This is a genomic window from Streptomyces sp. NPDC056835 (genome assembly GCF_042789485.1).
Taxonomy (GTDB): domain Bacteria; phylum Actinomycetota; class Actinomycetes; order Streptomycetales; family Streptomycetaceae; genus Streptomyces.
Genome location: NZ_JBHUBB010000015.1, coordinates 57672 through 114608, shown reverse-complemented (window position 1 = coordinate 114608; position 56937 = coordinate 57672). Strand labels below are relative to the sequence as shown.

General features: G+C 71.5%; 48 protein-coding genes (2 of these 48 running past the window's edge). 19 read left to right on the top strand and 29 right to left on the bottom strand.

Going from position 1 to position 56937, the window contains the following annotated elements; genetic code table 11:
- Both ACFRMN_RS19170 and ACFRMN_RS19165 read left to right on the top strand, forming a co-directional pair.
- A protein-coding gene (locus ACFRMN_RS19170) for an AlkA N-terminal domain-containing protein (protein WP_383020827.1) crosses the window boundary here: on the top strand, window positions 1–1149 show its 3' portion. Its footprint begins 360 nt before the window's first position; only the last 1149 of its 1509 coding nucleotides appear in the window; its start codon lies off the left edge, out of view; it ends in the stop codon at window positions 1147–1149.
- An 11-nt stretch (window positions 1150–1160) separates the two neighbouring features.
- The gene (locus tag ACFRMN_RS19165; protein WP_383020825.1) at window positions 1161–1685 is read left to right on the top strand and encodes a methylated-DNA--[protein]-cysteine S-methyltransferase; all 525 of its coding nucleotides are present in this window, start codon (window positions 1161–1163) and stop codon (window positions 1683–1685) included.
- Window positions 1686–1714: 29 nt separating this feature from the next.
- Here ACFRMN_RS19165 and ACFRMN_RS19160 read toward each other — a convergent pair whose 3' ends face one another.
- From ACFRMN_RS19160 to ACFRMN_RS19140, 5 genes are all read right to left on the bottom strand, one after another.
- Window positions 1715–2437 (bottom strand): NAD-dependent deacetylase, encoded by a 723-nt coding sequence (locus ACFRMN_RS19160; protein WP_383020823.1) that lies wholly within the window; start codon window positions 2435–2437, stop codon window positions 1715–1717.
- 156 nt (window positions 2438–2593) lie between these two features.
- On the bottom strand, window positions 2594–3853 hold the full coding sequence (locus ACFRMN_RS19155) for a hypothetical protein (RefSeq protein ID WP_383020820.1): 1260 nt from the start codon (window positions 3851–3853) through the stop codon (window positions 2594–2596).
- 122 nt (window positions 3854–3975) lie between these two features.
- Complete coding sequence (locus ACFRMN_RS19150) at window positions 3976–4617, bottom strand: hypothetical protein (protein WP_383020817.1); 642 nt, start codon at window positions 4615–4617, stop codon at window positions 3976–3978.
- A 32-nt stretch (window positions 4618–4649) separates the two neighbouring features.
- Window positions 4650–5858 carry a MerR family transcriptional regulator gene (locus tag ACFRMN_RS19145; RefSeq protein WP_383020815.1) on the bottom strand — a complete coding sequence of 403 codons (1209 nt, stop codon included), beginning with the start codon at window positions 5856–5858 and terminating at the stop codon, window positions 4650–4652.
- Between the two features lie 77 nt (window positions 5859–5935).
- Entirely contained in the window at window positions 5936–6457 is a 522-nt protein-coding gene (locus tag ACFRMN_RS19140; RefSeq protein WP_383020812.1) for an NUDIX domain-containing protein, read from the bottom strand.
- A gap of 161 nt (window positions 6458–6618) precedes the next feature.
- On the opposite strand from ACFRMN_RS19140, the gene ACFRMN_RS19135 reads away from it, so the two are divergent.
- Window positions 6619–7776: a glycerate kinase gene (locus ACFRMN_RS19135; RefSeq protein ID WP_383020810.1), complete on the top strand. Its 1158-nt coding sequence runs from the start codon at window positions 6619–6621 to the stop codon at window positions 7774–7776.
- A gap of 66 nt (window positions 7777–7842) precedes the next feature.
- Window positions 7843–9714 (top strand): GNAT family N-acetyltransferase, encoded by a 1872-nt coding sequence (locus tag ACFRMN_RS19130; protein ID WP_383020808.1) that lies wholly within the window; start codon window positions 7843–7845, stop codon window positions 9712–9714.
- On the opposite strand, the gene ACFRMN_RS19125 is transcribed toward ACFRMN_RS19130, so the two are convergent.
- From ACFRMN_RS19125 to ACFRMN_RS19080, 10 genes are all read right to left on the bottom strand, one after another.
- Complete coding sequence (locus tag ACFRMN_RS19125; RefSeq protein WP_383020805.1) at window positions 9695–11590, bottom strand: AMP-binding protein; 1896 nt, start codon at window positions 11588–11590, stop codon at window positions 9695–9697. The genes ACFRMN_RS19130 and ACFRMN_RS19125 overlap by 20 nt on opposite strands.
- Before the next feature lie 119 nt (window positions 11591–11709).
- Window positions 11710–12585 carry a CDP-diacylglycerol--serine O-phosphatidyltransferase gene (gene pssA / locus ACFRMN_RS19120; RefSeq protein WP_383021050.1) on the bottom strand — a complete coding sequence of 292 codons (876 nt, stop codon included), beginning with the start codon at window positions 12583–12585 and terminating at the stop codon, window positions 11710–11712.
- Window positions 12578–13225, bottom strand: coding sequence for a phosphatidylserine decarboxylase (locus ACFRMN_RS19115; RefSeq protein ID WP_030350527.1), 648 nt, complete (start codon window positions 13223–13225; stop codon window positions 12578–12580). Before ACFRMN_RS19115 ends, pssA begins: the two co-directional genes overlap by 8 nt.
- Before the next feature lie 184 nt (window positions 13226–13409).
- Window positions 13410–14615 (bottom strand): acyl-CoA dehydrogenase family protein, encoded by a 1206-nt coding sequence (locus ACFRMN_RS19110; RefSeq protein WP_383020802.1) that lies wholly within the window; start codon window positions 14613–14615, stop codon window positions 13410–13412.
- Window positions 14616–14622: 7 nt separating this feature from the next.
- A complete protein-coding gene (locus tag ACFRMN_RS19105; RefSeq protein ID WP_383020799.1) occupies window positions 14623–15129 on the bottom strand; it encodes a MaoC family dehydratase in 507 nt (168 codons plus the stop codon).
- Between the two features lie 2 nt (window positions 15130–15131).
- On the bottom strand, window positions 15132–16124 hold the full coding sequence (locus ACFRMN_RS19100) for an HpcH/HpaI aldolase/citrate lyase family protein (RefSeq protein WP_383020797.1): 993 nt from the start codon (window positions 16122–16124) through the stop codon (window positions 15132–15134).
- Window positions 16121–18160: a protein meaA gene (locus tag ACFRMN_RS19095; protein ID WP_383020795.1), complete on the bottom strand. Its 2040-nt coding sequence runs from the start codon at window positions 18158–18160 to the stop codon at window positions 16121–16123. The genes ACFRMN_RS19100 and ACFRMN_RS19095 overlap by 4 nt, the downstream gene beginning before the upstream one ends.
- Window positions 18161–18171: 11 nt before the next feature.
- On the bottom strand, window positions 18172–19545 hold the full coding sequence (gene ccrA, locus ACFRMN_RS19090) for a crotonyl-CoA carboxylase/reductase (RefSeq protein ID WP_383020792.1): 1374 nt from the start codon (window positions 19543–19545) through the stop codon (window positions 18172–18174).
- A gap of 422 nt (window positions 19546–19967) precedes the next feature.
- On the bottom strand, window positions 19968–20780 hold the full coding sequence (locus tag ACFRMN_RS19085; RefSeq protein WP_383020789.1) for a TetR family transcriptional regulator: 813 nt from the start codon (window positions 20778–20780) through the stop codon (window positions 19968–19970).
- Between the two features lie 163 nt (window positions 20781–20943).
- The gene (locus ACFRMN_RS19080) at window positions 20944–22725 is read right to left on the bottom strand and encodes a 3-hydroxyacyl-CoA dehydrogenase family protein (RefSeq protein ID WP_383020786.1); all 1782 of its coding nucleotides are present in this window, start codon (window positions 22723–22725) and stop codon (window positions 20944–20946) included.
- A 396-nt stretch (window positions 22726–23121) separates the two neighbouring features.
- On the opposite strand from ACFRMN_RS19080, the gene ACFRMN_RS19075 reads away from it, so the two are divergent.
- Window positions 23122–23688 carry an adenylosuccinate lyase gene (locus ACFRMN_RS19075; RefSeq protein WP_383020783.1) on the top strand — a complete coding sequence of 189 codons (567 nt, stop codon included), beginning with the start codon at window positions 23122–23124 and terminating at the stop codon, window positions 23686–23688.
- On the opposite strand, the gene ACFRMN_RS19070 is transcribed toward ACFRMN_RS19075, so the two are convergent.
- From ACFRMN_RS19070 to ACFRMN_RS19045, 6 genes are all read right to left on the bottom strand, one after another.
- The gene (locus ACFRMN_RS19070; RefSeq protein ID WP_383020782.1) at window positions 23637–24185 is read right to left on the bottom strand and encodes a GNAT family N-acetyltransferase; all 549 of its coding nucleotides are present in this window, start codon (window positions 24183–24185) and stop codon (window positions 23637–23639) included. The genes ACFRMN_RS19075 and ACFRMN_RS19070 overlap by 52 nt on opposite strands.
- A 107-nt stretch (window positions 24186–24292) precedes the next feature.
- The gene (locus tag ACFRMN_RS19065) at window positions 24293–24970 is read right to left on the bottom strand and encodes a response regulator (protein WP_383020779.1); all 678 of its coding nucleotides are present in this window, start codon (window positions 24968–24970) and stop codon (window positions 24293–24295) included.
- Window positions 24967–26259, bottom strand: coding sequence for a sensor histidine kinase (locus ACFRMN_RS19060; RefSeq protein ID WP_383020777.1), 1293 nt, complete (start codon window positions 26257–26259; stop codon window positions 24967–24969). Before ACFRMN_RS19060 ends, ACFRMN_RS19065 begins: the two co-directional genes overlap by 4 nt.
- Window positions 26260–26269: 10 nt before the next feature.
- The gene (locus ACFRMN_RS19055; protein ID WP_383020774.1) at window positions 26270–27436 is read right to left on the bottom strand and encodes an acyltransferase; all 1167 of its coding nucleotides are present in this window, start codon (window positions 27434–27436) and stop codon (window positions 26270–26272) included.
- Window positions 27429–28478 (bottom strand): alpha/beta hydrolase, encoded by a 1050-nt coding sequence (locus ACFRMN_RS19050; RefSeq protein WP_383020771.1) that lies wholly within the window; start codon window positions 28476–28478, stop codon window positions 27429–27431. Before ACFRMN_RS19050 ends, ACFRMN_RS19055 begins: the two co-directional genes overlap by 8 nt.
- Window positions 28479–28620: 142 nt before the next feature.
- Window positions 28621–29706 carry an Rv2578c family radical SAM protein gene (locus ACFRMN_RS19045; protein WP_383020769.1) on the bottom strand — a complete coding sequence of 362 codons (1086 nt, stop codon included), beginning with the start codon at window positions 29704–29706 and terminating at the stop codon, window positions 28621–28623.
- A gap of 137 nt (window positions 29707–29843) precedes the next feature.
- On the opposite strand from ACFRMN_RS19045, the gene ACFRMN_RS19040 reads away from it, so the two are divergent.
- The 9 genes from ACFRMN_RS19040 to ACFRMN_RS19000 all read left to right on the top strand — a co-directional run bounded on the left by ACFRMN_RS19040 (window position 29844) and on the right by ACFRMN_RS19000 (window position 43910).
- Window positions 29844–30299: an SRPBCC family protein gene (locus ACFRMN_RS19040; RefSeq protein ID WP_383020766.1), complete on the top strand. Its 456-nt coding sequence runs from the start codon at window positions 29844–29846 to the stop codon at window positions 30297–30299.
- A 393-nt stretch (window positions 30300–30692) separates the two neighbouring features.
- Complete coding sequence (locus ACFRMN_RS19035; RefSeq protein ID WP_383021047.1) at window positions 30693–33083, top strand: MFS transporter; 2391 nt, start codon at window positions 30693–30695, stop codon at window positions 33081–33083.
- A gap of 135 nt (window positions 33084–33218) precedes the next feature.
- Window positions 33219–35672, top strand: coding sequence for a SpoIIE family protein phosphatase (locus ACFRMN_RS19030; protein ID WP_383020764.1), 2454 nt, complete (start codon window positions 33219–33221; stop codon window positions 35670–35672).
- 115 nt (window positions 35673–35787) lie between these two features.
- Entirely contained in the window at window positions 35788–36507 is a 720-nt protein-coding gene (locus ACFRMN_RS19025) for a class I SAM-dependent methyltransferase (RefSeq protein WP_383020761.1), read from the top strand.
- A gap of 187 nt (window positions 36508–36694) precedes the next feature.
- Window positions 36695–38728 carry a GTP-binding protein gene (locus ACFRMN_RS19020; RefSeq protein ID WP_383020759.1) on the top strand — a complete coding sequence of 678 codons (2034 nt, stop codon included), beginning with the start codon at window positions 36695–36697 and terminating at the stop codon, window positions 38726–38728.
- A 44-nt stretch (window positions 38729–38772) separates the two neighbouring features.
- A complete protein-coding gene (locus ACFRMN_RS19015; protein ID WP_383020758.1) occupies window positions 38773–39606 on the top strand; it encodes a M55 family metallopeptidase in 834 nt (277 codons plus the stop codon).
- A gap of 1 nt (window position 39607) precedes the next feature.
- Window positions 39608–40945 carry a M20/M25/M40 family metallo-hydrolase gene (locus ACFRMN_RS19010; protein ID WP_383020755.1) on the top strand — a complete coding sequence of 446 codons (1338 nt, stop codon included), beginning with the start codon at window positions 39608–39610 and terminating at the stop codon, window positions 40943–40945.
- 11 nt (window positions 40946–40956) lie between these two features.
- The gene (locus tag ACFRMN_RS19005; RefSeq protein WP_383020752.1) at window positions 40957–42981 is read left to right on the top strand and encodes a prolyl oligopeptidase family serine peptidase; all 2025 of its coding nucleotides are present in this window, start codon (window positions 40957–40959) and stop codon (window positions 42979–42981) included.
- On the top strand, window positions 42978–43910 hold the full coding sequence (locus tag ACFRMN_RS19000; protein ID WP_383020749.1) for an LD-carboxypeptidase: 933 nt from the start codon (window positions 42978–42980) through the stop codon (window positions 43908–43910). The genes ACFRMN_RS19005 and ACFRMN_RS19000 overlap by 4 nt, the downstream gene beginning before the upstream one ends.
- 41 nt (window positions 43911–43951) lie before the next feature.
- Here ACFRMN_RS19000 and ACFRMN_RS18995 read toward each other — a convergent pair whose 3' ends face one another.
- The gene (locus tag ACFRMN_RS18995; RefSeq protein ID WP_383021045.1) at window positions 43952–45790 is read right to left on the bottom strand and encodes an acyl-CoA dehydrogenase; all 1839 of its coding nucleotides are present in this window, start codon (window positions 45788–45790) and stop codon (window positions 43952–43954) included.
- 209 nt (window positions 45791–45999) lie between these two features.
- Here ACFRMN_RS18995 and ACFRMN_RS18990 point away from each other — a divergent pair, with 209 nt between their 5' ends.
- Window positions 46000–46551, top strand: coding sequence for a GNAT family N-acetyltransferase (locus ACFRMN_RS18990; RefSeq protein ID WP_383020747.1), 552 nt, complete (start codon window positions 46000–46002; stop codon window positions 46549–46551).
- Between the two features lie 32 nt (window positions 46552–46583).
- Here the strand turns inward: ACFRMN_RS18990 and ACFRMN_RS18985 are convergent, their stop codons facing one another.
- Window positions 46584–46919: a DUF6204 family protein gene (locus ACFRMN_RS18985; protein WP_383020744.1), complete on the bottom strand. Its 336-nt coding sequence runs from the start codon at window positions 46917–46919 to the stop codon at window positions 46584–46586.
- 85 nt (window positions 46920–47004) lie between these two features.
- On the opposite strand from ACFRMN_RS18985, the gene ACFRMN_RS18980 reads away from it, so the two are divergent.
- Complete coding sequence (locus ACFRMN_RS18980; protein WP_383020742.1) at window positions 47005–47919, top strand: arginase family protein; 915 nt, start codon at window positions 47005–47007, stop codon at window positions 47917–47919.
- 26 nt (window positions 47920–47945) lie between these two features.
- On the opposite strand, the gene ACFRMN_RS18975 is transcribed toward ACFRMN_RS18980, so the two are convergent.
- The 4 genes from ACFRMN_RS18975 to ACFRMN_RS18960 form a co-directional block, all read right to left on the bottom strand.
- Window positions 47946–48308 carry a VOC family protein gene (locus ACFRMN_RS18975; RefSeq protein WP_383020739.1) on the bottom strand — a complete coding sequence of 121 codons (363 nt, stop codon included), beginning with the start codon at window positions 48306–48308 and terminating at the stop codon, window positions 47946–47948.
- Between the two features lie 84 nt (window positions 48309–48392).
- On the bottom strand, window positions 48393–49202 hold the full coding sequence (locus ACFRMN_RS18970) for a methyltransferase domain-containing protein (RefSeq protein ID WP_383020736.1): 810 nt from the start codon (window positions 49200–49202) through the stop codon (window positions 48393–48395).
- A 101-nt stretch (window positions 49203–49303) separates the two neighbouring features.
- Window positions 49304–50104 carry a VOC family protein gene (locus ACFRMN_RS18965; protein ID WP_383020733.1) on the bottom strand — a complete coding sequence of 267 codons (801 nt, stop codon included), beginning with the start codon at window positions 50102–50104 and terminating at the stop codon, window positions 49304–49306.
- 120 nt (window positions 50105–50224) lie between these two features.
- Entirely contained in the window at window positions 50225–51733 is a 1509-nt protein-coding gene (locus ACFRMN_RS18960; RefSeq protein WP_383020731.1) for a bifunctional phosphatase PAP2/diacylglycerol kinase family protein, read from the bottom strand.
- A 173-nt stretch (window positions 51734–51906) separates the two neighbouring features.
- Between ACFRMN_RS18960 and ACFRMN_RS18955 the strand changes: the two genes are divergently transcribed.
- Window positions 51907–53124, top strand: a complete 1218-nt coding sequence (locus ACFRMN_RS18955) for an aminotransferase class I/II-fold pyridoxal phosphate-dependent enzyme (RefSeq protein WP_383020729.1) — start codon at window positions 51907–51909, stop codon at window positions 53122–53124.
- A 30-nt stretch (window positions 53125–53154) separates the two neighbouring features.
- Here the strand turns inward: ACFRMN_RS18955 and ACFRMN_RS18950 are convergent, their stop codons facing one another.
- Both ACFRMN_RS18950 and ACFRMN_RS18945 read right to left on the bottom strand, forming a co-directional pair.
- Complete coding sequence (locus ACFRMN_RS18950) at window positions 53155–53820, bottom strand: DedA family protein (RefSeq protein ID WP_383021042.1); 666 nt, start codon at window positions 53818–53820, stop codon at window positions 53155–53157.
- On the bottom strand, window positions 53820–54611 hold the full coding sequence (locus ACFRMN_RS18945) for an MBL fold metallo-hydrolase (RefSeq protein WP_383020727.1): 792 nt from the start codon (window positions 54609–54611) through the stop codon (window positions 53820–53822). Before ACFRMN_RS18945 ends, ACFRMN_RS18950 begins: the two co-directional genes overlap by 1 nt.
- A gap of 202 nt (window positions 54612–54813) precedes the next feature.
- Here ACFRMN_RS18945 and ACFRMN_RS18940 point away from each other — a divergent pair, with 202 nt between their 5' ends.
- Together ACFRMN_RS18940 and ACFRMN_RS18935 are read left to right on the top strand one after the other, a co-directional pair.
- Window positions 54814–55218 carry a hypothetical protein gene (locus ACFRMN_RS18940; protein WP_383020724.1) on the top strand — a complete coding sequence of 135 codons (405 nt, stop codon included), beginning with the start codon at window positions 54814–54816 and terminating at the stop codon, window positions 55216–55218.
- Between the two features lie 207 nt (window positions 55219–55425).
- Window positions 55426–56937, top strand: partial view of an alkaline phosphatase family protein gene (locus ACFRMN_RS18935; protein ID WP_383021039.1) — the 5' portion only. Its footprint extends 627 nt past the window's final position; the window shows 1512 of its 2139 coding nt (coding positions 1–1512); it begins with the start codon at window positions 55426–55428; the stop codon falls past the right edge of the window.

The following is a 56937-nucleotide window of genomic DNA, read 5'->3' as shown; positions in this document are numbered from 1 at the left end:
CTCCTCGCCGAACTGGGCGCGGGGCCGCTCGCCCTGGCCCGCGCCCAGCGCGCGCAGACCGCCCGGCTGCTGATCGAGACGACGGGCCTCCCCATGGCGGACATCGCCTTCGCGGCCGGCTTCTCCTCGATCCGGGCCTTCAACGACACCGTCCGCGAGGTGTTCGCGCTGTCACCGAGCGAACTGCGCGCACGAGGCGCACGAGGCGCACACAGCACACGCGGCGCACACGGCACACGCGGTACGGAGCCGGCGACCACGCCCGGGGCGATCTCGCTGCGGCTGCCGTTCCGGGCGCCCCTCAACCCGGACAACCTCTTCGGACATCTCGCCGCGACCGCGGTACCGGGCGTGGAGGAGTGGCGGGACGGCGCGTACCGCCGCACGCTCTCCCTCCCGTACGGACACGGCATCGTCGCCCTCACCCCGCGCCCCGACCACATCGCGTGCCGGCTCTCGCTCACCGATCCGCGCGATCTCACGCTCGCCATCAGCAGCTGCCGCCGGATGCTCGACCTGGACGCCGACCCGGTGGCCGTGGACGAACAACTGCGCGCGGACCCGCGGCTGACCCCACTGGTCGACAAGGCGCCGGGGCGGCGCGTGCCCCGTACCGTGGACGCCGCCGAGTTCGCCGTGCGCGCCGTGCTCGGACAGCAGGTCTCCACCGCCGCGGCCCGCACCCACGCGGCCCGGCTGGTCACGGCGCACGGCGTGCCGGTCGACGACCCCGAGGGCGGGCTCACCCATCTCTTCCCGGCCCCGGAGGCCCTGGCCGGACTCGACCCCGAGGCGCTGGCCCTGCCGCGCAGCAGACGGACCACCCTCACCACGCTGGTCGCGGCCCTCGCCGACGGCTCGCTCCGGCTCGGCCCCGACAGCGACTGGGACCGGGCGCGGGAACAGCTCATCGCCCTGCCCGGGTTCGGGCCGTGGACGGTCGAGGTGATCGCCATGCGCGCGCTCGGCGACCCGGACGCGTTCCTGCCCACGGACCTCGGTATGCGCCGGGCCGCGGCGGGCCTCGGCCTGCCGTCCACACCCGCCGCGCTCACCGCACGCGCCGCCGCGTGGCGGCCCTGGCGGGCGTATGCCGTGCAGTATCTGTGGGCCACCGAGGACCACGCCATCAACCACCTTCCCGCGTAAGGAAGTTCGCCATGACAGCGGAATCTGGGCAGCACATCGTCCACACGGTGATCGACAGCCCCTACGGACCACTGACCCTGGTCGCCACCGACGGCTCGCTGAGCGGCCTCTACATGGTCGGGCAGCGGCATCGCCCGCCGGAGGAGACCTTCGGGGAGCCGGACCCGGGCCCCTTCCCCGAGGTGGTGCGACAGCTCGGCGCGTACTTCGACGGTGAGCTGACCGAGTTCGATCTGCCCCTGCGGCTCAACGGCACCCCGTTCCAGCGCGAGGTGTGGGCCCGGCTCCAGCGGATCCCGTACGGCGAGACGCGTTCGTACGGCGAACTGGCCGAGTCCCTGGGCAAGCCGGGCGCCTCGCGCGCGGTGGGGCTGGCCAACGGCAAGAACCCGGTCGGCATCATCGTGCCGTGCCATCGGGTGATCGGCTCGACCGGTGGACTCACCGGCTACGGCGGCGGGCTCGACCGCAAGCAGCGGCTGCTGGTCTTCGAAGGAGCGGCGGCCGGGGCTCCCGCCACCGCCACGCTCTTCTGAACGCGCCCACCCCGGTCGGCCCGTGCCGGTCAGCGGGGGTGGAACCGCTTCAGCAGCGCGGGCAGCGCCGTACCGATCGGCTCGCGGACGATCTCGTCGGCGCGGTCGTCGTAGGGCGTCGGCTCGGCGTTGACCACGATCAGCCGGGCTCCATGGTCGGCGGCGATCCCGACGAGCGAGGCGGCCGGCTGCACCTGAAGGGTCGAACCGACCGCGAGGAACACCTCGCACGCCTTGGCGATCGCCATCGACTGGGCCAGTACCTCGGGGTCGAGCCGTTCGCCGAACATCACCGTCGCCGACTTGAGGATCCCGCCGCACTCCAGACAGGGCGGGTCCGTCTCACCGGCCGCCACCCGCGCGAGCGCGTCGGCCATGGAGGAGCGCGCGTGACACCCCGTACAGCTCACCGACCGTGCCGTGCCGTGGAGTTCGAGCACCTTACGGGCGGGCAGCCCGGCCAGCTGATGGAGCCCGTCCACATTCTGGGTGATCACCCGGACCGCCGTCCCCGCCCGCGCCAGCTCGGCCACCGCCCGGTGCGCGGCATTGGGCTCGGCGCGCAGCGTGGGGCTCTCGCTCCGCATCCGCCAGGAGCGGCGGCGGATCTCCGGATCCGTCATGTACGAGTCGTAGGTGACAAGCTTCTCGGCACTGGGATCGCGCCGCCACAGGCCGCCCGGCCCACGGTAGTCGGGGATGCCGGAGTCCGTGGAGATCCCGGCACCGCTGAGGATCGCGACGAGAGTCATGCCGCGAGCGTACGCAGCGAGGCCGGCGGCGGCGAGCGGATAACCGCCGGTCAGAGCGGATAACTCGCTGGTCAGAGCGGATTCCCCGCCGGTCAGAGCCGATTCCCCGCCGGTCGGAGCGGATTCCCCGCCGGTCGGAGCCGATACCCCGCCGGGTCAGGGACGCGGCACCAGCCGTTGGGGCCCCGCCTGCGGTACGGGCCTGACCGGCGGCGCCGGTGTCACGGGCGCGAAGGGGTTCGGGATCAGCCCCGTCCAGCGGTGCAGGACGGCGCGGCCGGTCTGCCGGGTGACGCCGTCGACCTGGACCGTACCGGCCTCGGCGACGTAGTGGCGGCCGCCGCCCAGCGAGATCAGCCCGTACTGTCCGGCCGACTCCCAGCCGTACACCCCGGACGCCGCGTCATGCAGCCCGCGCGGCAGGAGCGACAGCAACTGCCCGCGCTCGGAGGGCCGCTGGCCCGGGACGGTGCCCCACACGGGCCGCTTCGAGCCGTCGAGGACGAAGAGCGAGTAGTTCGGGAAGCCCGGCTTCGTGCCCTTGTACACGGCCATCAGCCAATTGCCGCTCTCCGCGTCGTACTCCAGGTTCTGCACGCCGTACGTGGTGTTCCCGGTGTACGCGAAGTACTTGCCGTCGGGGGAGGACGGGCCGCTCGTGTGCGGGGCGTCCTCCGTCAGCGGTCGCTCGTACCGCTTCCACTGCCGGACGTCGTACTGGAGCAGGGCCTGATTGTCGTTGTCCTGGCGGCCGGTGTGGGCGTAGACCCCGTACGCGACGGTCAGCTTCGTACCGCCCTCGCGGTCGAAGGAGGGCCCGAACGCGACGCCGTCGATGCCACTGCATCCGTACCGGTGGTCGGGGGTCTTGGCGGTGTCGCCGTCGAAGACGCCGTCCCCGTTCATGTCGGCCGTGTAGTCCTCCACGACCTCCTGGAGATGGACGGTGGAGACCACGCCGGTGGACGCGGCGTCCATGTTCATCCGCGTGATGCGGTCCCCGTCGAAGACCGCGATGTAGAACGCCTTCGCGGCCTTGTACTCCAGCGAGCCGTAGACCCGCCCGTCCTCCTCGTTGAAGTCCAGGTCACCGAGGTGGCCGGTGAAGCCGGTGACGGAGCCGAGGGGCTTGCCGGCCAGATCCGTCTTCACCAGGAGGTTGGTGAAGGAGAAGTACATACGGCCCTTGCGGCGGTCGATGGCCATGCCCTGGAGATGGCCGGACTGCCACGTACCGCCGTCGACACGGGCCGGCGGCGCGGTGGGACGGCCGGGCAGGGAGGCGGGCGGCGCGGCGGGCGGCCCGGCCTCGGAGGGGGTCACCGCCTGCGCCGTGCCGACGCCGGCGACGACGGCCGACACCACGACCACGGACATGAACAGGGCCGCGAACCGGCCGCGTGGATGCCTTCGCATGATGCCTCCGAGTCCTGGGACTCCAGGATGATGCCGGGCCGCCGTGCACGGAGGACCAACGCGGAATGAACGTGGAGGAACGCCCCTGGCGGACCGTCAACCACCCACCCGGGGCGCCGGGTTCAGGCGGCGCGCAGCGTGATGGCCTCGCTCAGCGCGGACTGTTCCGGAGCGGGCAGCCGCTTCTCGGCGTGGAGCATCCGCAGGGCGGTGGTGAGGCGTTCCTCGTCCTCGGGTGTGCCGAGGCTGCCCATATAGGCGGGGAGGAGCAGACTCAGCGCTTCGAGATCGGCGCGGGCGCACAACCGCGTCAGCAGGTCACGGACCGGATCGTCCGCCGCGGGCGCGTCGTCGGTGGCCCGCAGCCCCCTGGCGACGCAGAGCCGGACCCACTCCCGGTACGGGCCGGGCGGTACGTCGTCAAGACACCCGGCCGCCGAGCGGAAGTGCGCACGGGCCGGTCCCGGCCTGCTGAGCGCGAGTTGGGCCCGGCCCATGTTGCCGTGCAGGGAGGCGTAGAAGCCGCGGACGCGTTCGTCGCCGACCCGGTCGGCGCGGGTCAGACACTCCTGGTTCCAGTGAAGGGTCTCCTCCGGGGTCGGCTGATGGCGCGCGAGATAGTGCGCGGCGACGCATGCCTCGAAGTCGTCCCCGGCCGCTTCCCAGGCTCGGAGGAACAACGCGCGCGCGTCGGCCTCCCGGCCCTCGGTCTCCGCCTTCATGCCCTGTGCGCAGAGTTGTACGACGGGGTTCTCGGGGTCCATGTCCACTCCCTCTTTTCCCTCTTTCTTGCCGGTCAGACGGCGGCGCGGTCGAGGCTGACGGGCATCACCAGCGTGGTGAAGCTCCCCTGGTCCGCCGAGCGCACCACCACCGGCTCGGTGACGGTGGCGATCTCCAGCAGAACGTCGGGGCCGACGCTCGCCTCCAGGGCCGGGGCCAGTACGGCGGGGTCGAAGCCGATCCGCAGGGGCTGTTCGCCGTGGCGGACGGCCGGCAGCACCGTGGCCCGGGAGTGATCGGGCAGGGAGACGGCCACCTCGTCCTCGCCCGGGACAGGGTCGAGGACACGCCCTGGGGTCCGCAGGACGATCGCCGGTGTCTCGCCGCAGCCGTTGACCGCGTCGAGCAGGGCCGGCCGGTCCACGAGCAGCCGGTGCCGAGGCGGCGTCAGCGCCGACAGCATCTCGCGGTACGCGGGGAACAGAGCGGTCGAGACGGGGAGTTCACGGGAAGCGGTGCCCCCCGTCTCGTGGAGCGTGGCCCCGTCCGGGCCCGCCTCGATCGTCACGGCGGCGTACCGCACGGCCCACGCCCCGATCCCGGGCAGGGAGTCGGCGGTCAGCAGCAGTCGACGGGCGGGCCCCTCCACGGCCGCCACCGGTCTCAGGACCCGCGTCGACAGCCGGTAGCGGTCGGTGGCCACCAGCCGGACTTCGCCGCCGTCGATCTCGACGAGGACACAGCCGAGTTCCGGGTGCTCGGGGTCATCCCCGACCGCCGGCACGACCTGGCGGAACGCGCCGGCCAGCTCCACGCCCCCGAGCCGTACGAGCGTGACGGCCCCGCAATCGGCTCCGGCCCCGGAATCCGTACGCGTTCCGTTGCCGGAGAGGGACCGCAGCACCGCCTCGATCGTGGCGTCGGCCGTCCGCGTCCGGTCCCGTACGGTGTTCCGGTGCCGCTCCAGCACGGCGCGGGCCTCGCCCTCGTCGCCGTCGAGTACGACGGTGACCTCCGCCAGCGGCAGCCCCGCGGCTCGCAGGCTCCGCAGCAGCCGGGCCCGGATGTCCTGGTCGGGGCGGTAGAAGCGGTATCCCGTCGTCGGATCGACGCGGGCGGGCCGCAGCACACCGCAGTCGTCGTAGAAACGCAGTGCGCTCGGCGCGAGGCCGACGCGCCGGGCGAAGGCGCTGATGCCGAGCAGATGAGCGGTGCCGCGCGCGGTGCCGTCGGTGGTGCTGTCGCTGCTGCTGCCGGTGGTTCCGTCCGTGGAGAGGTCCATGCCGGTGATTGTCGACGTTCAGCCAACCTGAAGGTCAACTGCCCAACTCCGCGCCGGGACTCCCACCGACGCCGGTCTCACGAGGAGCCGGCCCGGTGCCCGTTCTCCAGCTCCACCGCGCCCGCGCCGGAATCCAGTACGTCGAGTGCGGCCAGTACCCGCAGCCCGAGTGAGCCCGGCAGATACGCCGGGACCTCGGCGCGGTCAAGCAGCCGCCACGACAGCAGCTCTTCCTCCTGGAGCCGGATCGCCGCCAGCCGCTCGTCGTCCAGCACCCCGCCGTCGTACAGATACGCGGCGATCGGCGGCCGGGCCTTCCCCTCCACCCAGTCGATCGCCAGCAGCCGCCCCGGCTCGATGTCGAGGCCGATCTCCTCCAGGGTCTCCCGCCGGGCGCCCTGGCGAGGGGTCTCGCCGTCGTCGGACTCGATGGTCCCGCCGGGCAGCGCCCAGCCGTCCCGGTAGTTGGGCTCGACGATCAGCACGCGCCCCGCGCCGTCCCTGAACAGCACGGCCGCACCGGCGAGGACGCGGGGGAGCCCCGCGATATACGTGGCGTAGTCGGTATCGGTCCCGGAATCCGTATCGGTGTGTGTCACACGGGTAAGCCTAGGTCGTGTCCGCGGAGCGTGTCCGCAGGCGGGGACGGGCACCGCAGGTGGGCGCCCATAGCCGCGCGACGGCGGCCTATGGGCACGGAGCCGCCGTCCGGATAGGGTCGGGAACGGCGCGACTGCCTGTTCGAAGAGCAAAGGGATACATGGTGACGGACGGAGCAGTAACGGAGGCCGCACGCGTGCTCATCGCGGCGGACAAGTTCAAGGGTTCCCTCACGGCCGTACAGGTCGCGGAGCGGGTGACGGCGGGGCTGCGTCGGATCGTCCCCGAGGTGGCGGTGGAGACCCTGCCCGTCGCGGACGGCGGCGACGGTACGGTCGCGGCGGCCGTGGCCGCCGGTTTCGAACGACGCGAGGTACGGGTCACCGGACCGCTCGGCGACGAACTGACCGCGGCCTACGCGCTGCGGGACGGTACGGCCGTCGTCGAGATGGCGGAGGCCTCGGGCCTCCAGTGCCTGCCCGACGGGGTCTTCGCGCCGCTGACGGCGACCACCTACGGCTCCGGCGAGCTGCTGCGCGCCGCGCTGGACGCGGGCGCCCGCACCATCGTCTTCGGTGTCGGCGGCAGCGCCACGACCGACGGCGGCGCCGGGATGCTCGCCGCGCTCGGCGCCCGCTTCCTGGACGCGGCGGGACAGCCCGTGGGACCGGGCGGCGGCGGGCTGCGCGACCTCGCCACCGCCGACCTCTCCGGTCTGGACGAACGGCTCGCCCGTACGGAGATCGTTCTCGCCAGCGATGTCGACAATCCGCTGACCGGCCCCAAGGGCGCCCCCGCCGTCTACGGGCCGCAGAAGGGGGCGAGCCCCGACGATGTCGCCACCCTCGACGCGGCCCTCGCCCACTACGCGACGGTCCTGGAGACGTGCGTCGGCTCCCGTGCCGCCGCTCTCGCGCTCTCGCCCGGCGCGGGCGCGGCCGGCGGCATCGGCTACGGCGCGCTGGTCGGACTCGGCGCGGGCTTCCGTCCCGGGATCGAGGTCATGCTCGACGTACTGGGCTTCGCCGACGCCCTGTCCCGGGCGACCCTCGTCATCACGGGCGAAGGCTCCCTGGACGAGCAGACCCTGCACGGCAAGGCCCCCGCGGGCGTCGCGGCGGCGGCCCGCGCGCGCCACATCGAGGTCATCGCGGTCTGCGGCCGGCTGACCCTCCCACCGGAGGCCCTGGGCAGGGCGGGCATCCGCCGCGCCTACGCCCTCAGCGGGCTGGAACCGGACCCGGCCGTCTCCATGGCACAGGCGGGCCCGCTGCTGGAACGCCTGGCGACGGAGATCGCGCGGGACTTCCTGCTCTGAACCAGGCCGGACACCAGAGCCAGGCCGGACACCAGAACCCGGCCGGACACCATCTAAAGTCGGGGCGTGCGAATACGGGAGGCACGCCCCGACGAGGCGCGGGCGCTGAGCGCGCTGGTGCTGCGCTCGAAGGCTCACTGGGGTTACGACGAAGCGTTCCTGGCCGCCTGCCGTGACGAACTGACCGTCTCAGCCGGTGAGGTGACGGCCCGTCGGATCGTGGTCGCCGAGGACGAGACGTCCGGGGAAGCCCTGGGCGTCGCCTCCCTGGAGGGCAGGGCCCCGGACGGCACGCTCGGTCTGCTCTTCGTGGAACCCCGTGTGCTCGGCCTGGGCATCGGCCGTGCCCTGTACGCCCATGTCCTGGACACCGCACGCGAGTTGGGCTTCGAGCGGCTGACCATCGACTCCGACCCGCACGCGGTGGACTTCTACCGGGCGCTGGGCGCGCGACCCGTCCCCGGCGGGGGCGCGCTGCCCCGGCTCCTGGTGGAACCGCCTCCGCGCAGGGCCTGGGTACGGGCCTGGACACGCGGTCTGCGGACCGTACAGCTCGGCAATGTGGGTGAGTTCCAGGCGCAGTTCGGCGAACTGACCCCGCTCGCGCGCCGGGCGAGCGGACACTACTCCTGTCTGGCCGCGCTGGGCAGTCCGCACCCGGCCGCGGTCGTGCTGCCCCAGACCGTGCCTCCGGGCTGGGTCGAGCTGCTGTGCCGCCAACTGGCCTGGGAATCGGTGGAGGTGTACGACGGTCTCGGCGCCGCCCACACCGCCGAGACCGCCCACACCGACGAGGCCCCGCCCCCCGGGCTCGCCGCCGCGATCCTCGCCCGCCCCGCCCTCACCCGCCGGCTGCGCGGGCTCGGGCTGCCCTTCGTACCGTGGGGCCACACCGGACCGTCCGGTGAGCTGTCCGGGGAGCCCCTGCCTCTCGGGGCGCTGCGCTATGAGTCCAAGAGCGCGGCCAACGCCCTTTTCCACCGGCTGGCCCCCGCGTACCCCGCCGTCACCGTGCCTCTTCAGCGGACGGCGGCCAACCGCCGGGAGGCGGCCCGGCTGCTCCTCGCGCGGATCCGCTCCGGTGAGGGCGGGGTCGTCAAGACGGAGCACGGCGTGGGGGGTTCGGGTACCCATGTCGTCAGGTCCGTACGCGCTCTGCTGCCGGTGCTGCGCGCGCTTCCCCGGGGCCCGCTCCTCGTGGAGGACTACCTGACGGACGACTCCGCCTCCCCTCGCCCCGCCTCCCCTCGCCCCGCCTCTCCTCGTACCGTCTCCGGTCACGGCGACCCGTCGCATGTCCTCCCGCGCGACGTCCCGCGCGACCTCACCTACGACGGCCTCGTGGACGCGGCCGGCACGGTGCACGACGTCGGGGCGGCGCGGATGGACGTGACGGACACGGCGTACCGGGGAGCGACCGTCGGCCCCGGCGCCGTCCCGGAGCAGGCCGCCTCGATCGCCCTGCGGTTCGGGCACGCCGTCGGCCTCGAACTCGCCGCGAGCGGCTACCGCGGCTGGTACGACGTCGATTTCGTGACCGCCACGGACGGCCGGCTCGCGCCGACGGAGATCAATCTGCGGCTGACGGGGCCGTCCGTCGCCTTCATCGTGAAGGCCCGCCTCGACGAGACCAGGGGCGGCGATCATCTCGTACGCTCCCTGGACCACGTTCCGCTCGGCGCCCGGCTCCCGGACGGCGAACTCATCGCCTGGCTGAAGGAACTGACGGACCGTTGCACGGGGATCGGTGCGTTGCTCGTGCCCTCGATCCCCACGGCCGCCTTCGACCCCGCCCCGTTTCTGGGCGTGCTGCTCGCCGCCCGTACGGCGGACTGTCTCGACGCGGCCGAGGCGCTGGTCCGCGGCGCGGCTCAGGACCTCGGCCGGATATTCGCCCCCGCCGGCCGGCCCGCCGGATCTATTTGTCCCGCTTCTTGACGGCGGGCAGCGACGCCACCACCCAGATCATCACGATCAGCGCCGCGATCATCAGCGGCACATTGAAGGCCCAGACGAGAGCCGCCTGCCGCGGCCAGTCCGTCTTGGCGGTCAGCCGGTAGAGGTTGTCCTGCGGCCACCAGGCCACCAGCAGATAGACGATCGCCAGATGGGCCGCGGCCGTCAGCCCCCGCGACTCGCTCCGTCGCAGCATCACCCCCCGGCCCACCGCCAGGAAACCCATCCCGACGGCGAAGGCGAGCCATTCGGCCAGATAGAGCAGGACGAACAGCGCGTTCCACGGCGCCGGCACCCCGCTCACATCCGTGGCGCCGGGGAAGATCACGCCGGTGAACACGGCGGCGAGAAAACCGGCGGAGACCCCGACCGCGGCGGCGATCGCGCCCTCGGTCGTGTCCTCGCCCGTCCCGCTCTTGCCGCTCGCTCGCACGGCCCCCGGGATCGGCGGCAGCGGCAGCTGTTCCCGGTTCACCTTCCCGGCCGCGTTCGTCGGCAGCTCTCTGATGCGCACCACCGCCTCCGGGACGTCCCCCGCCGGGACCAGGCCGGAGAGCCTGGCACGCAGGGAGGAGGCCTCCGGCGCGGCGCCGAACGGAGCCCCGGAGCTGGGCACCACGAAGGCGATCAGACGGCTTCCGGTGCGGCCCCGGTCCCCGGCGATGACCACGTCCTGGATGTGCGGGTGGTCGGCCAGCGCCGTCTCGATCCGGTAGGTGTCGACCGTCCTGCCGTCGATCGTGACCCGGTCGGCCGTCCTGCCGCGGAACTCTATCGGCCCCTCGCCCTGCCGCCGGCCCGCGTCACCGGTGGGGACCGCGTCGCCGCCCTCCGGCGGGCTGAGCCAGACCTGCCCCTTGCGCAGCTCCGCCGCGCACCCCGGGAACGGCAGCCCCAGATAAGCGGCCCGCTCCGGGTTCGCCACGGGGCCGGGCAGCTGCTCGGGCTCGAACCACGTACCGCAGCCGGCGACCTCCGTCGTCCCGTACACACTCAGCACCCGTGCCCCGGTGGCCGGCAGCAGCCCCTGGAGCCGCAGCTGCTCATCGAGTCGCAGCGGTGCGCCGCCCACCGCGAGCAGTCGCAGGGACGGCAGCTCCTCGTCCAGCAGTAGGGCGGCGGTCGCGGGGCTCATTTCGGCGACCGTGACCTGTTCCGCTGTGATCCGCTCGGCGGTGATCGGCCGTTCGGGGAGCACCAGCGTCGCGCCCGAGCACAGGGCGCGTATCCAGCCGCCGGTGAACTCGGTGGTCGCGGGCGGCGCGGTCACCAGCAGCCGGTCCTCCGGCGACAGCCCGTAGACCTCGGACCAGGCGGCGTACGCGGCGAGCAGCCGGTCGTGCCCGGTGGGGACAGCCGTGCGGCTGCCCGTCGTCCCCGCCGTGAACAGTACGGCGGCCGGTCCGCCGGGCGTCCCGCCGGCCGAATCCCGGAGGGCGGGTCCCGCGTGGGCGATGGCCGTCGCGTCGGTGTCCAGACAGATGGCCGTCCGGCCGTGGCCGTCATCGACCCGTGGCAGCAGCGATTCGTTCGTGATGACGGCCCCGGCCCGGGCGAGGCCGAGTAATCGGTGCAGTTCCTGGGCCGGAGTGCTCGGGTTCAGCACGGCGTACGCGTGGCCCGCCTTCAGTACGGCGAGGATCGACACCAGCACCTCGGCCGGGCGTCGCGTACAGATGGCGACGGTGGATCCGGAATCCGGCAGTCCGGCGTTCGTGGTGAGATAGGCCGCCAGCTGTCCGGCGTCGTCGTTAAGCCGCTCGTAGTTGATCCGGTCACTGTCGGTGATGGCGGCGATATGGTCGGGCGCCCGCCGTGCCCGTTCCTCGAAGAGCTGATGTATCGATCCCCCAGTCATGGCGGTCGATCATTCCAGAGGGGCGGGGCCCGCGGAAGGGGGAGTACACGGGGAAGGGCCCGGACGCGCACAGGCGTCCGGGCCCTTCACGATCATTCGCCGTACGGCGACGGTCCCCTCTACGGCAGCTGCGCCGCCCGTGCCTCACGATGCGCCGCCCGTGCCTCGCGGCGGTTGTCGCGGAACGTGTTCACGCGCCGGGCCGTGGCGAAGAGCGGGATCACCGCTCCCGTCACCACCTGGAGCGCACAGCCGGTCTGGAGCAGCAGCTGACCACCCGGCGCTTCGAACGCCCAGGCCGCCAGCAGCCCCATCGCGGCCACGATCCAGCTGAGCATCGCCACCGCGAGGATGCCCCGCGGCTTGGGGTACTCGACCCGGCTCACCATCAGCCAGGCGACCCCGACGATGGCGAGCAGAGTCGGGATGAAGGGCAGCTCAAGCAGGACGATCGAGATGACCGTCAGGGCGCCGAAGGGGCTCGGCATCCCCTGGAACATGCCGTCCTTCATCGTCACGCAGGAGAATCTCGCCAGCCGTAGCACGACGGCCAGCAGGACGACGATCGCCGCCAGCGCGGAGACCCGTTGATGCGCGTCGTCCGCCACCATTCCGTACACCAGTACGAAATACGCCGGGGCGAGGCCGAAGCTGATCAGGTCGGAGAGGTTGTCCAGCTCCGCGCCCATCGGCGAACTGCGCAGCTTGCGCGCCACGAGCCCGTCGAAGAGGTCGAAGATCGCCGCCGCCAGCATCAGGATCACGGCCGTCGCGGCGGAGTGCCGCGCCATGCCGCTCTCGTCGCTGCCCGTGAGATGCGGGATGAGGATGCCGGTGGTGGTGAAGTAGACGGCCATGAAGCCGCAGGTGGCGTTACCGAGCGTGAGGGTGTCCGCTATCGACAGCCGCAGTGAGAGCGGCATGTCTTCCGCGTCGTCCTCCTCCTCGGCCTCGGCCTCCGTGGCCCAGCCGGCTTGCGTGTCGGGATCAATCACGGTCAATTCGAGTCACCCCTGCGGTCGTGGTCTGACCGACCTCGACTGCCACATCGACACCTTCCGGAAGGTAGATGTCGACACGCGAGCCGAACCGGATCAGGCCGATGCGCTCGCCCTGTTCCACCTTGGTCCCCTGGGGCAGATACGGGACGATGCGCCGGGCTACCGCGCCGGCGATCTGCACCATCTCGATGTCGCCCAGTTCAGTGTCGAAGTGCCAGACAACGCGCTCGTTGTTCTCGCTCTCCTTGTTGAACGCCGGAACGAATCCGCCGGGGATGTGCTCCACGGACGTCACGGTTCCCGCGAGGGGTGCGCGGTTGACATGGACGTTCAGCGGGCTCATGAAGATGGCGACCCGGGTGCGCCCGTCCTTCCACGGCATGATGCTCTGCACCACACCGTCGGCCGGGGAGATGACCCGGCCCTGGGTGATCTCGCGCTCGGGGTCGCGGAAGAACCACAGCATGCCCGCCGCGAGCGCGGTGGCGGGCACAGCGAGGACCGCTGCGCGCTTCGAGTGACGTGCGCGGACAAGACCGATCGCCGCGGTGGCGACGGTCGGGAGGAGCCACGGCGATGCTCCGCGCGCGAGGCGGACGCGGCCGCGTGGTGCAGAGGTTTGGCTGTGGGGCATGGATGACCTTCGTAGCGGATGATGCCGCGCTGGCAACGGGGGGACGGCAGCGGCTTTCCAGCGATGGTACTGGTTTCGAGCCGCAACTGAGCAAGCCAGGGCCCGAGTCGAGCGGCTTGAAGCATGCGCCGGAGGGTGACCGGGTGTGATCTTCTTCGCCATTAAACGCCAATAAAAGCGACAATCAACCCTGGAACCGATACTCCTCCAGCAGTCGGCGGCCGATGATCATTTTCTGGATCTCGGCGGTACCCTCGCCGATCAGCAGCATCGGCGCCTCGCGGTAGAGGCGCTCGATCTCGTACTCCTTGGAGAAGCCGTAACCGCCGTGGATACGGAAGGCGTCCTCGACGACTTCCTTGCAGTACTCGGAGGCGAGGTACTTCGCCATCCCTGCCTCCAGGTCGTTTCGTTCCCCGGAGTCCTTTTTGCGTGCCGCGTTGACCATCATGGCATGGGCGGCCTCGACTTTCGTCGCCATCTCGGCCAGCTTGAACTGGATCGCCTGGTGCTGGGCGATGGGCTTGCCGAAAGTGTGACGCTGCTGGGCATATGAGACGCCGAGCTCGAAGGCGCGCTGTGCGACGCCGCAGCCACGCGCCGCGACATTCACCCGGCCGACCTCGACGCCGTCCATCATTTGGTAAAACCCTCGGCCGGTGGACCCGCCGAGCACCCGATTGGCCGGAATGCGTAGTCCGTCCATGATCAGCTCGGTGGTGTCGACCCCCTTGTAGCCCATCTTGTCGATCTTCCCCGGGATGGTCAGACCGGGCCGCACCTCGCCGAAGCCGGGCTCCTTCTCGACCAGGAACGTGGTCATCGACTTGTGCGGAGCCGTGCCTTCCGGGTGCCCCTCGTCGCTGCGGCACAGCACGGCGACGAGATGGGACGTGCCGCCGTTGGTCAGCCACATCTTCTGGCCGTTCAGTACATACGAGTCGCCGTCCCTGATCCCCTTGGACGTGATCGCCGCGACGTCCGAGCCGAGATCGGGCTCCGACATCGAGAACGCGCCACGCACCTCGCCGGCGGCCATCCGGGGCAGGAAGGCGGCCCGCTGCTCCTCGGTGCCGTGCTGCTTGAGCATGTACGCCACGATGAAGTGGGTGTTGATGATGCCGGAGACGGACATCCAGCCCCGGGCGATCTCCTCCACGCAGAGCGCGTAGGTGAGCAGGGACTCGCCCAGACCGCCGTACTCCTCGGGGATCATCAGCCCGAACAGGCCGAGCTCCTTGAGGCCCTCGACGATCCGGTCCGGGTACTCGTCGCGGTGCTCCAGCTCGGTGGCGACCGGGATGATCTCCTTGTCGACAAAGTCCCTCACGGTCGACAGGATCTCCCGCTGAATGTCGGTCAGCCCGGCTGTCTGGGCGAGTCGGCTCATCTCTCTGTCACTTCTCCCGCAGCTCGGGGCGGCCGGGCTGTTCGCCGCCGCGTTCCTTGATGTACGCCTCGGTGGGGACCATCACCTTGCGTCTGAACACGCAGACCAGCGTCCCGTCCTGCGTGTAGCCCCGGGTCTCCACATACACGATTCCGCGGTCGCTCTTCGAACGCGACGGCGTCTTCTCCAGTACGACCGTCTCGCCGTAGAGCGTGTCCCCGTGGAACGTCGGCGCGACATGCCGGAGCGACTCCACCTCCAGATTGGCGATGGCCTTCCCGGAGACATCCGGCACCGACATGCCCAGCAGCAATGAGTAGACGTAGTTGCCCACGACGACGTTCTTCCCGAAGTCCGTCGTCTTCTCCGCGTAGTTGCTGTCCAGGTGCAGCGGATGGTGGTTCATGGTGAGCAGACAGAAGAGATGGTCGTCGTACTCCGTGACCGTCTTGCCCGGCCAGTGCTTGTAGACCGCGCCGACCTCGAACTCCTCGAAGGTGCGTCCGAACCGCATCGTCATGCCTCCGGCGCTTCGAACGAGGTGGTACGCCGCATCCCCGCGGCCCGGCCCTTGCCCGAGATGACCAGTGCCATCTTGCGGCTCGCCTCGTCGATCATCTCGTCGCCGAGCATCGCGGAGCCCTTCTTGCCGCCCGCCTCCGACGTGTAGTACTCGTACGCGTCGAGAATCAGCTCGGCGTGGTCGTAGTCCTCCTGGGAGGGCGAGAAGATCTCGTTCGACGCCTCGATCTGGCCCGGGTGCAGCACCCACTTGCCGTCGTAGCCCAGCGCCGCGGCCCGGCGTGCCACCTCGCGGTAGCCGTCCACATCGCGGATCTGGAGGTAGGGGCCGTCGATCGCCTGGAGATCGTGGGTACGGGCCGCCATCAGAATGCGCATCAGAATGTAGTGATAGGCGTCCGCGCCATAGCCGGGCGGCTGCTGGCCGACGACGAGAGACTTCATATTGATGGAGGCCATGAAGTCGGCGGGACCGAAGACGATCGTCTCAAGGCGCGGCGAGGCGGCGGCGATCCCGTCGACGTTCACCAGCCCCTTGGCGTTCTCGATCTGCGCCTCGATACCGATCCTGCCGACCTCGAAGCCCATCGTCTTCTCGATCTGGGTGAGCAGCAGATCGAGGGCGATGATCTGCTGGGCGTCCTGGACCTTCGGCAGCATCACGCAGTCGAGATTGTGTCCCGCGCCCTCCACCACCGTGATCACATCGCGGTAGGTCCAGTGCGTCGTCCAGTCGTTGACCCGTACGACCCGGATCTTGCCCGTCCAGTCGCCCTTGTTGAGCGCGTCGACGATGGTGTGCCGGGCGCCCTCCTTGGCGAGCGGCGCGCAGGCGTCCTCCAGATCCAGGAAGACCTGGTCGGCCGGCAGCCCCTGGGCCTTCTCCAGGAAGCGCGGGTTCGACCCCGGTACGGCGAGACACGAGCGGCGCGGACGCAGCCGGTTCGCGGCGGTTGTGGCCGTCTCGGTGGTGACAGGCGCGGTCATGCGGGGACCTCCCATGGGTCGAGCTTGTTCGCTGTGCGGATCTCGTCGACGATACGGCCGATGATCTCCGTGATCCCGAAGTCCTTCGGGGTGAAGACGGCGGCCACTCCGGCCGCCCGCAGCTCCTCGGCGTCGGCGTTCGGGATGATCCCGCCGACGATCACCGGAATGTCGCCCGCGCCCGCCTCGCGCAGCCGGGTCAGGACCTCGGGCACCAGCGCGGCGTGCGAGCCCGACAGGATCGACAGGCCCACGCAGTGCACGTCCTCGGCGAGCGCGGCACTGACGATCTGTTCGGGCGTGAGCCTGATGCCCTGGTAGACCACCTCGAAGCCGGCGTCGCGGGCGCGGACAGCGATCTGCTCGGCGCCGTTGGAGTGCCCGTCCAGACCGGGCTTGCCGACCAGCAGCCGCAGCCGCCGCCCGGTGCCGCCCGGGGCGCCGGACGCGGAGGCCAGCTCCTCGGCGGTACGGGCCACCTTCTCCCGTACGGCCGCGAGCGCGGTGCCCGCCTCCGCGGAGACCGCGATCGGGGCGCCGCTGACGCCCGTGGGCGCGCGGAACTCGCCGAAGACGTCCCGCAGAGCCCAGGACCACTCGCCGGTCGTCACCCCGGCCCGCGCGCACTCCAGGGTGGCGGCCATCAGATTGTCGGTGCCCGCGGCGGCCTTCTTCAGGGCGGTCAGCGCGTCGGTGGCCCGTGCCTCCTCGCGGCTGACCCGCCAGTTCTGGAGAGCGGTCACCACCCGGGCCTCGTTCGCCGGATCGACCGTCATGATGGCGGTGTCGAGGTCGGCGGTGAGCGGGTTGGGCTCCGTGGACTCGTAGCAGTTGACGCCGACGATCTTCTCCTCGCCCGACTCGATCCGCGCCCGCCGCTCCGCGTGCGAGGAGACCAGCCGCGACTTGAGATAGCCGGACTCGACGGCGGCCATCACCCCGCCCATCGCCTCGATCCGCTCGATCTCCGCGAAGGACTCGGTGACCAGGTCCGCCACCTTGGCCTCGATGACCCGCGAGCCCTCGAAGATGTCCGCGTACTCCAGCAGATCGCTCTCGTGCGCCAGCACCTGCTGGATACGGAGCGACCACTGCTGGTCCCAGGGGCGGGGCAGCCCCAGCGCCTCGTTCCAGGCGGGCAGCTGCACGGCACGGGCGCGGGCGTCCTTGGAGAGTGTCACGGCGAGCATTTCGAGGACGATCCGCTGGACGTTGTTCTCCGGCTGCGCCTCGGTCAGCCCCAGGGAGTTGACCTGGACGCCATAGCGGAAGCGGCGCTGCTTGGCGTTCTCGATGCCGTACCGCTCCTGGGTGATCCGGTCCCAGATACGGGAGAAGGCCCGCATCTTGCACATCTCCTCGATGAACCGGACCCCCGCGTTGACGAAGAACGAGATCCGGCCGACCACATCCCCCCTGCGCTCCTCGGGGATCCGACCGGACGCGAACACCGCGTCCAGTACGGCGATCGCAGTGGACATCGCGTACGCGATCTCCTGGACCGGGGTGGCCCCCGCCTCCTGGAGGTGGTAGCTGCAGATGTTGATCGGATTCCACTTGGGGATGTGGTTCACCGCGTAGGTGATCATGTCCGTCGTCAGCCGCAGGCTCGGCGCCGGCGGGAAGACATGCGTCCCGCGCGAAAGGTACTCCTTGACGATGTCGTTCTGTGTCGTCCCCTGGAGCCGGCCGATGTCCGCGCCCTGCTCCTCCGCGACCACCTGATAGAGCGCCAGCAGCCACATGGCGGTGGCGTTGATGGTCATCGAGGTGTTCGTACGTTCGAGCGGGATGTCCTGGAACAGCCGGCGCATGTCGCCGAGGTGGGAGACCGGGACCCCGACCCGGCCGACCTCGCCGCGGGCGAGGACATGGTCGGGGTCGTAGCCGGTCTGCGTCGGGAGATCGAACGCGACGGACAGGCCCGTCTGCCCCTTGGCGAGATTGCGCCGGTACAGCTCATTGGACGCCTCGGCGGTCGAGTGACCGGCGTACGTCCGCATGAGCCAGGGCCGGTCCTTCTGACGATCAGGCATGTAAGAAACCCTCAGCTGTCACGGGTGTGGGGGGCCGTCCGCGCCGCTGAAGCGTCGCGGAACAGATTGATGGCGTCGAGATGGCGTGCGCGCAGCTCCTGGTCGCGCACACCGAGGCCCTCGCGCGGTGCCAGCGCCAGCACGCCGACCTTGCCCTGGTGGCGGTTGCTGTGCACGTCGTGGGCGGCCTGGCCGGTGTCCTCCAGCGCGTACACCTTCGACAGGGTGGGATGGATCTTCCCCTTGGCGACCAGCCGGTTGGCCTCCCACGCCTCGCGGTAGTTGGCGAAGTGCGAGCCGACGATCCGCTTCAGTGACATCCACAGATAGCGGTTGTCGTACTCGTGGGTGTAGCCGGAGGTGGAGGCGCAGGTCACGATCGTGCCGCCCTTGCGGGTCACATACACGCTCGCGCCGAAGGTCTCGCGTCCCGGGTGCTCGAAGACGATGTCGACGTCCTCGCCGCCGGTCAGTTCGCGGATGTGTTTGCCGAAGCGTTTCCACTCGCGTGGATCCTGGTGGTGCTCGTCCTTCCAGAACCGGTAGTCCTCGGCGCCGCGGTCGATGATCGCGTCGGCGCCCATCCGCCGGCACAGCTCCGCCTTCCGGTCGCTGGAGACGACACAGACCGGGTTCGCGCCGCCGGCCAGCGCGAACTGCGTGGCGTACGAGCCGAGTCCGCCGCTCGCGCCCCAGATCAGCACGTTGTCGCCCTGCTTCATCCCGGCGCCGTTGCGGGACACCAGCTGGCGGTACGCGGTGGAGTTGACAAGACCGGGGGCCGCGGCCTCCTCCCAGCTGAGGTGCCTGGCCTTGGGCATCAGCTGATTGGACTTCACGAGCGCCAGCTCCGCCAGACCGCCGAAGTTGGTCTCGAAGCCCCAGATCCGCTGCTCGGGGTCGAGCATCGTGTCGTTGTGGCCGTCGGACGACTCCAGCTCGACGGAGAGACAGTGCGCGACGACCTCGTCGCCCGGATGCCAGGTGTTGACACCCGGCCCGGTGCGCAGCACGACGCCGGACAGGTCCGAGCCGATGACGTGGTACGGCAGATCGTGCCGTGCGGCGAGTTCGCTGAGCTTGCCGTACCGCTCCAGGAAGCCGAAGGTCGGCAGCGGCTCGAAGATCGAGGTCCAGACGGAGTTGTAATTCACGGAGCTGGCCATGACGGCCACCAGGGCCTCGCCGGGGCCGAGTTCGGGCACCGGGACCTCGTCGAGATGGAGCGACTTGCGGGGGTCCTTCTCTTGGGTGGGGAGGTCGGCGAACATCTCCGTCTCGTCCTTGTGCACGGTCACCGCGCGGTACGAACCGGGCAGCGGCAGTGCGGCGAAGTCGGCGGACGTACTGTCCGGTGACAGGATCGCGTCCAGGATTTCCTTCACGGTGTTGCCTCCGGCGAAGCTGAGGGTGCGAGATGCGAGGGGGCTGCCTGCTGGTGCGGTGGAGGTGTGCCGTCGGTTCGGCGGGTGCGGGTGCTGATCGAGCTCGCTTCGTGCTGATCGGCGGCGCCGGGTGGGCGCGGAGGTGCCTGTGACGCAGGCGTCCTGGCGCACAAGCGAGATGGCTTGCGGGAACAGCCGGACAACTTCACGGTATGGCACCCCGTGACAGCTGGCAAGGCACTGGGTGCCAACAATTTCCCTCGTTTGTCACCCGCACGGCACGCATGAGCAATGTCTACCGCTCATTCGGCGACAAATATCACCGGACGCGGTCAAGCGAGCGCATGGCGTAGGCGGGCGCCGGCGGACGAAAGCGCACCGGACCTCGTGATCCGGTGCGCCGGGTGATGACCGGGGACCGCTCAGGCGTTCCTGAGCGCCTGCCTGATGGTGCGCATGACCTCGTCCAGCGGGGCGTCGGTGTGCGCCACCGCCACCAGAACGTCGCCGGTGGTGCGCGCCGAGGCCGCCACATGCTCCGGCTTGCCGCCGATGGTCCGGCCCGCGCCGATGCCCGTACCGAAGGTGTCCCGCACGATCGCGAAGGCGTGGTCGAGCTGTGCCTCGACATCGCCCTGGCCGCCGGCCCGCAGCCAGCGGCGCAGCACATGATTGTGCGCGGTGACGACCGCGGAGGCGGCCACCTCGGCCAGCAGCGGGTCGTCATTGCCGTCGGTGTGGTCGCGCTCGTCGAAGTGGCCCAGCAGATAGCGGGTGAACAGCCGCTCGTAGCGGGCCACCGAGGCGATCTCGCGCTCCCGGAGCGTGGGGACCTCACGGGTCAGCCGGTAGCGCTCCACGGAGACCGCAGGGGAGGCCGCGTACATCCGCATGACCTCCTTGATGCCCCGGCAGACCGTGTCGAGCGGGTGCTCATGGGCGGGGGCGGCGTTGAGGACCGCCTCCGCCCGTACGAGGGTGTCGTCGTGGTCGGGGAAGATCGCCTCTTCCTTGGAGCGGAAGTGCCGGAAGAAGGTACGGCGGGCCACCCCCGCCGCCGCGGCGATCTCGTCGACGGTCGTCGCCTCGTACCCCTTGGTCGCGAACAGTTCCATGGCCGCGGCCGCCAGTTCGCGGCGCATCTTGAGCCGTTGGGCGGCGGCGCGGGTACCGGCGGCACTCTCCGGAACGTCGGTCCTGGAGTTCGTACGGGAGGACTTGGCGGGCTGGGACATGAGGTGAACGTACTGCATCGGTGCAGGAGAGCGCGCCTGCGGGGCCGGGCCGCCGGCCGTACCGGACGCCGCCTTGTCCGGCGTCCGGTCCGATGGACCGAGCAGCCCGCCCCGGCCCGCGCCGGTGCGGGGGTCGGCTCCGGCGCCGGCGTAAGCGCCGGAGTCAGCGCCGGGCATATTCGCGGAAGCCGCGGCCCGTCTTGCGGCCGAGGCAGCCCGCGGCCACCAGATGTTCGAGCAGCGGCGCCGGGGCCAGCCCCGGGTCCCGGAAAGCGCGGTGCAGGACCCGTTCGATGGCCAGCGAGACATCGAGGCCGACCACATCGAGGAGTTCGAAGGGCCCCATCGGATAGCCGCCGCCGAGCCGCATCGCGGCGTCGATGTCGTCCAGCGACGCGTAGTGCTCCTCGACCATCTTGATCGCGTTGTTCAGATACGGGAAGAGCAGCGCGTTGACGATGAAACCGGCGCGGTCGCCGCAGTCCACCGGGTGCTTGCGGACGGCCGTGGACACGGCGTGGACGGTGGCCACGGTCTCGTCGGAGGTGAGGACCGTACGGACCACCTCGACCAGCTTCATCGCCGGGGCCGGATTGAAGAAGTGCATTCCGACGACATCCCGCGGGCGCGAGGTCGCGCGGGCACAGGCGATCACCGGGAGGGACGAGGTCGTGGTGGCCAGCACCGCGCCCGGCCGGCAGACCTTGTCGAGTGTGGCGAACAGCCGCTGCTTGACCTCCAGGTCCTCCGCCACGGCCTCGACGGCGAGATCCACCTCGGACAGCGCGTCGAGCGAACCGGCCGGGGTGATCCGCGCCAGCGTCTCGGCCCGCGCCTCCTCCGTCATCCGCCCCTTGTCGACCGAGCGGGCCAGGGACTTCGCGATACGGGACAGGGCGCCCGCCGCCTTCTCCGGGCCACGGGCGGCGAGCACGACGTCGTATCCCGCCTTGGCGAAGACCTCGGCGATACCGCTCGCCATCGTGCCCGAGCCCGCCACCCCCACCGAACGGACGGAACGCCCGGCGCCGCCCTCCCGGCCGGGCCGCGGGGTGAGCGCGTCCGGCACGGCCGTGCCGCTGCCGGGCGCCTCGTACGTATAGAAACCGCGCCCGGACTTACGGCCGGTCAGCCCGGCCTCGCTGAGCTGGCCGAGCACCGGCGCGGGCGCGTGCAGCCGGTCGTGCGACGCCGCGTACATCGCCTCCAGCACGGTACGGGCGGTGTCGACCCCGATCAGATCGAGCAGGGCGAGCGGCCCCATCGGCAGTCCGCAGCCCAGCCGCATCGCGGCGTCGATGTCCTCGCGGGAGGCGTACTTCGCCTCGAACATGGCGGCGGCCTGGTTGAGATAGCCGAAGAGCAGCCCGTCCGCCACGAAACCGGGCCGGTCGCCCACCGCGACCGGCTCCTTGCCGAGCTCCCGGGCGAGCGCCGTGACGGCCGCGACCGCCTGCGGCGAGGTGAGGACCGAGGAGACCACCTCGACCAGCTTCATCGCCGGCGCGGGGTTGAAGAAGTGCAGACCGAGCACGCGCTCGGGGTGCGCGGAGTCGGCGGCCAGCCGGGTCACCGACAGCGCGTTGGTGCCGGTCGCCAGGATCGTGGTGGGGCTGACGATCGTGTCCAGCGCGCGGAAGACCCGCTGCTTCGTCTCGTACGACTCCGGCACGACCTCGATCACCAGCTCGGCGTCGGCGGCGGCGCGCAGATCGGAGAAGGTGCGGAAGCGCGCGAGCGAGGTCCGCCGCTCCTCCTCGGTGAGCCGCCCCCGCTCCACGGCCCGCGCGGCGGACGTGTCGAGCGCCCCGGCGGCCCGGACGGCGGCGGCGTCGCTGATGTCGATACCGATGACCTCGTGTCCTGCCCGGGTGAGGATCTCGGCGATACCGGTGCCCATCGTGCCGAGGCCGACGACGGCGATGGTGGAGAGAGGGATGTCCATCACGGGACTCCAGGGGATGAGGGTGACGACTGAGGGCGCGCGGCGAGCGCCGGGCGCGCGAGAGCGTGCGGGTCGCGGTGGTGCGGCGGTGGTGCGGCGGCGGACTCTGTCCCGGAGTCACGCCGTACATCCCCGCTGAAGGCCGTACGCCGTACCGGCCGTACACGGCCGTGCTGAACCGACAGCAGCGCTCACGACGGCTGCGTCACCAGGCCGTCGAAAGCCGCGGAGGTTATCCGCTCATCTGAGGCTAACCGACGAGTAACGAGCGCGCCATATCTGGGACGCTGTGTGCTGGGTCACGGACGGCCGGAATCGCTCGTTCAGGCGCGAAGTGGCCGGTGGGGCAGGCTACTTGGTGCCCACAGCGATACCCCGGATCGATACGCTGGAGAGATGGACGAGGACTTCCGCTCGCTCGCGGACCGGGTGCGGGACGAGTCCCGGGGCTCCGACGCCTGCGAGCGGCTGATCGCCACCGAGGATTCCGAGGCCCTGGCCGATGTGCTCGTCGCGCCCGAACAGCCCCTGTGGGCACGGGAGATCGCGGCGTTCAGACTCGGCTGCTCGGGGGACCGGCGGGCCTTCGAGACACTGGTGCTGCTGCTCAACCACCGGGATCCCGAGCGCTGTGTCTCCGCCTCGTACGCGCTGGCACGGCTCGGCGACCCGCGCACCCCCAGAGCCGCCGCCGCGCTCGCCACCAACGGGCTGCGCACGGCCTACGCGCTCCACCCCGTACGGCTGCTCACCGAACTGCGCGCGCCCGAGTCCGTACCGGCGCTGATCAGCACACTGGAACGGCTGCTGGCCCCCGGCGAACCGTACTGGCGGGTGGCGCTCGCCTGTGTCGAGGGGCTGGGACGGCTCGGCGACGGCCGGGCGCGCCCGGCCCTGGAAGCCGCCCGGTGTCACCCGAGGCTGGCCGCCGCCGCGGCCGCCGCGCTCAGCCGCCTCGCGTAACGCACCTCCGGTACGGACACCCCGCCCACCTCGAACGGCTCGGCCGCTCCGTCCGGCGCGAACCCCGCCTTCGCGTAGAAGCGCCGGGCGCGCTCGTTCCCGGCGAGGACCCAGAGCCGCATGTCCTGGTAGCCGGCCTCGGCCGCCCGGGTGGTCAGCTCGTCCAGCAGCGCGCGGCCGGTCCCGGTGGAAAGCCGCTCCGGCGCCACATAGAGCGCGTACAGCTCGGCGGACCCGGCAGGCGCGTCCGCGTCGCGGCCCGGCCCGTAACAGCCCCATCCGGTCACCCGGCCCGCGTGTTCCGCCACCAGATTGACCACCCGGCGCCCCCCCTCGGCGAGATGCGCGCGACGTCTCACGGCGTCCTCCTCGACGCTCATCGCGTCGAGATACGCCCGCGGTATCAGCCCGGCGTACGCGTGGCGCCAGCCCCGCACCCGGACCGTCGCGACCGCCTCGCAGTCGTTGACGGTCATCTCCCGGACAGGGACCGTCATCGCACGCGCTCCGGTGCGACTCCGGCGGGGGAGCGCAGATGAGTGAGTTCCGTCATGGCTTCATCCTCGCCGACGCCACTGACAACGGACCACGAGGGGCCACCGGGTCAGTATCCGGTCGGGCGCACCAACCCCGTCTCGTACGCGAAGACCGCCGCCTGGGTGCGGTCGCGCAGACCCAGCTTGACCAGGATCCGGCTCACATGGGTCTTCACGGTCTGCTCCGCCACCACCAGACGCCCGGCGATCTCCGCGTTGGACAGGCCCTGCGCGATCAGCGACAGGACCTCGGTCTCGCGTTCCGTCAGGTCGCCGACGCGGCTCTTGAGCGGGGCGCGGGGGGCGCCCGTCATCCGGGAGAACTCGGCGATCAGGCGCTTGGTGATGTTGGGGGCGAGCAGGGCGTCGCCGTCCGCCACCACCCGTACCGCCTGGGCGAGTTCGGCGGCGGAGGCGTCCTTCAGCAGAAATCCGGACGCGCCCGCGCGCAGCGCCTCGTACACGTACTCATCGAGGTCGAACGTGGTCAGGACGAGGACCTTGACGGTGGCGCCGGGCGGTTCCGTGATGCGGCGCGTCGCCTCGATACCGCCGAGTCCGGGCATCCGTATGTCCATCAGGACGACGTCGGGGGTGAGTTCGGCGACTTTGGCGATGGCGTCGAGGCCGTCCACGGCCTGGCCGACGACCTCGATGCCGGGCTCGGCGTTGAGCAGCACCGTGAAGCCCTGGCGGACCATCATCTGGTCGTCGGTGATCAGAACACGGATGGTGCCGCTGGTCATGCGTCGTCCTTCGTGGAAGCGGGCAGAGCGGAACTCGCCACGGGGAGCGTCGCGGTCACCTCGTAGCCACCGTCCGGCAGCGGCCCGGCGGCCAGTTCGCCGCCCAGCATGGCAGCTCGCTCGCGCATGCCGAGCAGCCCGTGTCCCAGGCGCTCGGCGGGACCGGCGACCCCGTGCGGCGCGGTGTTGGTGACCTGGACCGTGACGACGGACGGGTGGTACCCGATCGTCACCCGCACCTCCGCCCCCGGCGCGTGGCGCATCGCGTTGCTGAGTGCCTCCTGCACGATACGGAACGCCGAGAGCTCGACGCCCGGCGGTAGTGGCCGTGGCTCTCCCGTGGTCCGTCCGGTGACGGTGACCCCGGCTCCGCGCACCGTGCCGACCAGCTCGTCGAGCCGGTCGAGGGTCGGCTGCGGGGCGTGTCGTACGCCCTCCGACAGGGCGTCCTCGGAGCGCAGTACGCCGAGCACCCGGCGCAGTTCGGTGAGCGCGTCGACCGCGTTCTTCCGGATGCCCGCGAGATTCTCCTTCAGCTCCTCGGACGGGTTCTCGACCAGGTGCGGGGCCACCTGCGCCTGGATGGAGATGACCGACATGTGGTGGGCGACCACGTCGTGCAGCTCGCGAGCGATCCGATTGCGCTCTTCGAGCAGGGTGCGCTTGGCCCGCTCCTCGGCGGTCAGTTCCTCCTGGACGACCAGTTCCGTACGGGCCACCCGACGGCCGCGCAGCAGAGCGCCGACCACCACGGCGACCGTGAGGACCGCGGCGACGGGGCGGAAGTCGCCGGGGCGGCCGGAGAACAACGGGCCGCAGACCAGTCCCGTGAGCGCACTGATCACCAGCACCTCGCCCGAGGCCCGGGGGCGCACCCGCAGCGCCACCAGGAACAGCACCCCGGCATGCATGGCGAGTTGGGTGCCGGTCCAGGGGAACATCGTGCCGACGACGAACGGGTCCGCGAACCGCGCGAGCCCCACCATCGCGGCGATCGACGCCCACCAGGCCAGGATCGGCCGGAACAGCGCGCCGATGAGCGCCGCCGACTGGACTCCGGCGAGCACCAGAGCGGTGGGTACGCCCATCCGGTACTGGAAGGCGTACTGGTTCGTGTTGATGGCGAGGAGGAGCACCGCTCCCAGCACCAGCGGTACCGCGAGCACCGGCAGCCAATCCAGCCAGCGCTGCCGCCCCACGCGCCGCAGTGGGGCGGCGGCCGACGTCAGCAGGTCCTCGCGCAGCGCGCGCGCCGCCGCTCGCAGGAGCTTCACCACATCCCACTTCACGGAATTCACCCTAGACACGCCGCACCGTCGCCTCCTGGGCGGGACGCCCCTCGTACACGATCCGGCCGCTCCCCCGCGGCGCCCGCCTCTGTTCGTACGTACGGAACGCCGTCCAGCACACCAGCAGAGCCACCGCGAACACCGGCAGCCAGGCGAGCCGGGCGAGCACCCAGCCGGGCCCGTCGGGCGCGGTGTGCAGACCGGGCAGCGGAGCGCCCGCGAGCAAGCCGAGGGCGGTGACGGCGATCATCGCCGTCTGGTGCCAGAGGAAGACCGTCATCGCCGACATATTCACCAGCGCCACCGCCGCCCAGGCGGCGGGCCGCGCGACCAGCCGGCGCAGCGGGCCGAGCAGCAGCAGGGCCGCCCCGCACTGGGCGAGGCCGAAGGTGACGGCCGCGAGGGTGGGCGGGTTGAGGTTGGAGATCCCGGCGCCCGGCACCCCGACCATGGAAGCCGGGTAGCCCGCCCACAGGACGAGACAGACGCCGGCGGCCCCACCACCCGCGAACAGCGCCCATCCGGTCGGGCGCCCCGGCAGCCCGCGCCGCGCCCACCGCGCCCCCAGGCAGTACGGCACCAGCCAGCCCGCGGCCAGATTGACCCAGCCGAGCCAACGGGGTGCCTCGAAGCCGAACCGGAACAGGTCCACGTACAGCACCACCGCGAGCGGCCACAGCGGATGCACCCTCGCGACCAGCGGGGTCGCCGCCGTCAAGGCCGCGAAGACCAGGAGGAACCAGAGCGGCGACAGCACCAGCTTGAACAGCGTCTGTACGGTATCGAGCCCAACGCCCGAGGCGAGCATCACGCCCGCCGCCACCGCCCACACCACCAGCACGGCGGCGACCGGCCCGAACAGCCGCGCCATCCGGGCGCCGAGCCACTTCCCGTACGCCGTACCCCGGGCGCGCGCCGACGCGTAACTCCGCGCGCCCACCTGCCCGCCGACCAGGAAGAACACGGCGAGAGTCTGGAACACCCAGGATATCGGCGTCAGTTGGGGCAGGAACTGGAGCGGGCTCGCGCCGCGCACCGTACCGCTGTCGGCGACCAGGGCGGTCACCAGCCAGTGGCCGAGCACGACACCCAGGATGGACAGGGCGCGCAGGGTGTCGACGGCGCGGTCGCGGTCGGGCGGGGTGGCGGAGTCGATCCGCCGGATCAGCTCACGCATGGCGGCCGCCCTCGGACGGGGGCTGTCCCGAGACGATCCGGGCGAGGTTCCGCAGGGACGTGGACCCCGGCTTCAGGTAGTCGCTGTGGCCGCCGCCGCCCGCGTCGAAGGCGCGCGCGCCGAACGCTTCCGACACCGGGTCGGTGCCGAACCCGACGGTGGTGAACAGGAGCGGGAGCCGCACATGCGGCACGTCGGCGATCCAGTCATCGGCGCCCCGGCCCGCCCAGACGGTGGCCCGGGTGCGCAACTGGCCGACGGTGTCGACGCCGGTGCCGGGGCTCCCGTACAGGACGATGTCCGCGACCGGCAGGCCCGAGGCGGCCCGCGCGCAGACGACCGACCCGTAGGAGTGACAGAGCAGGGAGATCCGGGCGGTGGGCCCAGGCCCTGTCCGGCCGATCTTGCCGGGCGTCGTCGAGCAGGCGGGACGTTGAAGACAGGGCCTGGCGGCGCTCAGCTCACGTACGAAGCGCTGGAGACGGGGAGCCGCGTCGACGGCCCGCCCTGGGGTCAGCACCTCGGCGCTCACCGTGCCTGGCGTCTCGAAGCCGAGCCAGGCGATGACGGCGGCTCCGTCGCCCAACTCCCGCTGGAGCGTGGCGGCTCCGGCCCGGAAACGCCCGTACGCGTCGAGGCTGGTGTCCGAGCCAGGCACCAGCACGGCGATCCGCTCGGCGCGCGACAGATCGCCGAAGACCTCGGCGGCGCGGCCGCCGTCGCGGCCGTCGAAGGTGAGGAACCGGCGCGCCGGGTCCGCCATGGCGCGCAGCGCGGCGGCCCGCCTCCGGTCGCCGTGGTCGGCGGCCATGCGGCCCGCCGCCCGGATTCCGGCGAGGTTGACGGCGTACCGCTCGGCGAGGGCGGCCGGCGTCGCGGCCCGCAACGGAGCGAGGACGACCGGCGCGGGAGCGGGGACGGCGGCGGGGCGGGCCGCGCCCGACACCGGCACCGCCAGTGACGCGGTGATGAGCGCGGCGAGCAGAGTGCGGTGCCGGCGGCCGTTGCTGCGCGGTCCGCTGTCGCGCGGGCGGGACTCCATGGTGGATGGTCCTCACTTACCGAAGGGCGTGTGTGCTTCCGGTAAGGAAGTTATGGATCGGGCCGGGTAGCCGGCGTCCCGCCGGGGAGCGCACCGACCGCGTAGCTCCGAAGTACTACGGGTAGCACGGGCGATGCGGAGGTCACAGCAGCGTGAGCTGGGTGGCGCCCGGTGCGGGGCCCGCGGCCACCGGCCTGATCGGCAGGCCCGGGAGGTCCGGGTCCCGCGGCACGGTGATCCGCCGGGCCTCGCCCCGGCTCGCCGGACCGATGCCGAACTCGTCGGCCAGTTCATGCACCTGCTTGGTTATCCGGCGCTGGTACCACTTGGGCGCGTACGCCCCCTCCGCGTACAGCCGCTCGTACCGCGCCACCAGATGGGGGTGGTGCCGTGTCAGCCAGGCCATGAACCACTCGCGCGCGCCCGGCCGCAGATGCAGGACGAGCGGGGTCACGGAGGTGGCGCCGGCGGCGGCGATCGCGCGTACCGTCGCGCGCAGTTGGTCGGGACCGTCGCCCAGGAAGGGGATCACGGGCGCCATCAGCACCCCGCAGCCGATGCCGTTGTCACTCATCGTCCGTACGACGTCGAGACGGCGCTCGGGCGAGGGCGTGCCCGGTTCGACCGTGCGCCACAGCTCCTGGTCGACAAAGCCGACGGAGACCGAGACACCGACCTCCGTGACGGCGGCGGCCTGCCGCAGCAGTTCGAGATCGCGCAGGATCAGTGTGCCCTTGGTGAGGATGGAGAAGGGGTTCGCGTGGTCGCGCAGGGCCGTGATGATGCCCGGCATCAGCCGGTAGCGCCCCTCCGCCCGCTGGTAGCAGTCGACATTCGTGCCCATCGCGATATGGGCCCCCTGCCACTGGCGGGAGCCCAGCTGGCGGCGTACCAGCTCCGGTGCGTTGATCTTGACCACGATCTGGGAGTCGAAGCCGAGCCCCGTGTCGAGGTCCAGATAGCTGTGGGTCTTGCGGGCGAAGCAGTAGACACAGGCGTGTGTGCACCCCCGGTACGGGTTCACCGTCCATTCGAACGGCATACGGGACGCGCCGGGCACCCGGTTCACGATCGAACGGGCACGGATCTCGTGGAAGGTGATGCCGCGGAATTCGGGCGTGTCGAAGGTACGGGTGGTCACGGCGTCCGTACCGAAGAGCGTGATGTCCCCGGTCGGCCCGGTCTGCCCGGTCGTCGAGGCGTTCTCGACCAGATTGTCCCAGCGCATGGGTGCCTCCTCGGTAGCACTGACCACAGAATAGAACGCATGTTCCCTTGATCGCCGCAACCACGATTTGGGCGGGCATGCCGGAGGGTGGTTGGCTGGCCGCACCCCACCGGAAAACGAGTGCTGGAGGAAGAGCCATGGCGCAGGTCGAGGCCACGACGGAGCGAATCATCGCGGCGGACCCGGAGACGGTGTTCGATACTCTGGCCGACTACGAGAACACCCGCGCGAAGCTTCTGCCCGGGCACTTCAGCGAGTACGAGGTGCGGGAGGGCGGCGACGGCGAGGGCACCCTGGTCCACTGGAGGCTCCAGGCCACCAGCAAGCGCGTCCGCGACTGTCTGCTGGAGGTGACCGAGCCCAACGACGGCCGGCTCGTGGAGAAGGACCGCAACTCCTCCATGGTCACCACCTGGACCGTCACCCCCGCCGGTGAGGGCAGCTCGAAGGCCGTCGTGACCACCGTCTGGGACGGCGCGGGCGGCATCGGCGGCTTCTTCGAGCGGACCTTCGCCCCCAAGGGCCTGGCCCGCATCTACGACGAGGTGCTCGCCAGGCTCGCCAAGGAGACCGAGAAGGGCGGCGCCGCGTAGGGCATGTCCCCCCGGATCGAGGCTGGTTGAGGCCGGCCCCGGCGGATAGTTGCCGGGGTCACCGTTTCGAGTGGTTTTCCCCGCGGCGCCGTAGCGTGCCCCCGCACGACGCGTCGCGGGAAAGCCCCTGATGAGCGCCTCGGCGTCAGCTCCACCGGTCAACCCGCCCCCGTCACAACCCCGTTCAGGGGAGAGCGGCCCGCTTGCTCCTGCTTGGCGCGCAATGCGAACAATGACGCCGCGCAGGTGTGACGAGGGGAGCAGTACGTGGGCGGGACCACTCTGGTGAAGGACGTCGGAAACGGCGTCGGAAACGGCGTCGGAAACGGCGTCGGGAACAGCGTCGGCAACGGCGTCGGGCACGATGCCGACGAGGCCGCACAGGCCGCGTCGCTGCCCACACCCGCCACGGCGGACCCGCCCCCGCCCCCGCCCGAGGGCGGCGCGGCCCCCGCCGAAGCCCTCAGCCCCCGCCGGGTGCGACTGGTCTTCGTCGGGCTGATGCTCGCCCTGCTGCTGGCCGCGCTGGAACAGATGATCGTGGCCACCGCGCTGCCGAAGATCGTCGGTGAACTCCAGGGCCTGGACCGGATGTCCTGGGCGATCACCGCGTATCTGCTCACCGCCACGGTCGGACTGCCGATCTACGGCAAGCTCGGCGACCTCTTCGGCCGCAAGGGCGTCTTCCAGTTCGCCATCGTCGTCTTCGTCATCGGCTCCGCGCTGGCCGGCTGGTCGCGCACCATGGACGAACTCATCGCCTTCCGCGCCATCCAGGGCATCGGCGCGGGCGGGCTCATGATCGGCGTCCAGGCGATCATCGCGGATATCGTGCCGCCCCGGGAGCGCGGGCGCTTCATGGGGCTGATCGGCGCGGCCTTCGGTCTCGCGTCCGTGGCCGGTCCACTGCTCGGCGGATTCTTCACCGACCATGTCTCCTGGCGCTGGTGCTTCTACATCAATGTGCCCTTCGGTCTGGTCACGCTCGCCGTCGTCACCGTCGTACTCAAGCTCCCCAAACCCACCACCCGTGCCCGTCTCGACGTCCTGGGCGCGCTGCTGCTCGCCGCCTCGTCCACCTGTCTGGTGCTGCTGACCAGCTGGGGCGGTACGGAGTACGCCTGGGGCTCACGCGTCATCCTCGGACTGGCCGCGGGCGCCGCGGGAACGGCCCTGCTCTTCCTGGTCGTTGAGCACTTTGCCGTCGAACCGATCATTCCGCTGCGGCTGTTCCGCGACTCCGTCTTCAATATCACCGGCCTCGTCGGGGCGGTGGTCGGTGTGGCGCTGTTCGGCGCCGCCAGCTATCTGCCGACCTATCTCCAGATGGTCGACGGGGCCAGCGCCACCGAGTCCGGTCTGCTGATGCTGCCCATGATGGGCGGCGTCGTCATCGCCTCCATCGTCTCCGGCCATCTCATCAGCCGTACCGGCCGCTACAAGATCTATCCGGTGCTCGGCGGGGCACTCTCGGTGGCCGGGATGTGGCTGCTGTCCCGGCTGGACACCGACACGTCACAGCTGGAGTGCGGGATCGCGCAGGCGATCCTCGGCCTCGGGATGGGGCTGGTGATGCCCGTACTGATCCTCGCCGTGCAGAACTCCGTACCACCCGCCGACCTCGGCACCGCCACCAGCGCCAACAACTACTTCCGGCAGATCGGCGGCAGTGTCGGAGCCGCGATCTTCGGCACGCTCTTCGCCAACCGGCTCGCCGACGCCCTCGCCGACCGTGTCCCCGCGGGCAGCGGACTCCCCGACGCCGAGTCCATCACCCCGCAGGCGGTCCACGCGCTGCCGCCCGCGCTGCGCGACGGCTATATCCAGGCGTACGCGGACGCCATGCCGCGGATCTTCCTCTATCTCGTGCCGGTGCTCGTCCTCGGCCTGTTGATCGCCTTCTTCCTCAAGGAGAAACCACTGGTGTCCCAGAACGTCTCGGCCGCCGAGTCCGGCACCGTCCCCGCCGCGCGCAGCGCCTCCGCCCCCGGCATCCCCGCCGCGCCGGCGCCGGCCCCGTACATCTCGGGTGTCGCGGTGTGCGGCACCGTGCAGCACTACGACGGCTCCACCGTGCCCCGCGCCGCCCTCACCCTCATCGATGTCCACGGCAAGCAGATCGGGCGCGGCGCGAGCGGTGAGGACGGACGGTACGCACTGAGCGTGCCGGGCTCCGGTTCGTATGTGATGATCGCGGCGGCCGGCGGGCATCAGCCCCAGGCCGTCACCGTGACCGTCGGCGAACGCCCCGTCGAACTGGACGTGGTCCTCGGCGGCGCCGGGCGGCTCGCCGGGGCCGTGCTCACCGCGGACGGCACGCCGGTACGGGACGCCGCCGTGACCCTCACGGATGTACGGGGCGAGGTGGTGGCGAGCACCCGCAGTGGGCGCGAGGGCTCGTATGTGATCTCGGAGCTGGTGGCGGGCGAGTACACCCTGGCCGCGAGCGCCCCCGCCTTCCGGCCCGCCGCGCTGCCGGTCAGTGTGCAGGCGTCCCGGGAGACCAGGCAGGACATCGAGCTGGCCGGCGGGGCGGTGCTGCGCGGCACCGTACGCGCCGGGGGCGGCCGTCCCGTCGAGGACGCCCGGGTCACCCTGCTCGACGCGGCGGGCAATGTGGTGGACACCCTCACCACCAATACCGACGGCACTTTCCGGTTCGTTGATCTCTCCTCGGGTGAGTACACGGTGATCGCCGCGGGCTATCCGCCGGTCGCCACCGTGCTCCAGGTGGCGGGCGGCGGACGTACCGAACGCGATCTCCTGCTCGGCCACGAGGACTGACTGAATTTCAGTCAATAGGGGGTTGTGCGCGGGCGCACTACTGATTAGTTCATTGCCCGGCGCATCCCCCGCGCAGGGCCGTACCGTGGAGGGCGGAGCCGCGGATCCTGGCGGCAGGGAAGGAGCCTCCCACCCATGGACAGTGGTGTTCCGCCGGGACCGTCGCGGCAGCGGCCCGCCGCGGACGGCCGGATTCCGCTCGCTGTGGTCGTCGTGGACGGGGACGGCCTGGTCTCGCACTGGTCGACCGGCGCACGGAGACTTTTCGGCCATTCGAAGGACGAGGCGATCGGTCAGCCCGCCACTGATCTGATGCCGGTCGCCGGTGCCCTCGCCGCGGAGGAACGCGGCGTGGCGCACGGCATGTACGACACCGACACCGACCCCGTCACCGAGGGCGGACCTGAGCTGCACGGCCGGGGCTCCTACGCGACCGCCGGGCGCGCGACGCTCTCGGAGCGGGGGCGCGACCGGCTCGACGTGGTGTGGTGGGCGTATCCGCTGATCGGCCCGGGACCCGGGCGTCATCTCGTACTCGCCGCGAACACGGTCCAGTTCAAGCGGGACGACGCCGACGGCCGGGCCGACACCCGGCGGATCTCCCCGGTCTTCGCCCTGCACGCCGAGCTCCCCGGCGCCGAGACGCTGGCCCGGCGGCTGCCGGACATTCTGCCGAACATGGGCCCGGCCGAATCCAGTCGCATCGTCGCGCAGGTACTCGACCTCGGCTATCCGGCCCTGGAGTTCAGCCACCACGACCGGGTGCCCGTCACCCCCGACTGGGGTGTGCCGAGGCGGCCCGAGGGCCGGAGCGGTGTGACGGAGCCGGTGGCCGGGGGCGGGGAGTCCCGGCGGCGGGCGGCGCCCCGTCCGGAGCTGGACCTCGAATACGCGGCGGTGCGCGAGCGGTTGGAGTTCCTGAACGAGGTCAGCGGCCGGATCGGCTCGTCCTTGGATCTGGCCCGTACCGTCCGCGAGGTCACCAGCGCCGCCGTGCCCCGCTTCGCCGACTTCGCGGGGACGCATCTGCGCGCCGCCGTACTCGCCGGGGAGGGGTTCCCGGACGGACCGCCCGACGCGACCACCGTCTGGCACCGGGTCTGGGTCGAGCACAACGACGAACCGGGCCGCTGGGACGACACCGTGCCCGTCGGCGAGGCCATAGCCTTCCCCGAACACACGCCGTTCTTCCAGTGCATGGTCACCGGCGAGCCGGTGCTCATCCCGCGGCTCAGCGAGGAGGCGGGCGACCGGATCTCGGGCGAGTTCGAGAAGCGCGATCTGCGCCCCCTGATCAACAACCGGTCGATGCTCCTCGTCCCGCTGAAGGCGCGTGACGTGGTGCTCGGGTTCATGGTGCTGATGCGACGGCCCGACCGGCAGCCGTTCGACGGCATGGACCGGACGACCGGTGCGGAACTCGCCGCCCGCGCCGGGCTCGTACTCGACAACGCCCGGATGTACACGTACCAGGAGAATGTCGCCGAGACCCTTCAGGACAGCATGCTGCCGCGGGTCCCGCCGCACATGGCGGGGTGCGACATCGCCACCCGCTATCTGCCGGGCACCCGGCTCGGCCGGATCGGCGGCGACTGGTTCGACGCCGTCAAACTGCCCGGCTCGCGCACCGCCCTGGTCGTCGGCGATGTGATGGGCCATGGGCTCAACTCCGCCGCGATGATGGGGCAGTTGCGCACCGCCGTACAGACCATGGCGGCCATGGAGGTGCCGCCCGCCCAACTGCTCCGCAATCTGGACGACTTGGCTCAGCGGCTCGGCGAACTGTATCTGGCGACCTGTCTGTACGCGGTGTACGACCCGATCAGGTCCGAGCTCCAGATCGCCAACGCCGGGCATATCCCGCCCGTGCTCGTGCGTGCGGAGGACGGCAGGGCCGAAGTGCTCGAACTGCCGACCGGAGCCCCCATAGGGGTGGGCGGAGTGGCCTTCGAGACCGCGACCGTGAAAGCGAGGCCCGGCGACCGGCTGGTGCTCTGCACCGACGGTCTGGTCGAGGTGCGCGGGGCGGACATCGGGGACGGCCTGGCCGCGCTCTGCGCCTCCGCCGCGCACCCCGCCGCCTCGATGGACGAAGCCTGCGACACCATCATCCGCGCGCTCAACACCCACGAGGGGCGCAAGGACGATGTGGCGCTCCTGATGGCCAGGCTGAACGGCATCCCGGACAGGGACGTCGCGGAGTTCCACCTCGCCCTGGACCCGCGCGAGGTGGCCAGGGCCAGACGGCTGGTGCGCGGGCAACTGCTCGACTGGGAGCTGCCGGCAGCGGTGGAGACGGCCCAGTTGATGGTCAGCGAACTGGTCACCAACGCCATGAAGCACGCGCGGTCCCGGCGGGTCGGGCTGCGGCTGGTCCGTACGGACGCGCTGCTGTGCGAGGTCATCGACGACGAGCCGGCCCCCGCCGCCCTGCTCGACGCGGGCCGGGACGACGAGTTCGGGCGCGGACTGCGCGTGGTGAGCACGCTGGCCCGGGAGTGGGGCACCAGCAGCTCGGCGCACGGCAAGACGGTCTGGTTCGAACAAGCTCTCGCGCAAAAGGCGCGGGCGCGGTCGAACGGAAGCTGAAAGAGCGAACGGAAGCCGAAAGAAGCGTCCGCCCTCTTCCCCGCCGCCCCGCCGGGACGGTAGTCCGGTCTTCCACCGCTCGCCTTCGGCGGGCCGGAACAGGGGAGGCCCGTACATGGATGTGTCGCAGCGGTACCGCGAGGCATGGGAAGGCTTCTGGGCGAAGACCTCCGATACGCCGGGCGAGGCGATCTGGGACTCCGACCCGTCGTTCACCTCCGTACCGGACAGTGAACTGCTGCTGCCGTACGCCGACGCCACCCTGCCCGTGGTCGACCTCGGCTGTGGCAACGGCACCCAGACCCGCTATCTGGCCACCCGCTTCGCGCGGGCGATCGGGGTGGACCTGTCGTACGCGGCGATCGAGCACGCGCGGCGCGCCGACACCGGGAAGGCCGCGGAGTTCGAGCAGATCAATCTGGTGGACCACGACGCGGTGCGGGCGCTCCGGGAGCGTACGGGCGACACCAATGTCTATATGCGCGCGGTCATCCACCAGAGCGAGCCCCAGGACCGGCCGGCGGTGGCGCGCGCGGTCGCGGAGCTGCTGGGGGAGCGCGGCCGGGCGTTCGTCGCCGAACTGACCAGTGCCTCCAAGGTGGTCCTCAAGGAAGCCGCGGCGGGGCCGGGCGGCCCGCCCCCCAAGCTGCGGCGGGTCTTCGACCACGGACTCAAGCCGGCCGGCGCCGGGGACGAGGAAGTGCCCGAGCTGCTGCGCGCGGCGGGGCTGCGGATCCTGGCGGACGGGGACACCGCGCTGGTCCAGACGGAACGGCTGCCGGACGGCACCCGGATCGATCTGCCGGCCCGGTGGTACATCCTCGCCCGCGAGTGAGCCGCGCCGCTTCCCGAGCCCCGACTTCGCTGAACGGCCGCCGAGCCGCCCCGGAATTGAGTTGCTGTCCGGGGCGGCTTCTGCTGTACTCCCCGCGACAGCCGATTGATCAAGGAGAAGATTATGCGCCGAGCGTCTATGCCCATCCAGAAGGTCACCATCACCTATCTAGAGGACATGACGCTCCATGAGTACGTTGAACCTGGGAATTCTGGCGCATGTCGACGCCGGTAAGACAAGTCTGACCGAGCGGCTGCTCTTCACCGCCGGTGTCATCGACGAGATCGGCAGTGTCGATGACGGCAGCACCCAGACGGATTCCCTGACGCTGGAACGACGGCGCGGCATCACCATCAAATCCGCCGTCGTATCGTTCGTCGTCGGCGACACCACGGTCAATCTGATCGATACCCCCGGCCACCCGGATTTCATCGCCGAAGTGGAACGGGTCCTCGGCGTGCTCGACGGCGCCGTGCTGGTCATCTCCGCCGTCGAAGGCGTTCAGGCACAGACCCGGGTGCTCATGCGGACGCTGCGGCGGCTGCGCATTCCCACCCTGATCTTCGTCAACAAGATCGACCGCACCGGCGCGCGATACGAACAGGTACTGCGTGGCATCGCCGAGAAGCTTTCCCCGTCGGTGATCGCGATGGGCTCGGCCACCGGTCTGGGGACACGCGACGCGCTGCCCGTGCCGTACGGCGCCGGCGACGCCGCGTTCACCTCGGGACTCGCCGAGCTGCTCGCCGACCACGACGACGCCCTGCTGGCCGCGTACGTGGACGACGCGGCGGCGCTCCCGTACCACCGGCTGCGCGAAGAGCTGGCCACCCACACCGGACGGGCGCTCGTCCACCCGGTCTACTTCGGCTCGGCGATCACCGGCGCGGGCGTGGACGCGCTCATGGCCGGGATCAAGGAGCTGCTGCCCAGGGCCGGGGGCGATCCCGAAGGGCCCGTCTCCGGCACGGTCTTCAAGATGGAACGGGGGCCCGCCGGGGAGAAGATCGCATACGTACGGATGTTCTCGGGCACGGTAAGGACGCGAGACCTGCTGCGATTCCACCGCACCGCTCAGAGCGACACGGCGAGCGATACGGCGAACCAGGCACCGGACGAGGAGGACAAGGTCACCGCGATCAGTGTGTTCGACCGCGGATCCGCCGTCCGGCGCGCGTCGGTCTCCGCCGGGCGGATCGGGAAGCTCTGGGGTCTCGGCGACATCCGGATCGGCGACGAGATCGGAATTCCGCGCACCACTCACGCGGAGCGCCGGTTCTTCTCCCCGCCGACACTGGAAACAGTCGTCGTGCCCTGCCGCGCCGCCGACAAGGGCGCGCTGCATTCCGCGCTCACCCAACTCGCCGAGCAGGACCCGCTGATCAATCTTCGGCAGGACCCGATTCGACGGGAAATCTCCGTCTCTCTCTACGGCGAGGTGCAGAAAGAGGTCATCCAGGCGACACTGCTGGATGAATTCGGGGTCGACGTCACATTCCGCGAGACCACGACGATCTGTGTGGAACGGCCCGCCGGCAGCGGAGCGGCCGTCGAGATCATGGGAAAGGACCCCAATCCCTTTCTCGCGACCGTCGGGCTGCGTGTCGATCCCGCCCCCGTGGGGTCGGGCGTGGAATTCCGGCTGGAGGTCGAGCTGGGGTCGATGCCGTACGCGTTCATGAAGGCCGTGGAGGACACCGTGAAGGAGTCGCTGCGGCAGGGGATCCACGGCTGGCAGGTCACCGACTGCGTGGTGACCATGACGCACTCCGGCTACGCGCCCCGGCAGAGCCATTCCCACGGCGTCTTCGACAAGAGCATGTCGAGCACCGGCGGCGACTTCCGCCATCTCACCCCGCTGGTACTGATGAGCGCGCTGGAACGGGCGGGGACCACGGTGTACGAGCCGATGCACCGCTTCCGGCTCGACCTCCCGGCGGACGCGCTCGGCGCCGTACTGCCCGTCCTGGGGCGGCTGCGCGCCGTCCCGCGCACCTCGGCCGCCAACGGCTCCTCGTATCTGCTGGAAGGGGAGATTCCGGCGGCCCGGGTGCATGAGCTGGAACAGCGGCTGCCTACGCTGACCAGTGGCGAAGGTGTGCTCGAAGCCTCCTTCGACCACTATCAAGCGGTCCGCGACACGATCCCGGCCCGGCCCAGAACGGACCACAATCCGCTCAACCGCAAGCAGTATCTGCTGCATGTCGTAAGACGGGTGTAATGTCCCGCCGACGACCACCCCTCCCCGTGGAGAACGGAGCACCAGTGAAGATCCTGATCAGCGCCGACATGGAGGGCGCCACGGGGGTGACCTGGCCGGCCGATGTGCTGCCCGGCACACCGCAGTGGGAACGCTGCCGCTCCCTGTTCACCTCCGATGTCAACGCCGCCGTGCTCGGCTTCCTCGACGGCGGCGCGGACGAGGTGCTGATCAACGAGGCGCACTGGAGCATGCGCAATCTGCTGCTGGAACGGCTCGACGACCGCGCCGAGATGCTGACCGGCCGTCATAAGTCGCTCTCCATGGTCGAGGGCGTCCAGCACGGGGACGTCGACGGCATCGCCTTCGTCGGCTACCACACCGGCGCCGGTACGGAAGGCGTGCTCGCGCACACCTATCTCGCCAATTCCCTGACCGGAGTGTGGCTGAACGGCACCCGCGCCAGTGAGGGGCTGCTGAACGCGCAGGTGGCCGCGGAGTACGGGGTCCCCGTGGTGCTGGTCACCGGCGACGATCTGACCTGCGCGGACGCGGAGGGCTACGCGCCGGACGCCCGCAAGGTCGCCGTCAAGGACCATGTCTCGCGGTACGCGGCCGTCTGCCGGACCCCGGCCCGTACCGCCGCGGACATCCGCGCGGCCGCCAAGGAGGCAACGGCCCTCGCCGGACGGCACGAACCGGCCACCGGCGGCCCGTTCACCGTCGAGATGGAGTTCGACGCCGCCCATCTCTCCGCCGTCGCCACGGTCGTACCGGGCGTGGCCCCCAGCGGGGAGCGCAAGGTCGCGTACACCAGCGGGACGATGTATGAGGCCATTCGTACCTTCAAAGCGGTCACCACGATCGTTTCGGCCGCCGTGGAGGAGCAGTATGGCTGACATGACAATTGACACCAGCGGTGGCCCTGATGCGGCCGCGCTCGACGAGGTGGTCTCGTTCACCTCGGATCTCATCCGCATCGACACCACCAACCGGGGAAGCGGGGACTGCCGCGAACGTCCCGCGGCCGAATACGTCGCCGAGCGGCTCGCGGACGCGGGGATCGAACCCACGCTGCTTGAGCGGACCCCCGGGCGCACCAATGTGGTGGCCAGGATCGAGGGCACCGACCCGTCGGCCGACGCGCTCCTCGTCCATGGCCATCTGGACGTGGTGCCCGCCGAGCCCGCCGACTGGACCCTGCACCCCTTCTCCGGTGAGGTCCGCGACGGGGTCGTGTGGGGGCGCGGCGCCGTCGACATGAAGAACATGGACGCGATGGTGCTGTCGGTCGTCCGCGCCTGGGCCAGGGACGGGATCCGGCCACGCCGGGACATCGTGCTCGCCTACACCGCCGACGAGGAGGCCAGCGCCGAGGACGGCTCCGGATTCCTCGCCGACCAGCACCCGGAGCTGTTCGAGGGGTGCACGGAGGGAATCAGCGAATCCGGGGCCTTCACCTTCCACGCCGGGCACGGCATGGCGCTCTACCCGATCGCCGCCGGAGAACGCGGCACCGGCTGGCTGAAGCTCACCGCCCATGGCAGGGCCGGGCACGGCTCCAAGGTGAACCACACCAACGCGGTCAGCAGGCTCGCCGCCGCCATCGCCAGGATCGGCAACCACCCCTGGCCGGTCAGGCTCACTCCGACCGTACGGGCCGCCCTCGCCGAACTCGCCGCGCTCCACGGCATCGACGCGGATCCCTACGCCGAGGACTTCGACACGGACGGACTGCTCGGCAAGCTCGGCCCGGCCGCCGCGCTGGTCGAGGCGACCATAAGGAACAGCGCCAACCCGACCGTCCTGGAAGCCGGTTACAAGGTCAATGTGATTCCGGGCCAGGCCACCGCCTATGTCGACGGGCGCGTGGTGCCCGGCGGCGAGGAGGAGTTCCGTACCACCCTGGACCAGCTCACCGGACCGGACGTGGAGTGGGAGTTCCACCACCGGGAGGTGGCCCTCCAGGCGCCGGTCGACTCGCCGACATTCGCCAAGCTGCGCGCCGCCGTCGAGCGCTTCGACCCGGCCGGGCATGTGGTGCCGTACTGCATGTCGGGCGGGACGGACGCCAAGCAGTTCTCCCGGCTCGGCATCACCGGCTACGGCTTCTCGCCGCTCAAGCTGCCCCCCGGCTTCGACTACCAGGCGCTCTTCCACGGCGTGGACGAGCGGGTGCCCGTCTCGGCGCTGCACTTCGGCGTCCGTGTCCTCGATCACTATCTGAAGTCCGCTTAGGAGCGTGACCCATGCTGTCCATGGGGGCCTACGGAACGTGGCCGTCACCGATCGACGCGGCGCTGGCCGCCTCGCACGACGGCCGCCCCGAGTATGTGGGTGTGGTCGGCGACGAGGTGTGGTGGACGGAGCCGCGTCCCACCGAGGCCGGCCGGCGCGCGCTCGTACGGCGGCGGGCGGACGGCACCGAGGAGTCGCCGCTCGCGGCCCCGTGGAACGTCCGCAGCCGGGTCATCGAGTACGGCGGGGTGCCCTGGGCCGGTGCCACCCGCCCCGACGGCGGCCCGCTCGTCGTCTTCGTCCACTTCCCCGACCAGCGGCTGTACGCGTACGAGCCGGACGGCGGCGGTGAACCCCGGCCGCTCACCCCGGTGTCCGCGACCGGCGGCGGACTGCGCTGGGCCGATCCGCTGCTCCTCCTCGACCGCGGCGAAGTCTGGTGCGTGCTTGAGGAGTTCACCGGCGAGGCGCCCACCGACGTACGACGGGTGATCGCGGCCGTCCCGCTCGACGGCTCGGCCGCCGAGGACCGTACGGCCGTACGGGAGCTCTCCGACGACCGGCACCGCTTCGTCACCGGGCCCCGGCTCTCGCCCGACGGGCGCAGGGCCGCCTGGATCGCCTGGGACCACCCCCGGATGCCTTGGGACGGCACGGTCGTGATCCTCGGCGACGTGCCGGAGAGCGGCCCCTTCACCGATGTCAGGGCGGTCGTCGGGGACACCGACGAATCGGTCGCGCAGGTCGACTGGGCGCCGGACGGCTCGCTGCTGTTCGTCTCCGACATCAGCGGCTGGTGGGAGGTGCAGCGCATCCGTCCGGAAGCCCTGGAACAGGCCATAGGCCAGGACCGGGCCCCTGGCGTCATCCCGAGCACCAGCCTCTGCCCCGGCCGCGGGGAGGAGTTCGGCGGACCGCTCTGGAAGATCGGCCTCCAGTGGTTCCATCCCATGGACAACGGGCTGATCGCCGTCATCCACGGCAAGGGCTCCACCGCGCTCGGCGTACTCGACCCCGCGACCGGCGAAGTGGTGGACGCCGCCGGGCCCTGGACCGAATGGGCCGCCACCCTCGCCGTCCAGGGCGACCGTGTGATCGGTGTCGCGGCCAGCCCGCGCAGCGCGTACGAGATCGTGGAGCTGGACACCGGCACGGGGCACGCCCGGGTGATCGGCGCGGCGCACCGGGACCCGGTGGACCCCGCCTACTACCCGGAGCCCCGGATCCGTACCTTCTCCGGGCCCGACAACCGCGAGATCCACGCCCATATCTATCCGCCGCACAGCCCCGATCACAGCGCGCCCCACAAAGAGCTACCGCCCTACGTGGTGTGGGCCCATGGCGGGCCCACCAGCCACGCACCGCTCGTCCTCGATCTGGAGATCGCCTACTTCACCTCGCGCGGCATCGGCGTCGCCGAGGTCAACTACGGCGGCTCCACCGGCTACGGCAGGGCCTACCGCGACCGGCTGCGCGAGCAGTGGGGCGTGGTCGATGTGGAGGACTGCGCGGCCGTCGCCTCCGCGCTCGCCGCCGAGGGCACCGCAGACCCGTCCCGGCTCGCCGTACGCGGCGGCAGCGCGGGCGGCTGGACCACCGCGGCCTCCCTCACCTCCACCGATGTCTACGCCTGCGGCACCATCAGCTATCCGATCCTCGATCTCCTGGGCTGGGCCACCGACGAGACCCATGACTTCGAGTCCCAGTACCTCGAATCGCTGGTCGGCCCGCTCGCCGAGGTCCCCGGTCGCTACCGGGACCGCTCGCCGCTGCACCACGCCGACCGCGTCAGCGCGCCGTTCCTGCTGTTGCAGGGGCTCGACGATGTGATCTGTCCGCCCGCGCAGTGCGAACGGTTCCTGGAGAGGATGGCCGGACGCGGCGTACCGCACGCGTATCTGGCCTTCGAGGGCGAGGGCCACGGATTCCGCAGGGCCGACACGATGGTCCGCGCGCTGGAGGCCGAACTGTCCCTGTACGCACAGACCTTCGGCATCGACCGTACCGACATCCCCCGGCTGGAGTTCCGCGGATGACGCTCACCCCACTGACCCGGCCCGCGCGACTGCGGCCCGGGGCCCGCGTCGCCGTCGTGGCGCCCAGCGGCCCCGTGCCCGCCGAGCGGCTGGAAGCCGGTCTGGACATCCTGCGCGGCTGGGACCTCGATCCCGTCGTCGCACCCCATGTCCTGGACGTCCATCCCCGGCTCGGTTATCTCGCGGGAACGGACGAGGACCGCGCCCGCGACCTCCAGGACGCCTGGTGCGACCCGGCCGTCTCGGCGGTGCTCTGCGCCCGGGGCGGTTACGGCGCCCAGCGCATGGCCGACCTGCTGGACTGGACCGCGATGCGTGCCGCGGGCCCCAAGGTCCTCGTCGGCTACAGCGACATCACCGCGCTGCACGAGGCGTTCGCCCGGCGCCTCGGCCTGGTCACCCTGCACGGTCCGATGACCGCGGCGATGACCTTCCTCAAGGACCCCGGGACACAGGAGTCGCTGCGCGCCACGCTCTTCGAGCCCGAGTCGGTGCGCACCCTCGGCCAGGAGACCGCCCGGGGGCTGGTCCCCGGCCGGGCCGCGGGCGTCACACTCGGCGGCTGCGTCAGCCTGCTCGCCGCCGAGCTCGGCACCCCGGACGCCCGCCCCTCGGCGGCGGGCGGGCTGCTGATGATCGAGGACGTCGGCGAGGAGCCGTACCGTCTCGACCGTATCCTCACCCAACTGCTGCGCTCCGGTTGGCTGGACGGCGTCGCGGGGATCGGCCTCGGCTCCTGGGCGGAGTGCGGACCGTACGAGGACGTCAGAACGCTGCTGCTCGACCGGCTCGGCGGGCTGGGTGTACCGGTCGTGGAGGAACTGGGCTTCGGCCACGGCGAGTCGAACCTGACCGTGCCGCTGGGTGTGCCCGCCGTACTGGACGCGGAGAGCGCCACCCTCACCCTGGACGTGCCCGCCCTCCTCTGACGCGGAAGGGCCGGCCGGCTGGGGAGAGGGCGGCGGCAGGCTCAGGAGCCGGTATGGGCCTCCAGGTCGCGGCCCATGGCCTCCGGATGGTTGATCGGGTGGTCGAGCAGGACCTCGTCGGCGATCGAGAAGCCGCGGGTGAGCGCGGGGGCGTGCGGAGCCAGCGCGACAACGGCGTCCTCCGCCGCGTCGGGGAGCCGTCTCACCTGGTCGGCGGTCAGCCGCCCTTCGGCCAGCAGGTCCCCGCTGTGGGCGGCGATCCGGCGCAGCGCGAAGAGCCGGTGCAGGGTGTGCAGGAGATACCGCGCCGAAGGCTCGGCGGCCTCGTCGCCGGCGGCGGTCAGCAGCGCCTCGGCGGCCCGGCGGTGGGCGTACGCGTCGACCAGTTCGAGGGCGGGAGTGACCGTGGAATTCCACCGGTTGAGCGGGTCGCCGGCCTTGCCCGCGCGCAGCCGGGTCCTGGCCCGCTGATGCCAGACGCTCTCGATGTCCGCCAGGAGGTCCTGGAGGAAGGCCGGGTCCGTCAGCTCCCGGTCCTCGGGCGCGAGGGCGCTCGGCTGCTTCGGGGTGACGTGTCCGAGAAGCATCTCCCCGGCCGCCTTGACCCAGATGACAAGGTTGTCGCCCTCCGCGGTGATGGTTCCCTCATTGGCCGTCAGCTGGCCGGCGATGCCGTTGGCGAGGAACAGCCCCTGGGCGCCGCACCGTTCGCGGCACTCCGTCATGACGGCGCGGGCCCGCCAGGTGATCCAGCCCTTGGCGACGGCCGCCAGACGCTCGCCGTCCTCGCGCTCCGCCTCCGTCGCCTCGGTCCACTGCCGCACGGCGGTGCGGTGCAGCAGGGTCGCGGCGTAGGTGGTGGCGAGGGCGTCGAGCAGCGGGGTGTGGTGGCTGCGATGGGCGAACAGCGGCACGCTCCCCCCGGCGGTGACACCGGAGGTGTGCCGGGTGTGGGCATGGCGTACGGCGACGGCCAGCGCGTGGCGGGTGACCCCGAGGCTGTAGGCGCTCATGCAGAGTTTGCCGGCGGTGACCCGGCCTATGGAGTGCAGGAAACGCTTGCGGGGGCTGCCGATCGCACTGGTGAAGACGCCGTCCCGGGTGAGCCGTCCATGGCCGGACTGGAGGAGCGCGTCATGGGGCAGCCGGACGTTCTCGAAGGAGGTGACGCAGTGGTCCACCGGGCTGGTGGCCGTCTGCGGCAGCCTGCGTATCTCCACCCCCGGCAGCGGGCCCCCGGCGTCGTCGCTGAGCGGGGTGAGGAACAGGAAGACGCCCCGGTCCTTGCCGTCCGTGATCAGCCGGGCCGCGACGACCCCGGTCTTGGGGCCGCCGGTGGAGCTGGTGTTCGGCATGAACTTGGCCGCGGCCGGTGACGGCGTGTGCAGGACGAAGCCGCCGGTCGCCGGGTCGAAGGTGGCGGTCGTCTCCAACTGGGAGGCGCTGTTGCCGTGTCCGGCCTCGGTGCACAGGAACGTACCCGTACGCCGCAGTTCGGTGAAGGCCCGCAGATCACGCCCCCCGCCCGGTCCGTGGTCGAGGAGGCTGCCCAGGAAGAGGTTGTAGTGGATGCTCGCGACTGTCGCTAATCCGGCGTCCACCGGGCCGGCCCACTCGTGGAGCGCGCTGAGCCGTTCCACGTCGACGACGAGATCCACGGGGTCCTCGATCGCGTCATTGACGAGCCGCAGCCGCTCGTAGGACAGCGCGGCACGCTCCTGCGGTGTCAGCCCCTCGCGAAAACGGAACGGCCCGGTGCTGAAGAGTTTGCGCCACGGCTCGTGGATCTCTTCGAACCGATCGCCGAAGAGAGCCCGGGTCAGCGCCGCGGTGGCCGGGTAGTCCTGAACAGGAGGAAGGGGGGAAGGGGAAGTCACCATAGTCACAGGGCGGAACGCTAACCCAGCGAACAGTCACGTCCGGTGTGATGATCAACACGCATGGTTGGGGCCGGGAACGTCTGGCGAACTCCCTTCCGAGCCACCATGATCGTCCGGGTCGGGGCCACGCTGAACGAGTCATTCCGAAGTCCCGTCTGCCCCTGGGGGCGGACGACGCTGCTTCGGAACGACTCGTCTAGGCTGGCGCGATGCCCGACCTTCCCGAACGGCTCGCCGAGGGCTCCCGCACGTTCGTACGCGCCTATCGCCAGGAGGACGCCGACGAGTTCACGGCGCGTGTCCGCGAGAGCCAGGAGCTGCACAGTCCCTGGCTGTTCCCGCCGGCCGACGCGGAGGGGTACGCCGACTACGCGGGCCGGCTCATCGAGGACCCCGCCAGGGAGGGCTATCTCGTCTGTGCCCGCGAGGACGGCGGGATCGCGGGCTTCGTCAATATCAACAACATCGTCCACGGCGCCTTCCGGTGCGGCGCGATCGGATACGGCGCCTTCGCGCACGCCTCGGGCCGGGGCCTGATGACGCAAGGGCTCGGGCTGGTCGTACGGCACGCGTTCGGCCCGCTGGAGCTGCACCGGCTGGAGGCCAATGTGCAGCCCACGAACACCGCGTCCCTCGCGCTCGTCCGGCGCGTGGGCTTCCGGCTGGAGGGGTACTCGCCGGACTTCCTCCATGTCGACGGCGCGTGGCGCGACCACGAACGCTGGGCGATCACCGCGGAGATGGTGGACCGGGCCGGCTGAGCGTCCTGGTCCTTCGCGTCGGCGCGCGCCGCTCAGCGGCCCTTGCGGTTGATCTTCATGGTGTCCATGTCGGTCACCGTGGACCGCAGCTCGCCATGGCCGCAGCCCAGAGCCTTCAGCGCCGTCCCGGCACGGTCCTCGGCGAGCGCGCCCGCCATCTCCTCGCCGTCCGCCGCGTCGGAGAGCACCACGAAGCGGTAGCTGAAGTGCTTCAGCGCCGCGTCATAGGTGAGCGAGCCCTCGGGAGTGAACCGCATCTGCGCCAGACCGTGCTGGTCGACCTCCGCGAGCAGCCGGGAGCGGTCGTCGTCCGTCAGCCCGTCCCACGTGCCGCGCACGATCACCCGATAGGTGTGCTGTGTGGTCATCCCGCTGCCCGCCCTCTTCCGTTCCGGCTCTCGCTGTCCGCGAACTCATTTGAGGATCAACCCTACGGCGGTGAGGATGGTTCGCATGCGGAATATCGTGGTCATCGACGCGCCTTCCAACCTGGGGCTCCGGCCCCCGGCCCCCGGTGTCGTGCCGGGGTGCTACAAACTCGCCGGCGCCCTGCGCGAGCAGCGGATCGTCCAGCGGCTCGGCGCGTTCGAGGGTGGTGTCGTCGTCCCGCCGCGCTACGACCGCGGCGACTGGAAGGAGGGCGACGGGGTCTTCAACGCGGCGGCGATCGCCGCGTACACCCCCCGGCTCGCCGACCGGATCGAACACCATGTCAGGGCCGGGGACTTCCCGCTCGTACTGGGCGGCGACTGCTCCATCCAGCTCGGTGCCTCGCTCGCGCTGCGCCGTATGGGACGGTACGGGCTGGCCGCCATCGACGGCTCGGCCGACTTCCGGCACACGGGCAACTCCGACACCATCGGCGCGGCGGGCGGTGAGGAACTGGCGATCGGCACCGGCCGGGGCCAGCGGGATCTGAGTGACCTGGAGGGACTGCGTCCGTATCTGCGGGACGAGGACGTACGGCTCTTCGGGATCCGGGACCACGACGAGGACCGCGAAGAGCTCGCCCGGCTGAGAATCCCCACCGTGACGGTCGGTGAGCTGCGCGAATGGGGCGCGGCGGAGCTGGCGGGAGCCGTGCTCCAGACGCTGGAGACGCCGGTCACCGACGGGTTCTGGGTCCATCTGGACGCGGATGTGCTCGACCCGGAGGTGATGCCCGCGGTCGACAGCCCGGACGCGGGTGGCCTGCTGCCGGACGAACTCTCCGTACTGCTGCGGACCTTGGTGCGTTCCGAGCGCTGCGTCGGGCTCAACGTCACCATCTACGACCCGGACCTCGACCCGGACGGGACGGCGGGGGCGCTGCTCGCCGATCTGGTGGTGGGGGCCTTCACTGACGAAGGGCCCCACGCCGTCGGCTGACCGGCCCGGCCGGCCGGCCCGGGTGATCAGCCCGGTGTCGGTACGGCCTTGCGGTCGACGTACTCGAAGACCGAACCGTCCGGGTGCAGGGCGATCACATTGCGCCCCACCGGCGTCGGCACCGGGCCCGCGACGATATGCGCCCCGACGCCGGTGAGGACGGTGATCGCCTCGTCGACGTCCTTGACCGCGATCGTCGCCGTGACCTTGCGCAGGACATCGATTTCCGACGCGGGGCCGGTCATGAGGAGGAAGCAGCCGACGGCGGCGACGGAGACCCCACCGCGCTCGAAGCGGAGCGCGGGGCTTCCGGTGAGGCGTTCGTAGAACACCACCGAGGTCTCCAGGTCGTCGACGCAGATGCGCAACGTGGTTCCCAGGATTTCCATGCGCACCAGGGTAGTTGGCCGCGCCGGGACACGTGATCGATTCGGGCGGCCGGGAGCGGCCTCGTACGTCCCGGCGTACCGGATTCATACCCGGCAGAGGACCTCCCCGTGCGGGACCATGAACCAGCCGTCCTCGGCGCCGCCCCACTCCCGCCACGCCCCGGCGATCTCGGCCAGCCGCTCCGGTGTCGTATGACCGCCGTCGACCGCCAGACCCGCGTAGTCCGACGCGGTCGTACGGTCCGCCCACAGGCCGCTCCACCAGGCGCGCTCGCCGGGCGTGGCGAAACACCAGGTGGTGGCGGTCGCGGTGATGTCGGTGAAGCCGGCCCGCCGCGCCCAGGACAGCAGCCGCCGCCCGGCGTCCGGCTTCCCGCCGTTGGCGCGCGCCACCCCGCGGTACAGCTCCTGCCAGCCGTCCAGCGCCGGTACGTCGGGGAACCAGGCGAACGAGCCGTAGTCCGCGTCGCGCGCCGCCACGACCCCGCCGGGCCGGCACACCCGGCGCAGCTCGCGCAGGGCCTGTACGGGATCGCCCACGTGCTGGAGGACCTGATGCGCGTGCACGATGTCGAAGGAGTCGTCGGGGAAGTCCAGAGCGTGGACATCGGCGACCGCGAAGCGGACATTGTCCGCACCGGCGGTGGCCGCCGCCTCCCGCGCCTTGTCCAGGACGTCCTCGGCGGCGTCGACGGCCGTGACCGTGCCCGGGGCGACCAGCCCGGCCAGGTCGGTGGTGATGGTCCCGGGACCGCAGCCGACATCCAGCAGGTCCTGACCCGGGCGCAGCTCGGCGAGGAGGTAGGCGGCGGAGTTGGCGGCGGTGCGCCAGCGGTGCGAACGCAGCACCGACTCGTGGTGCCCGTGGGTGTAGACCGCGGTCTCCTTCGGCATGGGCGGGACTCCCTCTCGTGACGTGGCCCGGCTCGTGACGTGGTCCGGCCACGGTACGCTGCCATGTCGCATGATGAGACCTGCGTCTTGCTATGCGGACATCAGGTCCGCCCCGATCCGGCGACCGATACCGATTCCACCGGCCGTACCGCGAGTCCGTCGATCACCGTCGTCGGCGGACCGCCCCCGGAGAGCAGCAGGGCGGTGATCGCGTCGGCGGGCCCCTCGGTGAAGTGCGCCTGGCCGAGCGGCAGCGGCACCACCGTGGGCGACGCCCCGGGCGGGACGCCGAGCAGTTCGCCCAGCCAGTGAGCCGAGGCGCGCGGATCGGGGGTCTCGATGAGGATCCCGGCGAGGTCGTACGGGCCCCGGTTGACCCGGCCCGCGCTGTACTTGGCCAGAATCGTCTGCCGGTCGGGCTCGTAGGTCACGAAGAACGGCGCCCACGGCGGGCCGTCCGTCAGTATCGCCTCGCGGAACGAGACGGGGGAGTCCTCGCGGGCGAACGTCAGCAGCTCCACCCCGTGCCCGTGTGCGCGCAGCCGCTCCGCCGTGGCGCCCGCGTCGGTGACATGGACGCAGAAGGTGAGCGCGCCGCCGCCACGCGCGACGAGTTCGTCGGCCCGGGGCTGCCAGCCCTTCATGGCCCTGCCATAGGGCGAGTCGAGGAAGACCAGGCGGTTGACGATGCTCGACAGCTCGATATAGCGGGTGTCCAGCCGCCAGGCGCCGTTGCGGTACCCCAGATGCTCCGGGTTGGCGTGGGCGGGCAGTCCGGCTTCGGTGTAGCCGCGTACGGCGGACTCGACGTCGGGTACGCAGTGCACCAGATGGTCGAACTCCGGTTGTTCGTCACCCGGCTGCTCGAACTCCGTTGATTCCGTGGCGGGTTGTGATCTCAAGGTGCCTCCCAGGTCGGTTAGGCGAGCCTAACCTTTCCAGTGCTCCCGGGTGAGCTCATAGGCCACATCGTTCCGGGCCATGGCCCGCGGCGGCGCCGGGAGCAGCGCCCGGGGCAGCCCTTACAGCAGTGCCTTCGGCCGGTAGACCGTCAGCGCCTCCTCCGCCTTGTCCAGTGTCAATTCCCGGGGGGCCTCGGCCACTTCACCGTCGAACGCGAGCGGCGTACCCGGCGCGATCCGGGCGATCCGGACCCGCCGCATCCGCTCCGCCGCGTGCACCGGCGAACGGCTCAGCGGCCCGGCGAGCGCGGCGGCGAGCAGCCGTAGCCCCGGGGCCCGGCCGCCGTGCACGATCCGTACGTCCAGCAGACCGTCGGCCAGATCGAGCCGGTGCCCCGGGGTCGGCCCCATCCGCTGGTAGATGCAGTTCCCCGCGAACAGCAGCCACAGCGCCCGGTGCCGGCCCTCGAACTCGGCTTCCAGCTGGTGTTCACCGCGCAGCACCTTCAGCGCGGCCAGGATCCCGGCGGGCCAGCCGCCGACGCGCGGCGCCCAGCGCTCGCGCACCCGTACCAGCTCCGGGTAGACGCCCAGGCTGAAGGTGTTGAGGAAGTACCCCGTCGCCGCCCCGCCGGGCCCGGGGGTGAAGCGCCCCAGGTCGACCCGTACGGCGTCACCCGCGGTCAGCGCCCGGCAGGTGTCCTGGACGCTCTCGATGCCCAGGTCGTAGGCGAAGTGATTGAGCGTCCCGCCGGGGAAGACGGCCAGCGGCAGTCCGTGCCGTACGGCGATCGACGCCGCCCGGTTGACCGTTCCGTCGCCGCCGAGGACTCCGAGGGCCACGCAGCGGTCCGCCGCTTTCGCCAGTTCGGTGTCCACCTCCCGCGGCGCGCACTCCACGACGTCCGCGGCCGGCAGCGCGTCCCGGACCAGTGCGGCGGTGTCCGAAGAGCCGGAGGCCAGGTTGACCACGACCACCAGACCGTGGCCGTCGGGCAGCGCGGGGGCCTCGGCGTACGGACGTCCCGGTGAGGGCAGTTGGGAGCGGGTCGGTACGATCCCGCGCACCGCCAGGGCCGCCCCCACCCCGAGCGCGGCGCCCACCAGCACATCGCTCGGATAGTGCACCCCCGTGTAGACCCGGGAGAGGGCCACGGCGGCGGCCACCGGCGCCACGACGGCGCCCCAGCCCTTGGACTCCAGCGCGACCCCGGTCGCGAAGGCGGCGGCCGAGGCCGCGTGCCCGGACGGGAAGGAGGTGGTGAACGGCTGGCGCTTCAGGCGCCGTATCACCGGTACGACATCGAGCAGGGGCCGCTGCCGGCGTACCGCCCGCTTGCCCACGGTGTTGATGGTCGCCGAGGCGAGCCCCAGCGACACCGCGCCCCGCAGGGCCGCCCGGCGCGAGCGCGCCCCCCGCCCCAGCACCGCGATGCCCGCGGCGGCGCCGAACCAGAGCAGTCCGTGGTTGGCGGACCGGCTCAGCCGGGGCAGTACGGGCCCCGCGCCGGGCCAGCGCCGGCCGGCGACGGAGCGGAAGGCCCGCTCGTCCCAGTCGTCGAGCAGCGCCGCGATCCGGACACGGGTGCCCGGGGCCGTCTGTGCGTAGGTCCCAGAGGTCTCTGACATGGAACGCGGGTACCCCGCGAGCGGCCACCCCAAGCAGACCGTCCGGGGGAGCGCGCCGAACGGCCCCCGGAGCGCCCGGCCGGACGGCGCCCGGAGGGCGATATGCATCAAACCTCCGTATAAAGGGGTCAAATGAAGGGGTGAAATAAAGGGCGATCGCGGGAGGTGGCGGTATGCGGCGGACGGCTCCCGAGGGCCGGGGCTCCGTACGGTTCGGCCCGCCCGCCCCCGACGCGGGGCTGCCCGCGCTGCCCGAACTGGTCGGCGAATGCGCGGGGGCCGCCGGGCACACCGCGCCGCAGCCGCCCGGCGGTGACGCGGTCCTGCGGGAGGCGGCGGCCGGCTACTGGTCGCGGCGCGGCCTGCGCACCGGTCCCGACGGCATGGTCGCCGCGCCCGGCGCGCAGCCGCTGCTGTTCGCGCTGCTCGCCGCGTACGACGGGGACGTCCTGATGCCCCGGCCGTGCCCCGCCTCCTGGACCCCGGGGACCCGGCTGCTCGGCCGGCCCGCCTACCATGTGCCGGCCCCGGCGGACGCGGGCGGCGTGCCCGATCCGTTCGCCCTCCTGGAGACGGTACGGCGGGTACGGGCCGAGGGCGGCCGCCCTCGGGTGCTGCTGCTCTCCGTCGCCGATGACCCCACCGCCGCGGTCGCCCCGCCGGAACTGGTCCGCGAGGCCTGTGAGGCGGCGGTCGGCGAGGGACTGCATATCGTCAGCGACGAGACATGGCGCGACACCCTGCACCGGCCGCACGAGACGGTGCTGTTCAGCCCGGCCGAGATGTGGCCGCAGGAGGTCGTCGTCCTCTCCGATCTGGCGGGCGCGCTGCTCCCGGCCGCCTGGCCGATGGCCGTCGCCCGCTACCCGGCGACCGACGCCGGAACCGCGCTGCGGGCCAGGACGCTCGACATCCTCACCGCGCTGGGCGCGCTGGTCGCGGGCCCGGTCGCCGCTGCCGCCGCCCACGCGCTCGACGAGCCGGACGCCGTCATGGCCAGGACGCGGGCCACCGCCGCGCTGCACGGGCAGCTGGCCGCCGCCACCCACCGACTGGTCCTCGCCTCCGGCGCCCTCGCGGTCGTGCCGCTGGCCGGCCGTCATCTCTACGCCGACCTCGGACCGCTGCGCGGACAGCTGGCCAGGCTGGGCGTCACCGACTCGATGGAGCTGGAGAACCATCTGAGCCGGCGTCTGGAGGTTCCCGTACCGGGCGGCCACCGGTTCGGGGACGAACTGGGCGCGCTGCGGGTACGTCTGCCGACGGGACCGCTGCTCGGGGCGACCCCGGAACAGCGGCTGAAGTCCCTCACCGCGACAGCGCCGCTGGAACTGCCGCATGTCGTGCGGGCGCTGGACCATTTCGCGGCGGTCTTCGACGAACTGCGTTGAGCGGGCGTGGGCGAGTGAGCCCCGCCGGCGCTACGTCGGCCTGCCCCCGGCATCCGGGCTCTCCGGGCTTTCCGGGTGGCCCGGCCCGCGCAGTCTGCGCCAGAGCGCCGGGGCGCCGCTGAGCAGCAGCGTCAGTACCACCGCGGCGAGCACCCCCTCCCAGGCCTCGTCGAAGAGCGAGCCGCCGAGCACCCCGATCAGCTGGTACGTCGCCGCCCAGGCCAGACAGGCCGGCACATCGCCCCGGGCGAACCGGCGCGGCGACCAGTCCCCGAGCAGACAGGCCAGCATCACCGGAATCCGCCCGGCGGGCACCAGCCGGGAGAGCACCAGCACCGTCACCCCGTTCTCGCGCAGCTTCGTCTGTGCCTGCTCAAGCCGGTCGGGCGGGGCGTGCCTGCGTATCGCCTCCAGCCAGCGCGACCCGTTCTTGGAGCCGACACCGCGCCGGCCCAGCCAGTAGAGGGATATGTCACCGAGGAAGGCCGCGAACGACGCCACCAGGAAGACATAGAGCATGGCGAGCGGCGCGGTCTGATGGAAGGCCACCACCGCCGCCGAACTCACCACCGCCCCCGTCGGCACCACCGGCACCAGCGCGCCCAGCGTCACCAGCAGGAAGACGGACGGATAGCCGACGGCCTGCTGTGTCGACTCGGGTGGCAGCTCCGAGAGCTGTGTGATGAGCCGGTCGATCACAGGCCGGCCTCCGGCCGCACGCTCTCGCCGTGCCGCAGCAGATGGACGGTGACCTTCGGCGCGAGCCGCGCCGCGTGCCGTACGAACTCGTCGCCCGGCGCGTAGAACTCGTGGGGGCGGACCCCGTCCAGCCCGATCGGCCAGTACGTACCGAAATGCACCGGTACCGCCGCGCTCGGCGCCAGCTCGGCCAGCGCCCGCGCCGCCCGGCCCGCGTCCAGGTGCTCGGGCCCCAGATGCGGCCCCCAGCCGCCCACCGGCAGCAGTGCCACATCCACCGGGCCCACGGCGTCCGCCATCCCGTCGAAGAGTCCGGTGTCCCCGGCGAAGTACGTCCGTGACGCGCCGCTGATCACAAAGCCCAGAGCGGGGGAGCGGTGCGGTCCGACCGGCAGCCGCCGTCCGTCGTGGCGCGCGGGCACGGCCCGTACCCGCAGCGCCCCGATCTCCACCTCGTCTCCCGCCCCGACCTCGGTGATGCGTAGCCCGGAGGGGTTTCTGCGGGCGTCCAGCCTGCGCAGCCCCGGCACCGACCGCTCGGCGCCGCGCGGCACGATCAGCCGGGTGCCGGGCGCGAGCCTGGTCAGCGACCGCAGATGGAGATGGTCGGAGTGCAGATGCGAGACGAGCACGGCATCGGCGTCGGACGCCTCGGGCGGCGGCACCTGACCGCGCCGGCGGCGCAGATGCGCCAGCCGGCGGACGAAGACCGGGTCCGTCAGCACCCGTACCCCGGAGTCCTCGACCGTGCAGGTGGCATGGCCCCACCATGTGATGACAGTTCCCAACCCGACCTCAGCTCCGTCCGCCCATGGACCGCGCTCCCGCCCCGGGCCCCTCTCCGTACTCAGCGTACGGCGGATGCCCGCGCGGGCGGAGCCGGATGCGCTGGTCGCGCGCCGTTGACCGCCGGGTACGCGCTTGCCTCGCGGGGGCGTGCGCCGAGTAGGGTCTGCGGACGGAGACGAGTGCCGGGGAGCGGGGGCAGGCATGCGTGAGGTACGAGTGGCCGTGATCGCCAGCCTGACGCCGCTTGAGGAGCTGGACAGCGATCCCTTCCTCGTGGATACCCGGGGCCAGCACACGATGTGCGCGCGCTGGGCCGAGGACAAGGGGTATCTCGTCACCCGGCAACTGCTCCTGTACGGGCTGCGCCCCGACCACTGCGGACTGTGGGGGGATGTCGAAGCGGGGCTGGTGGATCTGTTCGTCGCGGCGAACGAGCGCGTTCTCGAACGGGCGTTCAGGTCGGCATCCGCCTTCGCCGCGGAGTGCGCGCGCAGAGGCGTACCGCTGGAGACCGTCGGACTGGACGAACCGCTGTACGACGCGGCGATGAAGGCCGACGTCCACCGCAGGCTCTCGATGCCGACGGCAGGGTACGACGGCTGCTGACCCGCCGTGACCTCGGATACCCCGGGAGAGTCAGGGGCGCTCTGTGCGACGCTGGGCCGAGGGCCTGATCCAGGAGACAGGCCCGAGCCCGTGAGTGCGTACGGGCCCGACGTGAGGTGACGGAGCGACGTGTTCAAGGGGCGGTGGCGTACGACAGGCGGAGCCCTGCTGCGGGTGATCATCGTATGGGCGGTCTCCACGCTCACGATGCTGGCGCTGGCGGGGATCCTGCCCGACTTCAAGCTTCAGTCGGACAATCAGGACAGCATCACCAGGACCGCGCTCACCGCGGCCTGGGGCGCGGGCGCGTTCGGACTGCTCAGCGCGCTGGTCTGGCCCCTGCTCGTACGTGCCCTGCTGCTCGTCCCCGCGCTGGTCCTCGGTCTGCTGGTGTTCTTCCTGAACGGCTCGCTGCTGCTGATCGCGCTCTGGCTCATCCCCGACGGGCGCGGGGCGGCCAATCCGGAGACCGCCGTGGTGGTCGCGGCCGTGATGTCCGCCGTGGCCTCCGCGACCTCGACGGCGCTCGCGGTCGGTGACGACGACGCCTACCGGCGCCGGCTCTCCCGCCTCGCGGACCGGCGGCGCCGCAGGAGCGGCGAGGACGGCGGGCGCGGCGGATCGCCCGGCACGGTGTTCCTGCAACTCGACGGGGTCGGGCACCAGGTGCTGCTCGACGCGGTCGCCGCCGGGGTGATGCCGCATGTCGCGGGCTGGCTGGGTGTGCCGCCACCGGCCCCGGACGGCGGGTGCGGTACGCCGGCCGACCCGGCGCGCGTCGCTCCGGGGGGCCCGGCCGACGGCGCGCCGGCCGACCCGCGGCCGACCCACCGGCTCACGCCCTGGCGCACCGACTGGTCCAGCCAGACGGGCGCCAGCCAGCTCGGCATCCTGCACGGCTCCAACCACGACGTCCCCGCCTTCCGCTGGTACGAGAAGGACACCGGCCGGATCATGGTCAGCAACCGGCCCGCCGGCGCCGCCGAACTCCAGCGCCGCGCCATCGGCCGCACCAACGACGGGGGCCTGCTCACCCTCGACGGCGCCAGCCGCGGCAATCTCTTCAGCGGCGGAGCCGACCAGCTCGCGCTGGTGCTGTCGATCGCCGCGCGGCGCGGCAGGGCCAACCGCTCCCGCGCCGGATACTTCGCCTACTTCTCCGACCCCGCCAACGCCGTCCGTACGGCGGTCTCGTTTGTCGCCGACGTCGGCCGCGAGATCGGTGAATCGACCCGGGCACGGATACGCGGCGACCGGCCGCGGGTCGGCCGCGGCGGGCTCTATCCGTTCATCCGGGCCTTCGCGACCGTCGTCGAGCGTGATGTGGTGGTCACGGCCGTGATCGGCGACATGCTGGCCGGACGCACCGCCGTCTACGCGGACCTCGTCGCGTACGACGAGGTGGCCCACCACTCGGGACCGCACAGCCGGGACGCCGAGCGGGTACTCGCCCGGCTCGACCGCGCGGTCGGACTGATCGCCAGGGCCGCCGAGCACGCACCGCGTACGTACCGGATCGTGCTGCTCTCCGACCACGGCCAGAGCCCCGGCGAGACCTTCGAGGGCGCGTACGGACTCACCCTCAGGGACCTGGTCAGGGCCGGCTGCGGGCTGCCCGTCCCGCGCCGGGCCGGGCGTACGAGGAGCGGCGCGGAGGCGCGCGAGGCGGCCCGGCACGCCGTTCGCGGCGTGCTGCACCGGCCGGAGCCCGAGGGCGCC

Excerpts from the sequence above, each read along its gene's own strand:
- ACFRMN_RS19165 (WP_383020825.1), top strand. The coding sequence starts at position 1,161 with ATGACAGCGGAATCTGGGCAGCACATCGTCCACACGGTGATCGACAGC.
- ACFRMN_RS19160 (WP_383020823.1), bottom strand. The coding sequence starts at position 2,437 with ATGACTCTCGTCGCGATCCTCAGCGGTGCCGGGATCTCCACGGACTCC.
- ACFRMN_RS19155 (WP_383020820.1), bottom strand. The coding sequence starts at position 3,853 with ATGCGAAGGCATCCACGCGGCCGGTTCGCGGCCCTGTTCATGTCCGTG.
- ACFRMN_RS19150 (WP_383020817.1), bottom strand. The coding sequence starts at position 4,617 with ATGGACCCCGAGAACCCCGTCGTACAACTCTGCGCACAGGGCATGAAG.
- ACFRMN_RS19145 (WP_383020815.1), bottom strand. The coding sequence starts at position 5,858 with ATGGACCTCTCCACGGACGGAACCACCGGCAGCAGCAGCGACAGCACC.
- ACFRMN_RS19135 (WP_383020810.1), top strand. The coding sequence starts at position 6,619 with ATGGTGACGGACGGAGCAGTAACGGAGGCCGCACGCGTGCTCATCGCG.
- ACFRMN_RS19125 (WP_383020805.1), bottom strand. The coding sequence starts at position 11,590 with ATGACTGGGGGATCGATACATCAGCTCTTCGAGGAACGGGCACGGCGG.
- ACFRMN_RS19115 (WP_030350527.1), bottom strand. The coding sequence starts at position 13,225 with ATGCCCCACAGCCAAACCTCTGCACCACGCGGCCGCGTCCGCCTCGCG.
- ACFRMN_RS19110 (WP_383020802.1), bottom strand. The coding sequence starts at position 14,615 with ATGAGCCGACTCGCCCAGACAGCCGGGCTGACCGACATTCAGCGGGAG.
- ACFRMN_RS19105 (WP_383020799.1), bottom strand. The coding sequence starts at position 15,129 with ATGCGGTTCGGACGCACCTTCGAGGAGTTCGAGGTCGGCGCGGTCTAC.
- ACFRMN_RS19100 (WP_383020797.1), bottom strand. The coding sequence starts at position 16,124 with ATGACCGCGCCTGTCACCACCGAGACGGCCACAACCGCCGCGAACCGG.
- ACFRMN_RS19095 (WP_383020795.1), bottom strand. The coding sequence starts at position 18,160 with ATGCCTGATCGTCAGAAGGACCGGCCCTGGCTCATGCGGACGTACGCC.
- ACFRMN_RS19085 (WP_383020789.1), bottom strand. The coding sequence starts at position 20,780 with ATGTCCCAGCCCGCCAAGTCCTCCCGTACGAACTCCAGGACCGACGTT.
- ACFRMN_RS19080 (WP_383020786.1), bottom strand. The coding sequence starts at position 22,725 with ATGGACATCCCTCTCTCCACCATCGCCGTCGTCGGCCTCGGCACGATG.
- ACFRMN_RS19075 (WP_383020783.1), top strand. The coding sequence starts at position 23,122 with ATGGACGAGGACTTCCGCTCGCTCGCGGACCGGGTGCGGGACGAGTCC.
- ACFRMN_RS19070 (WP_383020782.1), bottom strand. The coding sequence starts at position 24,185 with ATGACGGTCCCTGTCCGGGAGATGACCGTCAACGACTGCGAGGCGGTC.
- ACFRMN_RS19065 (WP_383020779.1), bottom strand. The coding sequence starts at position 24,970 with ATGACCAGCGGCACCATCCGTGTTCTGATCACCGACGACCAGATGATG.
- ACFRMN_RS19055 (WP_383020774.1), bottom strand. The coding sequence starts at position 27,436 with ATGCGTGAGCTGATCCGGCGGATCGACTCCGCCACCCCGCCCGACCGC.
- ACFRMN_RS19050 (WP_383020771.1), bottom strand. The coding sequence starts at position 28,478 with ATGGAGTCCCGCCCGCGCGACAGCGGACCGCGCAGCAACGGCCGCCGG.
- ACFRMN_RS19045 (WP_383020769.1), bottom strand. The coding sequence starts at position 29,706 with ATGCGCTGGGACAATCTGGTCGAGAACGCCTCGACGACCGGGCAGACC.
- ACFRMN_RS19040 (WP_383020766.1), top strand. The coding sequence starts at position 29,844 with ATGGCGCAGGTCGAGGCCACGACGGAGCGAATCATCGCGGCGGACCCG.
- ACFRMN_RS19030 (WP_383020764.1), top strand. The coding sequence starts at position 33,219 with ATGGACAGTGGTGTTCCGCCGGGACCGTCGCGGCAGCGGCCCGCCGCG.
- ACFRMN_RS19025 (WP_383020761.1), top strand. The coding sequence starts at position 35,788 with ATGGATGTGTCGCAGCGGTACCGCGAGGCATGGGAAGGCTTCTGGGCG.
- ACFRMN_RS19020 (WP_383020759.1), top strand. The coding sequence starts at position 36,695 with ATGAGTACGTTGAACCTGGGAATTCTGGCGCATGTCGACGCCGGTAAG.
- ACFRMN_RS19010 (WP_383020755.1), top strand. The coding sequence starts at position 39,608 with ATGACAATTGACACCAGCGGTGGCCCTGATGCGGCCGCGCTCGACGAG.
- ACFRMN_RS19005 (WP_383020752.1), top strand. The coding sequence starts at position 40,957 with ATGCTGTCCATGGGGGCCTACGGAACGTGGCCGTCACCGATCGACGCG.
- ACFRMN_RS19000 (WP_383020749.1), top strand. The coding sequence starts at position 42,978 with ATGACGCTCACCCCACTGACCCGGCCCGCGCGACTGCGGCCCGGGGCC.
- ACFRMN_RS18995 (WP_383021045.1), bottom strand. The coding sequence starts at position 45,790 with ATGGTGACTTCCCCTTCCCCCCTTCCTCCTGTTCAGGACTACCCGGCC.
- ACFRMN_RS18990 (WP_383020747.1), top strand. The coding sequence starts at position 46,000 with ATGCCCGACCTTCCCGAACGGCTCGCCGAGGGCTCCCGCACGTTCGTA.
- ACFRMN_RS18985 (WP_383020744.1), bottom strand. The coding sequence starts at position 46,919 with ATGACCACACAGCACACCTATCGGGTGATCGTGCGCGGCACGTGGGAC.
- ACFRMN_RS18980 (WP_383020742.1), top strand. The coding sequence starts at position 47,005 with ATGCGGAATATCGTGGTCATCGACGCGCCTTCCAACCTGGGGCTCCGG.
- ACFRMN_RS18975 (WP_383020739.1), bottom strand. The coding sequence starts at position 48,308 with ATGGAAATCCTGGGAACCACGTTGCGCATCTGCGTCGACGACCTGGAG.
- ACFRMN_RS18970 (WP_383020736.1), bottom strand. The coding sequence starts at position 49,202 with ATGCCGAAGGAGACCGCGGTCTACACCCACGGGCACCACGAGTCGGTG.
- ACFRMN_RS18960 (WP_383020731.1), bottom strand. The coding sequence starts at position 51,733 with ATGTCAGAGACCTCTGGGACCTACGCACAGACGGCCCCGGGCACCCGT.
- ACFRMN_RS18955 (WP_383020729.1), top strand. The coding sequence starts at position 51,907 with ATGCGGCGGACGGCTCCCGAGGGCCGGGGCTCCGTACGGTTCGGCCCG.
- ACFRMN_RS18940 (WP_383020724.1), top strand. The coding sequence starts at position 54,814 with ATGCGTGAGGTACGAGTGGCCGTGATCGCCAGCCTGACGCCGCTTGAG.